The following is a 56,194-nucleotide window of genomic DNA, read 5'->3' as shown; positions in this document are numbered from 1 at the left end:
CCTCGTCCTCGTCCTCGTCGTCTTCGTCGTCCTCGTGTGGGGCGCGCCGGGCCCCGGGGGCGTCGGGGCCGTCCTCGAAGGCGTGGAGGGAGTGGAAGTGGAGGAGGGGCCGCCCGGCGTCGAGGTCGTCGGCCGCGTACACCCACGTCCTGCCGTCGTCGTGGCCCTCGCGGACCAACACCCGCAGGACGGGCAGCGGGCCGCGGTGCAACTGCCGGGACCGGGTCCGCCCGTCGACCGCGTTGGCGAGGAACGCCAGCCCACCGACGAGCCCGGCGAGGACGAGCAGCTCCCAGCCGAAGACGTCGTACGGCTCCGCCGCCAGCCGGGCCCAGTCGCCGTCCACGAACAGGTCGACCCGGCTGTCGACGGGGTGGTCCTCGGAGTGGGCGGTCTCCACCCGGTGGACCCGGCCGCCGACGGCGACCCCGATCAGCGTCCCGTCCGGGTCGGACGCGGTGACCGTGCCGGTCACGGGCGTCAGCCCGACGACCCGCCGCTCGTACGCGTCGACGACCTGCTGCGCCCGCCAGTACCCGAACACGGCGACGGCCAGCAGCAGCGACGCCAGCGCGAAGGAGAGCCGTCCGCGCCGGAACGCGAGGGCCGCCGCCGGTACGGGGTGGACGGCCGGGCCCGCCGCCTCGCGCGCCAGCGCCCGCTGCCGGGCGGCGGCGGCGAGGCGGTGGAGGAGTCCGGCCGCGGCGAACCCGATCGCCGCGGCGAAGGCGAGCCACGACGGCTCCCCCAGCGCGGCGGCGACCCCGCCGTCCGCCAGGTGCCCGAGGAGGACCACCGCGAGGCCGGGCAGGGCGAGCCGGGGCTGCCGCACCACCCAGTACAGGGTGAGCAGCAGCACCGCGGCGAACCCGAGGCCCGGCCAGTCCGTCCCGCACGGCTCGGCCGGGGTGCACGGGTCGGCGGGGGCCGCCGCCACCCGCCACCCCGCCGCGAGGGCCAGGCCCAGTACGGCCCACAGCGGGTGCGCCCACGCGGCGGGCACGGCGGCCAGCCACCGCCGGGCGTCGGAGGACCGCCAGGCGGCGGTTCCGGGCGGTATGTGCCCGGCGGGAAGGGGGACGGGCGAGGCGGTGTTCACCCGCGTATTATCGCGGCGTCCGGGACGGTTTCTGAGGGGTTGTCAGAGGGTGTCGCCCCAGCCGCCCTGGATCATCGTCTGGAACGCCCAGGCGCCGTCCCGCTTGACCAGGACGTCGGCGTACCGCAGCCGCCGCGTCTCGCCGTCGGCGGTCATGGTCGAGTCGGTGAAGACGACCGCCAGGGCGGGGGAGAGGAAGACGGGCGTCCGCGTCGACTCGAAGGCGATGTCCCCGGCGCCGTCGCCCATCACCCCGGTCATGGTGGCGACGAACCGCTCCCGGTCCCACTGCGCGGTCCGCCCCTCGCCCGCCGAGTCGTCGCTGACGAGGCTCAGCGGGAAGACGGCCATGTCGGCCATCCCCGCGACGTCGCGCCGCGCGCTGCGGGCGTCGTACTCCGCGAACCACGCGTCCAGCCCGGCGCGGTCCTCGGCGGTGGGGACGTATCCGGTCTCGGGAAGGAAGGTCACTCGGGCTCCTCATGGACGAGGTGGTCAACTTTGACTACGCGAGAAAGGTATCCCCGACGCCTCTAGTAATCAAACTTGACTAGAAGTGACGTAGGTCACCCTTCGTGTGACACTTCCGCCGGGGCGCACGCAGGCTGTGGTGTGGGGGGAGACGACAGGGAGCTGGCCGCGGCCGTCCTGCTGGCGCGGGGCGGCGACGAGCGGGCCTTCGCGTACGTGTACCGGGCGGTGCACCCCGGGCTCCTGGGGCACCTGCGGGGACTCGTCGGCGACGACGCCGAGGACGTGGCCGCCGAGGCGTGGCTGGAGATCGCGAGGGACCTCGGCCGGTTCCGGGGCGACGGCGGCGGGTTCCGTGGCTGGGCGGCGACCATCGCGCGGCACCGGGCGCTGGACCACCTGCGCAGGCAGCGCCGCCGGCCCCGCGCCGCGCCGCTCGAACAGGACGCGCTGGACCTCCCCGACCGGCACGACACGGCGTCCGCCGCGCTGGAGTCCCTGGCGACGGAGGAGGTGCTCGCCCTGGTCCGGTCGCTCCCGCGCGACCAGGCGGAAGCGGTCCTGCTGCGCGTGGTGGTCGGCCTGGCCGGCCCGGCGGCGGCGCGGCTCCTGGGCAAGCGGCCGGGAGCGGTGCGCACGGCCGCGCACCGGGGACTGAGGCGACTGGCCGGGGACCTGGAGCGACCCGAGGGCCTGGAGCGACCCGAGGACTTGGAGCGACCCGGGGGAATGGAGGGGGCCGGGGACTGGAGCGATCCGAGGGCCCGGAGCGCCCCGGGGGACTGGAGCGGCCCCGGCGGGGAGGCGGTGCGCGGCGGTTGACGCGCCCGGCACTCCGAAAAGACGACCGGGACCACCGCCCCCGGCCTCCTGCCCCCCTGGAGGGCCCGCGGGCCGTCGTGCCGTTCGGGCAGGGGTTCCCGTCCGCCACCCGGAACGGCCCCCGAGGGCCGCCGCGCCAGAAGTCGCCGTGACGCCGATGGACGACCTTCGACTCCGAGGTCCTCGGGCCGCACTTCGAGGACCCGGCCCGCGACTCCACCCGTCGTCACGCCCACCCCTCGTCGGCCTGCGGGCCGCCCGGTGAGGTGCGGGCCCCCAGGGGAAGCGGCAGCTCGTTCAGCCACCGCCCAGGGGGCGGCGTCACGCGCGTCCGCCGTACGCGCCGCCGAACCCCCGGGACCGGGTCCAAGGCCCTCCGCCGCAACGGCTCTTGACCTGGAGCGCGCTCCAGATACGAGCATGGGCGGCATGAACACCACCGACCCCCAGATCGTCCTCGGGACCATGGACTTCGGCACCCGCGTCAACCCCGACCGGGCTTTCGCGATCCTCGATTCCTTCGTCGCCGCCGGCGGCGTCTGGCTCGACACCGCGAACTGCTACTCCTTCTGGGCCGACCCCAGCGGCGTCGGCGGCGCCAGCGAACGCGTCATCGGCGCGTGGCTCCGGGCCCGTCCGGGCGCGCGCGACGCGGTGCGGATCGCGACGAAGGTCCGGCAGAACCCGCTCGTTCCGCACTCCTGGCCGGAAAGCGCCGAAGGGCTCTCCGCGCGCGCCGTCCACGCCGGCGTGGAGGAGAGCCTGGAACGCCTGGGGGTCGATCACGTCGACCTGCTCTGGGCCCACGCCGAGGACCGCACCGTGCCGCTGGAGGAGACGGTCGGCGCCTTCGGCGAGCTGGTCGCGAAGGGAGTGGCCCTGCGGGTCGGGGCGGCGAACCACGCCGCCTGGCGCGTCGAGCGCGCCCGGGCACTCGCGCGGGAGCGGCGCGTGGAACCGTGGACGGCCCTGCAACTGCGCCACTCCCTCCTCCAGCCGCGCCCGCTCGCCCCCGTCGCGGAGGCCGGCCACCGCATGCTCACCGCCGAGGACCTGGACCTCGCGCGGTCGGAGGGACTCGCGGTGTGGTCGTACACCTCGCTGATGTGGGGTTCCTACGAGCGCGCGGACAAGCCGCTTCCGCACACCTACGACCACCCTGGAACGACCCGGGTGCTCGCGGTCCTGGACGACGTCGCCGGCGAGCTCGCGGCCACGAGGAACCAGGTCGTCCTCGCATGGCTGATGAAGCAGGGCATCGATCCCATCGTCGGCGCGAGCCGGGTGGAGCAGATCGAACAGGCGCTCGCCGCACGCCGCGTGCGGCTCGATGACGAGCACCTGACGCGCTTCGCCGAAGCGCGGTGACGGCCGTGACCGAAGGAGCCCCATGACCACCCTGGCCCCGGCGGCGGCCGCCGACCGCGCCGGCGTCTCCATCGACACACTGCGCTACTACGAGCGCGAAGGGCTCATCGGCCCGATCCGGCGCTCCGCCGGCGGGCGTAGGGAGTACACCGAGGACGACCTCTTCTGGATCGGCCTGATCACGTGTTTCCGCGAGGCCGGCCTCGGCATCGCGGACCTGCGTGGGTTCGTCGCCATCCTGCGCGCCGAGCACCCTCCGCAGGAGCGGGTCGCCTTCCTCCGCGAGCGCCGTGCCGCCCTGGAGCAGCGGGTGGCGGCGCTGTGCCGGGCCATGGAGGTCCTCGACGAGAAGATCGCCTACTACGGCTGAGCGCCGGGAGTCCCGTACTCGGCCCGCGCCCCACCCTTCGCGTGCCGCCACCCGTGGATCCCGCCCCCATGGCCGGGGCCGCACGAACGACGCGGACGCGGGGAGGGAGCCCCGTGGAGACCTCGGCGAACGCGGGCCGCGCGGGGCGCTCGGCGCGTTGGGCACGCGGTTGGTCACGGTGACAGGTCACGTGCCGCATCACCGCAGGTCAGGGCCGCGGAGATCGGAGCGACGACCGGGGCCGCCACCCCCCACAGGAGAGGCCCCGGCCGTCGTCCGCGGGTCCGCAGGACGGCCCCGTACTCCTAACAGCGCCACGGGTGCGTTTTCTGTCACACCACCCCGAGACCCAGTCGGTTGCATGTTGTACAAACATGGACGAGATGCGGCAGCAGCACGTAGCGTGCTGCTGCGCGCTGGGCGGACCGGCCTGATGTGCCTGTCGCGATGACGAACGGGTTGTGGGAGTGCTGGGGGACGACGCGGAGCTGACCGCCGCAGTGCTCGCGGCACAGGACGGGAACGAAGACGCCTTCCGTACTGTGTACCGCGCCGTGCACCCGCGGCTGCTCGGATACCTACGGACGCTGGTGGGCGACGCGGACGCCGAGGACGTGGCGTCCGAGGCGTGGTTGCAGATCGCCCGGGACCTCGACCGGTTCAGCGGGGACGCCGACCGCTTCCGCGGCTGGGCGGCCCGCATCGCCCGCAACCGCGCCCTGGACCACCTGCGCATGCGTGGCCGCCGTCCCGCCCAGGGCGGCGACGAGACCGAGCTGACCGACAAGCCGGCCGACTGCGACACCGCCGGCGAGGCCATGGAGGCCCTCGCCACCGGCCGCACCATGAACCTGATCGCCCAACTCCCGCAGGACCAGGCCGAGGCGGTGATCCTCCGGGTCGTCGTCGGCCTCGACGCCAAGAGCGCCGCCGAGGCGCTCGGCAAGCGGCCCGGCGCCGTCCGCACCGCCGCCCACCGCGGCCTGAAGCGGCTCGCGGAACTGCTCGGCGCGGGCGACCCGAACGACACCGCGCTGAGCGCCGTACCCCCGCAGCCGGGGCCCCCCACGGAGTCCGGCGCACGCACCCCGGCCGCGCGCCGTGCTGTGACGCATTCGCGCCCGCGGACGCAGAAGGACATGTGATGGCCGACGAGCGGTATGAGTGGCTCGACCACGAAGCGGCGGAGCGACTGCTGCGTGGCGAGCCGGTCGACGCCGACGACGATTACGCACAGTGGCAGGTCGAACGCCTTTCGGAGGTGCTCGACAGCGCCCGCGGTGGCGTCGGCCCCCTCGCGCCGGGCCCCTCGGGCGAGCTGCCCGGCGAGGAGGCGGCGCTCGTGGCGTTCCGCGCCGCCCGGTCCGCACACGTGACGAAGTCGCAGGTGGCGACCGGTTCCGATCTCGGATCCGTACGGATGGGGACAGCTCTGCGCCCGCTGCGCCCGGCCCGCCCGCGCGGCTGGACGCGCCCGGCCCGCTGGGGTCTGGCCGCCTCGGTCGCCGGGCTCGCGGTGGGCGGCGTCGCCGTCGCCGCCAGTACGGGCGTCCTGCCCACGTTCGGCGGCCACAAGACGCCCCTGCCCGCCGCGTCGGCCTCCGCGCCCACCACCCCGGTGGGCCCGGCGGTCGTCCCGCCCGGCTCCACCGGCCCCCGGGCGTCCACCGGTCCGGGCGGCCCGACGTCGTCGACGTCGCCCGCCCCGTCGACCGGCGCGAACGGCGCCGCCACGGTCGGGGGCGGTTCCGCGGGCGGCGACGACGGCACCTCCGGCGGCCGTACCGACCCCGGTGATTGGGGCCGTACGGTCACCAGGGCACCCGACGGCACCTGGCCCGCCCGGGCCACGCAGGCGTGCCGCGACTTCCGCGACGGCCGCCTCGACACCGCGCGCCGGCGGCAGTTGGAGCTCGCGGCGAACGCCGACAGCGGCAGCGTCCGGCGCTTCTGCGACCAGGTCCTGGCCGGCGGCGGCCGCCAGTCCGGCAACACGTCCGCCGGCACGGGCGCGGTCGGCGGAACCGGCACGTCCGCCGGTACCGGCGCGGTCGGCGGCCTCCCCGGCGCGGGCACGGGAACCGGCACGGGCGTGGGCAAGGGCGGGAGCGGGAGCGGCGGCACCGGAGGCGACTCCGACAACGGCGACCCCGACACCGCCCGAGGCGGCCAGGGCACGACCGGCAAGAACGGCGGAGGCGGGAGCGGGGGCGCCACCGGCAAGGGGGCCTCCTCCTCCGGCACCTCCGGGCAGAAGCCCTCCGGCAAGGGCTCCGACGGCAAGCGGTCCTGACCCGCTGACGGACCCGCCCGGGGACGGACCCGCCCGGGCCCCGCACAGACCCGCCGGGCCCCGCGGCTCGCCCCTCCGCCGCGTTCCCGCACCGGTTCCGGCGGCTCGCCCCGCCCGCGCGTGCCCGCACCGGGCCCCGCCACCGTCCCGCCCGCGCGTCCCGGCAGCGGGTCCTGCCGCCCGGCTTCGCCCGCGCGTGCCCCGCCGCCGTCCCGCCCGCGTGCTTCCGTACGGGGACCCCGCCCGCTCCGTCCGCATGCTGTTGCGCCGGGCCCCGCTGCCCCGCTTCGCCCGCGTGTCCCCGTACCGGGCCCCCTGGCTCGCCCCGCTCGCGTGTTCCCGTACCGGGCTCCCTGGCTCGCCCCGCCCGAGTGTCCCCGTACCGGGTCTCGGCCGCCTCGCCCCGCCCGCGCGCCCCGGCGGCGGGACCGCCGCCCGGCTCGCCCGCGCGTCCCCGCGCCGGGTCGCGCCGCCCGCGCGCCCGCGCGCTCGTGCGGCTTCCGCTTCGCCCGTGACACGCCTCTGACCTGCGGCTCCTTCGGGTCGCGTGGCAGGTGTGACATTTTTCGAGTCGGTGACGCAGTAATGAGTGAGCCGACTGGTCATCGGCGGCGCAAGGAGCCGGGGTTCCCCCCGTACCTACGGCTCGGCGCACACGGCGCGGGCGGGGCACGTTCCCCCGGTCCCGCCCGCGCCCCTCTCCCGGCCCCGGAGTCCGGGACCCCGGATCGCCCCGGAGCCCCGGATCACCAGTGGACGACCACCTTGTCGCCCACCCGCACCTGCTCGAAGACCTGCGCCAGCCGCGCCTTGTCCCGGACGTTCACACAGCCGTGCGAGCCGCCGTTGTAGCCGCGCGCCGCGAAGTCCGCGGAGTAGTGCACCGCCTGGCCGCGGCTGAAGAACATCGAGTAGGGCATCTCGGAGTGGTACAGCGTCGACGTCCACGTCCGTTCCTTGCGGTCCACCTTGAAGGTGCCCTCGCGGGTCGGCGTGTTGACGGAGCCGAAGCGCACGTCCATCGCCGAGACGACCTTCCCGTCGATCATCCAGGCCAGCGTCCGGCTCTCCTTGCTGATGCACAGCACCCGGCCCGTCATGCAGCGCGGGTCCGGGGCGTCCAGCTCGTTGGTGGTCTGCGGACGCAGCTCGTCCGGCGTGGGCCTCCGCGTCACCGCGGTGAGCCTCTCCCAGGTCGTCCCGTCGACGGCGCCCGTGGCCGGCAGCCCCCGCTCCTCCTGGAACCCCGACACCGCCTCGGCGGTGAGGGCGCCGTAGAAGGCGGTGGGGCTGCGGTGGAAGTGCCCGAGCTGGCGCAGCCGCGCCTGGAGCTCGCGCACCCGCTCGCTCTCGGTGCCCTTCGCCATCAGCACCTTCACCACCGGGGACGCCGAGGCGGTCGGCTTGCCGTCGCCGCCCTCCACCGGGGACGCGGAGGCGGGCAGGACCGGGGACGGGGACGCGGAGGCCGAAGGGGCAGGAGAGGAAGAAGGGGAAGACGAGGAAGGGGAGGGCGAGGGGGCCGCCGGCGACGGGGACGCCGAGGCGGGCGTCGGTGAGACGGCCGCGGCCGGTTCCCGCGCGGCCGGCGACGCGGCGGGCCCGGCCGTCCCGACGACCTGGGCGGCGCAGCCGGTGGCCAGGGCGAGCGCCGCGGCGGCGAGCAGCCCCCCGCGTATGGCGGACGGACGACGGTGCATGGAAGCCCCCAGGGATCGGAACCTACGTAGACAGGGATACTTCCCCGTCCTCCCCGGTTGCCCGACACCGGGGTGGTGTGACGATGCTGTGACCGAAATGGCCCCGGGAGGCCGACCGGGGGCTGTGAGGAAGGTCCCAGCGTGCGGCCCTCCACCCGCCGCACGCCCGCCGCTACAGTCCGTCGCGAGGGTCGGTACCTGCGAGTAGGTCTATCGGAAGGCACAGCACATGGCGCGCGAGTCGGAGTCGGGACTGCCCATCGAACCGGTGTACGGGCCGGACGCCCTGTCCGGCTGGGACGCGGCGGAGAAGCTGGGCGAGCCGGGCTCGTACCCCTTCACCCGGGGCGTCTACCCGACGATGTACACGGGCCGCCCCTGGACCATGCGGCAGTACGCCGGTTTCGGTACGGCCGTCGAGTCCAACGCCCGCTACAAGCAGCTGATCGCGAACGGCACGATGGGCCTGTCCGTCGCCTTCGACCTGCCCACGCAGATGGGCCACGACTCGGACGCCCCGATCGCGCACGGCGAGGTCGGCAAGGTCGGCGTGGCGATCGACTCGATCGACGACATGCGCGTCCTGTTCGACGGCATCCCGCTGGACAAGGTCTCCACGTCGATGACGATCAACGCCCCGGCCGCCCTCCTGCTCCTGCTCTACCAACTGGTCGCCGAGGAGCAGGGCGTGCCCGCCGACCAGCTCACCGGCACGATCCAGAACGACGTGCTGAAGGAGTACATCGCCCGCGGCACGTACATCTTCCCGCCGAAGCCGTCCCTCCGGCTGATCGCCGACATCTTCCAGTACTGCAAGGCCGAGATCCCGAAGTGGAACACCATCTCGATCTCCGGCTACCACATGGCGGAGGCCGGCGCGTCGCCCGCGCAGGAGATCGCGTTCACCCTCGCGGACGGCATCGAGTACGTCCGCACGGCCGTCGCCGCGGGCATGGACGTCGACGACTTCGCGCCCCGCCTGTCGTTCTTCTTCGTCGCCCGGACCACGATCCTGGAAGAGGTCGCCAAGTTCCGCGCGGCCCGCCGGATCTGGGCGCGGGTGATGCGCGAGGAGTTCGGCGCGAAGAACCCCAAGTCGTGGATGCTGCGCTTCCACACCCAGACCGCGGGCGTCCAGCTCACCGCCCAGCAGCCCGAGGTCAACCTGGTCCGCGTCGCCGTCCAGGGCCTCGCCGCCGTGCTCGGCGGCACGCAGTCGCTGCACACCAACTCGTTCGACGAGGCCATCGCGCTGCCCACCGACAAGAGCGCCCGCCTCGCCCTGCGCACGCAGCAGGTCCTCGCGTACGAGACGGACGTGACCGCCACGGTCGACCCGTTCGCCGGCTCGTACGTCATCGAGAAGATGACCGACGACGTGGAGGCCCTGACCCTCGAACTGATGGCGAAGGTCGAGGAGCTGGGCGGCGCCGTCAGCGCCATCGAACGCGGCTTCCAGAAGAGCGAGATCGAGCGGTCCGCGTACCGCATCGCCCAGGAGACCGACAGCGGCGAGCGGGTCGTCGTCGGCGTCAACCGCTTCACGCTCGACGAGGAGGAGCCCTACGAGCCGCTCCGCGTCGACCCGGCCATCGAGGCCCAGCAGGCCGAGCGCCTCGCCGAGCTCCGCGCCGCGCGCGACCGGGCGGCGGTCGACACGGCCCTCGCCGCGCTGAAGAAGGCGGCGGAAGGCACGGACAACGTCCTCTACCCGATGAAGGAGGCCCTCAAGGCCCGCGCCACGGTCGGCGAGGTCTGCGGCGCGCTGCGCGAGGTGTGGGGCACGTACGTCCCGACGGACGCCTTCTGACCCCCGCTGACCCCCGCTGACCTGCGCCGTTCCACGGCGCGGAACTCGGAGGCGGAGTGGCGCGCCGCTGTGCGACACTCCGCCCCATGCTGGGTGTCACCGATCTGCCGACCTATCTCGCCGGCCTCCTCGTCATCGTCCTCCTGCCGGGACCGAACTCGCTGTACGTGCTCTCCGTCGCCGCCCGGAGCGGCATACGGAAGGGGTACGTCGCCGCGTCCGGCGTCTGGTGCGGCGACACGGTCCTCATGACCCTGTCCGCCGCCGGCGTCGCCTCGCTGCTCCAGGCGAACGCCGTGCTGTTCGGGATCGTCAAGTACGCCGGCGCCGGCTACCTGACGTGGCTCGCCGCCGGGATGCTGCGCGCCGCGTGGGCGATGTGGCGCGGTCGCGCCGAGCGGTCCGAGCCGGAGCCGGCCGCCGCCGGGCCGGTGCCCGAGGGGGAGCGGCCGTTCCGGCGGGCGTTCGTGATCAGCCTGCTCAACCCGAAGGCGATCCTGTTCTTCGTCGCGTTCTTCGTCCAGTTCGTCGACCCGGCGTACCCGTACCCGGCGTTGTCCTTCGTCGTCCTCGGCACCCTCGCGCAGGTGGCGAGCGTCCTCTACCTGTCCCTGCTGATCTTCGCCGGTACGCACCTCGCCGCCGCGTTCCGCCGCCGCAGGCGGCTGTCGGCGACGGCGACCTCGGCGGCGGGCGCGCTGTTCCTGGGCTTCGCCGCGAAGCTGTCCCTGGGCGGTGCCTGACCGACCGGCGGCGGCACCGGGCCCGGCGCTTGACCCTGACACCGTGTGAGGCCGTGTCGTAGGAGGCGTCATGTTCACCATAGGAGACTTCGCCCGGCACGGCCGCGTGTCCGTCCGCATGCTGCGCCACTACGACGCCATCGGACTGCTGCGGCCCGCCCACGTCGACCCGCACAGCGGCTACCGGTTCTACGAGGCCGGCCAACTGGCCCGGCTCAACCGGGTCATCGCGCTGAAGGACCTCGGCTTCACGCTCGACCAGGTGCGGTCGATCGTGGACGACGAGGTCGGCGCGGACGAGCTGCGCGGGATGCTGCGGCTGCGGCGGGCCGAGCTGGAGGCGGCGGTGGCCGAGGCCACCGCCCGGCTCGGGCAGGTCGCGGCGAGGCTCCGGGTCATCGAGAGCGAGGGACGCATGTCCACGCAGGACGTCGTCGTCAAGAGCCTTCCCGCCGTGCGGCTGGCCGAACTGAGTGGGGTCGCCGCGAGCTTCGCGCCCGCCGACATCGGCCCCGTCGTCTCCTCCCTGTACGAGGAGTTGTGCGCCCGTCTGATCGCCGCGGGGGTTACCGGCTTCGGTCCGGGCCTGGCGTACTACGAGGACGCCCCGGCGGGCGACGGCGCGATCCTCGCCCACGCCGGGATGATCGTCCCGCCCGGCACGACCGCGCCGGACGTCGACTTCGTCGAGCTGCCGCCCGTCGCCCGCGCGGCCACCGTCATTCACCGCGGGCCGATGGACGGGGTCCTCACCACGGTCCAGACGCTCGCCGCCTGGACCGCCGCCCACGGCCACCGCTCGGCGGGTTACACCCGCGAGCTGTACCTGGAGCACCCGGACGACACGAGCAAGTGGGTGACGGAACTCCAGGAACCCCTGGCCGACTAGCGCTATGACCGAAAATGATTACCGGGGTGGGATGGTCGGGCCGGGTGGCTGACGGGCAGGATCGTCGGATGTCGTATCTCGGACTGGTAACCGTCGTCGTACGCGACTACGACGAAGCCATCGCCTTCTACGTGGATGTCCTGGGGTTCGAACTGCGGGAGGACACCCGTCTCGATGACGGGAAACGCTGGGTCGTCGTCGCTCCGCCCGGGGCGAGGGAGACGGCAGTGCTCCTGGCCCGGGCCGTATCCGATGGGCAGGAGGCCCGGATCGGTGACCAGACCGGCGGTCGGGTCGGCTGGTTCCTCAACACCGAGGCGTTCGAGCGCGACTACGCGCGCCTGCAGGCAGCCGGGGTCGTCTTCGAGGAGACACCGCGGTATGAGCCTTATGGCACGGTCGCGGTCTTCCAGGATCTGTACGGGAACCGCTGGGATTTGATCCAGCCGGTCTGCGATCGCGCTTCCGGTCAGACCGGTGGCACCACGGGGTGAGGGCGGCGTCCGCGTCGATCACGCTGCTAGCCGGGGGCGCCCGCCCAAGCGGATGCCTTTCTCGCTGCGGACGCGGGCGCGCTCACGGCGCTGGGCGGCCAGGACGTCGGGGTGCCGGGCGTTCTGGTTACGTCAGCGCGGATAGGCGTGCAGGGCGCGGGTCTGGACGGAGTGGTTGGGGTGGTGGGAGTTGGCGAGGGTGAACTGCCGCGGCGGCCCGAAGTGCGCCTCGATGGGGTTCGCCCAGGACGCGTTGGTCGGGGTGGAACACAGCTCGATCTTGTTCCTCGCGGCCCGGTGCCGGATGCGCCGGTTCTTGTGGGCGGAGAGGTTGACCAGGATCACGTAGACCGGGGCGCCGTCCGGGCGGGCCGCGCGGATCGACCTGAGGGCGGCCCAGGTGGGGGCGATGCCCTTGCCGCGCCGGACCACGCCCCACAGGGTGTCGTCGCCGACCGAGTAGCAGCCGTGGAAGCAGCGGGTGGCGTGGGTACGGTGGTAGGTCGCTGTCAGCCGGTCAGGTCCCCCTCGTTTCGCCCAGCACACCCCGGCGGTCGGGCGGATGCCCAGCGGTCCGAGCTCGTCGAAGGCGAAGGTCCTCTCGGGCCGCTGGGTGAGCGCGTACTCGATGCGGTCCAGCTTGGCGTCGAAGTCCGGGTCGGTGGACTCCTCCCACGTCTTGGTGCGCTGGAACGTGACTCCGCGGCGGGCCAACGACATTCGCAGAGCCTCGCGGCCGACCCCTACCGGACGGGCGACGTTGCGGCGCAGGTGGTCGGCGAGCTTCCGGAACGACCAGCGGGTGAACGGCTTGCCGGGCTCGGTGAGGCGGATGGTGGTCGCCCGGGTGACGAAGTCCTCGTCATCAGGTGTCAGCAAGCGGGACGGCCTCCCGCCCACCGAGGGCCCGGCAGGTCAACCCGACCTCGTCGAAGCGGTGGATGACGTCGCGGACAGTGTCCTCGTCAGCCTGGACGAGCCGGGCGATGACAGGGACGCTGTTCCCGCCCGCCGAGGCAAGCAGCATCATCGCCCTGCGGAACCGCACCGCGCTGGTGCTGCCCCGGCGCACGATCCGCTGCAGCTTCCGCCCCTCCCGCTCGGTCAGTCTGCGCACGCGGGCAGGATCAGCCACCACACCTCCAACAGCCGGACGGACGTCACCGCACACCCCACCGTCGCGACCGCCAACCCGGCGAACCTACGCGGACACGGCACTAGTTCGGCGGAGCCCGGTCATGGGGGATACCTCGATGCGCGGGTAGGACTACGACCGTGGCTCGGGGCCGTTCTCAGGAGGGCAGGACCGCGTCCAGGTACTCCTGCACCGGCTCGAAGAGGCCGTACGGCACGTACTGCGGGATCTCGCCATGGGCGACCCAAGCCAGTTCGGCCAGCTCCTCGGTGTCCGCGACATGGGCCGTACCGTTCAACACCTCGCACGCGGTGTACGACATCAGCCGGCCGGTCTTCGGGTGGACGCGCTCGCCGAGCAACTTCACGGCCGCCACGGTCAGTCCGGTCTCCTCCTGGGTCTCGCGCACGGCGGCGTCCTCGCGGGCCTCGCCGGGCTCGACCTCACCGGCCGGGAACTGCCAGGAGAGCTGTCCCTCGCTGACCCGGCGGCGCACCATCAGCACGCGTCCCTCGTTCACGACGATGGCGGCGGCGATGCCCGGGCGCTCGTCCGTGTTCTGGTTCGTCACGTCTGCTCCTCCAGGACGGCCAGGATGGGCGGGAAGATCGTATCGACGGGGATGAAGCGGGGCACGGCGTTTCTGGGGACCCACATGACGTCGATGTTCTCGGCCGCGTCGCTGTTGGTGGCCTCGCCCGCCAGGTACTCGCAGAGAAAGTACTCGCAGAGCACACCGGTCACGGGGTGGAGCCGGTTCCCGAGGTGCTGCCGAACCGCGCAGTGGACACCGGTCTCGTCCAAGGTCTCCCGCACGGTGGTGGTCTCCGCCTTGCCGCCCGGCTTGATGACACCGGCCGGGAACTGCCACGTGATCCCAGCAGTGTCGTCGTCCCGCCGGCACACCAGGAGGACATCGCTGTCGCGGACGACCACCGCGATGGCCACCCGCAGCGCCTGCGCGCCGGGCGGCGTCGAGTCCACCGGGGCCCGTTCCTTCGCCAGCAGGAGTGCGAAGCGCTGCCGCGCAGCCGCCGGGGCCCGCTCGTAGGCCGTGTCGAGGAGTTGCTGCATTTCCCTGCGAGGGACGACGGACGCATCGGAGTGCCAGGCCGCCACCGTCCTCACTGAGATGCCCAGCTGAGCGGCGAACTGTTCGTTGCCGAGCCGTAGGGCGGATTGCAGCAGGCAGGCGTACCGGCCGCTCCAGCGCTCGATCACGTCCACAAGACTGCCCCCTCGTCGCCGCCCCGGTGCAGGAATCCGCGCGCCGAAAGTGCACTCCCACTGCACTGGCACTTCATGGTCACGCGAGAAGAGCTCCGGAAGAATCGGAGTCACCAGGGGCCAAGGATTCACCGCCGGAGGCTCAGTCCCTGGTAGGCATATGAGAGGCGCGAAAGCGCCAGACGACCACAGGGAGATTCTAGGTGCGTACCCCCAGCGGATAGCGGAGACGGAAAAGTTGGCCGAATCGGGCCTCTCGGTCGGCTGATCACCCACACCTTGGCGGGCATTCGCCCGTTCGGGGCATTGCCCACATGCCCGAACCGCCCTGCCGACGCCGGTAACCTCAGCAGACGACGGCTGATCGTCCGTCATCTTCGGTTGCCGGCAAGGCGAAAGGGAATCAATGGCCGAGGTTCAGGCACACACTGTCGAGCGCACGCTCGTCCTGCTCAAGCCCGATGCGCTGGCGCGTGGCCTGGCAGGAAGGATCATCACTCGATTCGAAGACGCCGCACTGAAGATCGTCGGCACGAAGATGAAGTGGATGGACGAGGAGTTCACCCGCAAGCACTATTTCGACCTGGAAGAGCGGCTGGGTTCGGAGGTCTACAACCTCACGGCGACGTTCATGCAGCAAGGGCCGGTCATCGCCCTGGTGCTGGAGGGCTTCGACGCCATTGCCACCGTCCGCAAGATCGTCGGCAGCACGTACCCGAACCAGGCCCCGGCCGGCACGGTGCGGGGCGACTTCTCGCACTACAGCGCTGCGGCCAGCATTGCCTCCGGCAAGGCGGTCGCCAACCTCGTGCACGCCTCCGGCAACGCGGAGGAGGCCAAGCAGGAGGTGGAGCTGTGGTTCGACAAGGACGAACTGCAGGACTACAAGACGCTGGCCGAGATCTACACGTACTAGCGGTGGGTCACGGTGTCACCGCGGGGGTGCTGGAGCGTTGATCACTACCGGGGCACGACCGTTTGAACCGAGAGGGCGCCATGACCAACCAGACCCGCCTGGCCTCCACCGACGAGCTGGAGGCGATCTTCCAGCGTGAGCTGGCGACCGACCGGTGGGCCGCCACCGAGACCGCGTACGCCCTGGCCGTACGCCACCGTGACCTGGGCGACTGGCCCGCGTCGCGCGAATGGGTGCAGCAGTGCCTGCGTCTGCTGGAGGGCTTCCCCAGTGAGACGGAGGAGCAGGTCGCCACCGGCCGTTCGTCGGTGGGAGGCGTTCAGCTGCCGACCTACCTGCACTCGGGAGTCGTCGAGGAGCGCTTCGGCGCCCTCGGCTGACACCCGCCGATCCACCGGGGTGATGCGGCCGGCCCCCGCAGCGGCCGCATCACCCCGCGCTCGACCACCCACCCCATAGCGATCGCCCGACCGGACAGCCCCCGCGCGGCAGGGTCCGGCTGGCTTCGCCATGCCTGGAACGAGGAGGCAACAGCCCCGTGGCCGTCGAGATCGAGATGCGCGCCCGCTTCACCAAGGAGGTCCACGACCAGTTCGTCACCCGCCTGAAGGCGGACGGGGAGGACCTGGGCCCCGACGACAAGCACATCTACTTCTACGTGCTGCCCGACCAGCTCCTGAAGGTCACCGGCAACACCGCTGCCGGCACCGCCAAGATCACTCTCAAGGGGAGCAGGATCGGGCAGGGTGCGGCCTTCGCGGAGACCGAGTTCGCCATCGCCCCCTCCGACGTTCCCGCCGCGGTGAAGGTGTTCAACGCCCTCGGGTTCGAGACGGCGATGCACGAGGCGTTCAACTTCCGTCACAACTTCCGCCTCGACGGCGTCGAGATCGCGGTCAAGTGGAGCGAGGCATGGGGTTACCACGCCGAGTTCGAGGTCCTGCTGGAGGACGGCGCCTCGGACGCCGCCCGCGCCGAGGCCGAGGCCAAGATCACGGACGTCGCCACGGCGCTCGGCGTGACCCTGATGACGGAGCAGGAGCTGGCCGACTTCACCGCCACCTTCGAGGCGGCCGAGAAGGAGCGCAAGGAACGCGAGCAGCAGGCCGCGCCGATCCGGTAGGGAACATCACTGCGGAGACCACCAAGGGGGTGGGCACGAGTGAGCACGACCCCGTTGACCGCAAGACTGATCGATCTGGCTGCCCGAGGGCAGCTCCCGCTCCACCAGCACATGGACCACCCCACCATCGCGTGGATCAGCGACCACAGGCCCGACCTCCCGCCGGCACCACAGCAGACCTTGCGCCCGCAGTCGAAGGAACTGCTCGCGCACGGCGAACTGCCCACCCGGTGGTGGGCCGACCCCCGCCTGTACACGTCGCTCCACGGCGTCCGGCACGCCATGAGGACGGCGGCGCTCGCCGCCGTCCTCGCCGAGGCGAATGGTCTCGACGACGTCGACACCGCCACGGCCGTCCTCGCCGCCGCCGTACACGACTGCCAGCGGCACAACGACAAGGGCGACCGCGGACACGGCGCCCGCGCGGCCATCTGGCTCGCCGCGAACGCCGACACCGTCTGGGACCACTTCGGCCTCACCGCAAGTCCACGGCGGATCATTCAAGCGGCTACCGCCGTCCGACTGCACGATGTCCCGTACGAGGCGTTCACCGCCGATGACAGGTCCGACCACGCCCGGGCCGAGCGCATCACCGACGTGGTGAAGGCCGCCGATGCCCTGGACCGCTACCGCCTGCCGAAGCTGAAGTGGTGGCCGGACGCCCGGTACGTCCGCGAGCCCGCCTTCGACCGGCTGCGCGGCCTCGCCTTCGACCTGGTCCTGGTCTCGGAGCGCGCCTACCTCGCCGGGGCCAGCGGCACCGCTGCCGTCCGCTACGCGCTCGCCGAGAAGGGCCTGGTCTGACCATGGACTTTCTCGACGCCTACCACTTGTGGGCCGACGCCCACGCCTTCTACGACTCCACCCTCATCCCCAGCTCCTCCGGCCACACCGACCCTCTCGCCGCCCAGACCGCGGGCTGGGACCGACGTCTCGCCGAGGACACCCCGAACGGCCACCTGCTGCGGCAGAACGCCCTCTTCGAGGCCCTGAACGGAAACGGCAAGCTGCACCTGCTGCACGTCACCCACGCCCTGGAGGAGATCAGTCGGCAGGGCGTGCTCTACCCGTCGGGCGGCTGCCTCGTCGGAAGCATCTACTGCGCGCCGCTCACCGCGACCGACCAGGGCTTCCACATGCACAACCTCGGCGCCTACGTCCTGACCAAGGAAGCACCGACCTTCCTGGCCAAGCTCGGCGTCACCGATCGCGTCCCCACCCCGCTGATCTTCGAGATCGACACCCCGCCGCAGGCATATCGCGGTCTCGCCGGCGTGGACTACCTGCGCCTCGGCCTCATCCACCTGCAGATCTACAGCCACCTCGAATACCTGCTGAGCAAGAACGAACGGCACCAGCTACGCGAGACCGTCGTCAGCCGGGTCAAGAACTCGGCCGCTTTCCTCGCCACCGCTGCCGCCGTCGCCTACCAGGGCACCCAGGTCGACGCCGAGCCGTTCCTCAAGCTGCTCGACGAGACGATCCCCCGCCTGCCGATCCTCGGCTACCTGTACTTCGAAGCGGTCGCCGAGTACCTGATGCTCCACTCGACCTCGCACCACACCCGGCGCCTGGTCGAGCTCGGCGAGCTGAACAACTGGCTGTACAAGGAGATGCTGTTCGCCTCCTTCCCCGCGATGGCCGGCAAGTTCGACCTGGCGAGGTTCCGCCCCCGACCGAAGCAGCTGGCCGCGCTCCTCCATCGGGTCGATCCGACCATCGACACCACCCACGCGAGCGCCTACCTGGTCGAGCGGATCAGCTACCTCGTCGCCGCCCGCCTCTTCGCGCCCGGCGACGCCCCCGAAGCCTGGCACCACACGCGCTGGGAGTTCGACTCCCTGGCCACCCAGCTCGGACCGCTCCTCGGCCACCTCATCCACCGGGAACTGCGCACCTTCGGCCGCTACCCCGACTTCTACTTCTACTTCGACCAGCACAAGGCGCTGCAAGCCTGGAACTACTGGAACCACATGGACATCATCGCCCCGTTCAACGGCACGATGCCCAAGGGTGAGATCGGCATCAACCCGGCCTACCCCAACCTCGACTACCGCGTCTGGCGCGCCGAGCAGGACGACACCGGCCACCTCCACCCGGCCGAAGAGCTCGCGCTGACCATCACCCCGCGGCTGGTGGACATCAAGTACACCCTCATGCGCAACAACCAGTGGACCGCCCCTGCGCCCAGCGCCGCCTGACCACCGCCGCCATCTGCGGCACACCCCACCCCGAGCAACCTCACACGCAGGAGATCCGTGATGAGTACCTCCGGCATGCCCTCCGTCGACCTCCTCGGCGAGCAGATCGCCTCGGTCCTCGCCGACCCCGCCACCACCCGCGGTCTCGCCCGCACTCTCCGGGCCGCCGCCAGGGAGATCGAACTCCACCGTTACCACCATGCCAGCCGCTGCGCCTGGCCCAACGGTCGCATCGACGACAAGCCCGCCAAGGTCCAGGTCGGCGGCGGGGCCCACCGCATCGACGGCTTCTTCAACATCGACCTCGTCCCGCCGGCCGACCTGCTCTGGGACATTCGCGAGGGCATCCCCCTCCAGGGCGACAGCACCGAGGAGATCTTCTCCGAGCACTTCCTGGAGCACATCGACTACCCGCGCTCGGCCAAGCACTACGTCCGCGAGGCCCACCGCGTCCTCGTGCCGGGCGGCCGGATCATCACCGGCGTTCCCGACGCCGCCTTCACCCTGAACCAGTACCCCGGCCCGCTGGACACCTCTGACGAGATGATCGAGCGCTGGTACGCCAAGCGCGACTGCCGCGGTGACATCAACACGCGTCTCGACCTCGTGAACCTCGTCTTCCGCGACCAGGACGACGACCCCACGTACACCCCGCACCTGTGGGCCTACGACCACGAGAAGCTCGTCCAGCTCTTCACCGAGGCCGGCTTCACCACCGTCGAGCCCTGGACCTTCGACCCCGCCACGGCCCACCCGAAGCGCCGCTGGGGCAGCGTCTACGTCGTCGCCACGAAGTAGCCCCTCAAAGCAGCCCGCGAGGCCGGGACGCCCCGTCCATGCTGGCCACCAACGCCATCCAGCACGCCCACCCAGCGGTTCCGTGATCCCGGCCTGGGTGAAGAACGCCTGGGCGCGGGTCCAGGAGTCGGTGGCGGACTTCTTCTCATCGCCGGGGATCTCGCTGTAAGCCAGGCGGGAGTAGTTGTCGACGGCGGTGTGCAGGTAGCTGTAACCGGCGTTCGAGCGATTCTTGCGGCCCGCTTGTCGGCCAAGGGCCTTGCGGCTGCCGCAGTCGGGGATGTTGCCGGGTTTCTTGATGTCGACGTGCACCAGCTCGCCGGGTTCGGCGCGTTCGTAGCGGCGGATGACCCGGCCGGTGGCCCGGTCCAGATGGGACAGGCGGGCCGGGCCCCAGCGGCGCAGGAGACGGACCTTGATGCTCCGACGTCCGGTCTCGGTCAGGGGTGCGTTGCGGTGGGGCCCGAGGGCCTTTCGTCGTTCGGCGCAGATGTCGCAATCCACACCGAACCCGGAAGGCCCTCACTCGTTCAAGATCACTCCCCAGTGACCGCTGTCACCAACCTCCGTGGACGGAACAGCTAGGACGCCAACAGGCGGTGGAGGCGGCGCAGGCCGCGCAGGCGGCGGGTGCGGCGGAGGACCCGGCCGGCCAGGCGGCGGGCCGTGCGGTTGCCGGACGCCGGCAGGCCGCCCGGGAGGCCCAGGGCGGTGAGACGGCGGCGGCGGAAGTACCGGTCCACCTGGGCCGGGTCGGCGCCCGACAGGTGCCGCTCGGCCACCGGGCGCAGGTCGGGGCGTACCCGGGGCTGCATCGCGTACCCCACCGCCTCCACCAGCGCGGTCACCTCCGCGTCCACCGCCCGGGGCGCGCCCGCGCCGCCCGCGTCCAGGTCCGGCAGGAGCACGTCGGCGAGGGTCACCGGCACCCGGTTGCTGTTCTCGTACGGGGCGAGCCGCTCCAGCAGCGTCCCGGTGCCGGTCCGCGCCACCGGGAGGCCGTGGAACCGGGCCGCCGTGAACAGCGCCGTCGAGAAGCAGCCCGCCACCAGGTCGGGCCGCATCCGGCGGAACACCACCTCCGCCAGCACCGGCCGTTCGAGGACCGTCAGCTCCGCGCCCAGCGCCCGGGCCTCCCGCTCCAGCGTCCGCGACCAGGACGGCGGGGCCACCGGGTGCGGCTTGAACACCAGCCGCCGGTGCCCGAGCGCGACCGCGCCCCGCACCATCCGCACGTGCAGCGCCTCCTCCTCGGCGGGGGAGAGGATGCCCAGCGCGGCCAGGTACTGCCCCAGCAGCAGCGCACCGCCCCGGGCCGGCACCTCCGGCAGCTCCTCCGGTCCGGCCAGCTCGTCCAGCACCTTCGTGAACGCGTCCTCCGGCACCACCACCGGCTCCGCCCCGAACTCGGCCAGCAGCAGTGGCCGCAGCCCCGGCACCAGCTCCGGGTGCAGCACCCGCCGCACCCGCTCCCCGACCAGCGGGTCGAGCCGGACCCGGGTCGGGCCGTAGCTCATCAGCCCGTCCGCGTACACGTCGAGCGGCGCGTCCGGGAACAGCCGTGCCAGCGCCAGCGCGGGTGCCACCTGGAGCGACTCCACCACCAGCTCCACCCGCTCGCCGCCCAGCCCCCACAGCGACCGCAGGTACCGCTCCCACAGCGGCACGTCGTCGGGGCGGGGCGTCCAGCCGGCCGGGTGCAGCGGCGCGACCGCCTCGTTCCAGGACAGCACGGCGTCGAAGCGGCCGCGCAGCCGCTCGAACCCCGGCATCCGGTCGAGCGGCGTCGTCGTCTCGGGCACCGCCGCGTTGTTCGCGACCAGCAGCACCCGCCGCCCGGCCGGCGGGAGGAGCCCGGCGTCCAGGGCGGCGGCGAGCGTCGCCGCGCCGTACAGGCTGGACGCGTACAGCAGTCGGACCGTCACGCCGGCACCCCCGCGCCCACCAGGGCGGGCCGCCGCCGCAGCCGGCGCAGCACCGCCGCCCGCCGCGCGTCCATCCCGTCCAGGGCGTCCGCCAGCACGTCCTGCGGCAGCCGGCGCAGCGCCGCCGCGCTCCACGTCCGCAATTTCCGGGCGACGACCGGTTCGAACCGTTCCGCGGAACCCACGTGGTGGGCGATGATCGCGCAGTACGTGCGCACCGCTTTCGGCATCAGTCGGTCCGCTTCCGGATCTTTCGCGGTTTCTTCGATTACCTGGTCGAAAGCCCTGATGAAATCCAGTTGGCGCATGTCGCCGATGTGGGTGAGGGAGGAGGCGACCCCGCGCCGGTAGAAGATTCCCGGTGTCCCCCCCACCACCGCGAAGGAATCCGCCTCGCGGTGCAGCCGCCAGATCCACGGGCGGTCCTCCGCGGTGCGCAACCCGTCCGTGAAGCGCAGCAGCCCGCGCTCCGCGAGCCGCCGGTGGTACATCCCCGCCCAGGCGTACGGGTAGTCGACCGACGTGGACCGGTCGGCCGGCAGGATCGCGTCGCGCGGTCGCAGCACCTCGCCGCGCCGGCCCACCGGGACCCGCTGGACCGACCGCTCCGAACCGGTGCAGCGGATGTGGTCGGTGCGCACGAAGTCGCACCCCAACTCCTCGATAACCGACAGTACTTGGGCGAAGTGCCCGGGCGCGAGCCAGTCGTCGCCGTCCAGGAACGCGACGTACTCGCCGCGCGCCGCGTCCAGCCCCGTGTTCCGGGCCGTCGCCAGTCCGCTGTTGCGTTCGTGCCGCAGCAGCACCGCGCCCGGGACCTCCCGGACGGCACGTCGGAGGATCTCCGGCGTGCCGTCCGTGGAGCAGTCGTCGACCAGCAGGAACTCGAAATCGTCGCGGGCGTTCGCGCGCAGGCTTCGGAGGGCGTCGGGCGCGTATCTCTGCACATTGAAGAACGGCACGACGACGGAGAGCTTGACCACCCCCCGGAGATTAGGGGGCGGGCCCCGCATTCTTCCCGACAGGGGAAGGGATGCGCGGTGAACAGTGGGCGGCGCACCGTTGAACCGGACGGCCGCCGGACGCTGTTCACCGTTTGTTGCGATCGAGTTGGGCCGCGCACCGAAAGGGATTCCTAACGTCCTCGGCGTGCCTTCGCCCACACCTCGGATCGCCGTTCTCGCGGATTCCGACACCCGCTGGAAATGGGGCGCGCTCACCGCGCGCCGGATCGCCCCACCGCCCCCGCCCGGCGCCACCGACCCGGACGTCACCGGGTACGCGCTGCGGGGCCGCGCCACCCCGACCGCCCGGCAGCTCGCCGAGGCGGGCCTGGGCACGCCCCGCGAGGTGACGGGCGCGGAGTTCCTGCGGGCCGTACGGGACGAGGCGTACGACGTGGTCGTCCTCGCCCTCGTCGGCGGCACCGTGCAGGCGCTCCTCCACGGGCTGGCCCGGGCGACCCCCCGCCGCCGCCCCGTCGTCGTCACCGGCTACGTCGGCGTCGTCTACGAGAAGCTCACCGACGGACTGCTGCTGCGGCACGGCGCCGACGTCGTCCTGGCCAACTCCCCGTACGACGCGCGCCGGTTCCGCGCCGTGTACGAGGGGGTCGGCGCCGACGCGTCGGCGGTCGTGGAGGCCGCGCTGCCGTTCCTCGGCGGGGCGCCCCACCGGCCCGTGCCGGGGCGGCACACCGTCGTGTTCGCCGCGCAGCCGTCCGTACCGGCGTCCCGCGCCGACCGCCTGTACCTGCTGCGCCGGCTGGCCGGCCACGCCCGGCTGCACCCGGGCCGCGAGGTGCTGCTGAAGCTCCGCTCCAAGCCGGGCGAGCACACCACGCACATCGAGGAACTGCCGTACCAGAAGCTCGCCCGGACCCTGCCGCTCCCGCCCAACCTGCGCCTCGTGTACGGGAACATGGGCGAGATCCTGGACCGTACGGACCTGCTGGTCACCGTCTCCTCGACGGCCGCCCTGGAGGCCCTGCACCGGGGCGTGCCGACCGCCGTCCTCACCGACCTGGGCGTGCGCGAGGCGCTCGGCAACCACCACTTCGTCGGCTCCGGGCTGCTCACCTCCTGGGACCGCATCGACGCCGGTCACCGCCCGGTGCCGGACCCGGCGTGGCTCACCGACCAGGGCGTGGCTCCCACCGGCCCGGCGCGCGACGGCGGCGCGGTACCGCCCGGGGAGGCCGTACGGGACCCCGACGCGGCCTTCGCGGCGGCCCGCCGGCGCGTGGCCGACCTGCTGGCGCGGGACGTCCTGCCGCCGATCGCCCCGTACTACACGGCCACCACCGCCCCCGGCTACCTCCCCGGCGTCCTCGCCCGCCACCGCCTGGACACCGACACGCCGGCGCCCGGGGCGCCCGTGGCGCGCGGCGCGCGCCGCCTCCTGCGCGACGCGGCGCGCGGGGCCGCGCGGGGCGCGTACCGGCACGGCGTCCAGCACGTGGCGCCCCTCATCCGCCGGCTGGGGGAGCTGTGAGCGCCCCGCGCACCGTCCTGGCGGTGATCCCGGCCCGCGGCGGCTCCAAGGGCGTGCCCGGCAAGAACCTCGCCCCGGTCGGCGGGGTCCCCCTGGTCGCCCGCGCCGTCCGCGCCTGCCTGGCCGCCCGCCGCGTCACCCACGTGGCGGTCTCGACGGACGACCCGGACATCGCGGCGGTCGCGGCGGGCGCCGGCGCCGAGGTGGTCCACCGCCCGGCCGGCCTCGCCGGCGACACGGCCACCAGCGAGGCGGCCGTCCTGCACGCCCTGGACGCCCACGCTTCCCGGCACGGCCGCCCCGCCGACGTGGTCCTCCTCGTCCAGTGCACCAGCCCGTTCCTCACCCCGGGGGACGTCGACGGCGTCGCCGCGGAGATCCTCGACCACGGCGCCGACACGGCCCTCACCGTCGCCCCCTCCCACGGCTTCCTCTGGCGGCACGAGCTCCCGGCGGACCCCGGCGCCACCGCCCCGGGCACCCCGGGCACCCCGCCCGTCCCGGACAGCCTGCCCACCCCGGGCATCTCGCCCGTAACGTCCGCCCTGGACACCCCGGGCCCCCCGCCCGCCCCGGGCCCCCCGCCCGCCCCGGGCACCCCGTCCGCCCCGGACGCCCGGGGGGTCAACCACGACAAGGCGCACCGCCCCCGCCGCCAGGACCGGCACCCCGAGTACCTGGAGACGGGTGCCGCGTACGCCATGGACGCCGCCGGGTTCCGCACGCACGGGCACCGCTTCTTCGGCCGCACCGCCCTCGTCCCGACCGACCCCGCGCGCGTCCTGGAGGTCGACGACCCGCACGACCTCGCCCGCGCCCGCGCGCTGGCACCGCTCCTCGACCCGGCGGACCTCCCGACCCGCGCCGACGTGGACGCGGTGGTCCTCGACTTCGACGGCACCCAGACCGACGACCGGGTCCTCGTCGACTCCGACGGGCGCGAACTGGTCGCCGTCCACCGCGGCGACGGCCTCGGCATCGCCGCCCTCCGCCGCTCCGGGCTGCGCCTGCTGATCCTCTCCACCGAGAAGAACCCCGTCGTCGCCGCCCGCGCCCGCAAGCTCCAGGTCCCCGTCCTGCACGGCGTCGACCGCAAGGACGCCGCCCTCAAGCACTGGTGCGAGGAGCGCGGCGTCGACCCCCGGCACGTCCTCTACGCCGGCAACGACGTCAACGACCTGCCCTGCCTCGGCCTCGTCGGCTGGCCGGTCGCCGTCGCCGACGCCCACGCCGCCGTACGCGCCGCCGCCCGCGCCGTCACCACCGCGCGGGGCGGCGCGGGCGCCGTGCGGGAGATCGCCGCCTGGCTCCTCGGACCCGAACTGGACACCACCGCCCACGCCCCGTCCCGCTCCCCCCAAGGAAAGCGACCATGAACGACCAGCGCACACGCACCCTCGGCGGCCGCCCCGTCGGCCCCGGCCACCCCGTCTACGTCACCGGCGAGATCGGCATCAACCACAACGGCGACCTCGACACGGCCCTCGCCCTCGTCGACGCCGCCGCCGACGCGGGCTGCGACGCCGTGAAGTTCCAGAAGCGCACCCCCGAGATCTGCACCCCCCGCGACCAGTGGGACATCGAGCGCGACACCCCCTGGGGCCGGATGGCGTACATCGACTACCGGCACCGCGTCGAGTTCGGCGAGGCCGAGTACCGCGCCATCGACGAGCACTGCCGGTCCCGCGGCATCGCCTGGTTCGCCTCCCCGTGGGACACCGAGGCCGTCGCCTTCCTGGAGAAGTTCGACGTCCCCGCCCACAAGATCGCCTCGGCGTCCCTCACCGACGACGAGCTGCTGCGCGCCGTCCGCGCCACCGGCCGCACCGTCGTCCTCTCCACCGGCATGTCGACGCCGAAGCAGATCCGGCACGCCGTCGAGGTCCTGGGCTCCGACAACGTCCTGCTCTGCCACGCCACCTCCACCTACCCGGCGAAGGCCGAGGAGCTGAACCTCCGCGTCATCGAGTCGCTGCGCCGCGACTACCCCAACATCCCCATCGGCTACAGCGGCCACGAGACCGGCCTGCAGACCACCCTCGCCGCCGTCGCCCTCGGCGCGGTCTTCGTCGAGCGCCACATCACCCTCGACCGCGCGATGTGGGGCTCCGACCAGGCCGCCTCCGTCGAACCGCAGGGCCTCACCCGCCTCGTGCGCGACATCCGCACCATCGAGGCCGCCCTCGGCGACGGAGTGAAGCGGGTGTACGAGTCGGAGCTGGCGCCCATGAAGAAGCTCCGCAGGGTCCTGGCCCCGGCATGAACACCGCCCTCGCCGAGAGCCCCGTCCAGGTCCTGAACGTCCTGGAGTGGGTGCGCGCGCACCCCGACGGGCACGAGCCGCTCACCCTCGTCGTCCTCCCGCCGACCGACCCCATGTCCCGGGGCCAGCTGCGCCGCATGGCCCAGTTGGCCCGCGACGAGGGCGTCACCGTCCGCTGGCACGACGCCCGCGGCGGCGCGGGCCGGGGCGGCGGCCCCGCCCGTACGCTCCGGGACCTCGCGCCGCTGTTGCGCGGCGCCGACCGCGTCCTGGTCGGCGACCCCTTCTCGCGGTACGTGCAACTGCTGCTCGGCGCGTTCCCGCCGCGCCGCGTCACCGTCGTCGACGACGGCACCGCCACCATGGAGTACGCCGCCCAGCTGACCCGCGGCGAGCGCCTGGTGCGCTGGCACCGGCGCGGCAGCCGCAGCCCGCGCGAGCTGGCCCTCGCCCCGGTCACCGCCCTGGCCCGCCGCCGGCTGGCGCCCGGCCGGCGCCGTACGGTCGAGATCTTCACCGCCCTGCCGGTGGAGGCGCCGGAGGGTACGGTGGTGAGCAGGAACCGTTTCGACTGGACCCGTGCCCGGTTCGGGCCGCCCCGGCTGACCGCGGGCGCGGACCTGGTCGGCACCTCCCTGGTGGAGACCGGCGTGGTCGACCCCGACCGGTACGTGGAGGCCGTCGCCGCCCTCGCGGCGGCGCACGGGGTGACGCGGTACTTCGCGCACCGCCGCGAGAGCGTGACCAAGCTGCACCGCATCGCCACGACGACCGGACTGGAGATCGTCCGCCCCGAACTGCCCCTGGAGCTGATCGCGCGGCGCGGCCCCCTCGGCCGTACGGTGCTCAGCTTCCCGTCGACGGTCGTGCACACCCTCCCGGCAACCCTCGCCGGCACGGGTGTCGCGATCACCGTCTGCGACGTGGCCCCCGAGTGGCTGCGGGCGGGCGTCCCGCCCCGGGCGCGCGGCTTCCTCGCGGCAGTGGCCGAGACGGCACGGTCGGCGCACGGACTGTCGCTCATCGGAGCGTGAACGGCCGCCGGATCCCAGCTCGACCCGGGGATGGAGGAAGATCAACACAAGCCTCAAATCGCGTGACCTTACCCACTTCGGACCCCCCTCAAGCCCCGCCGGCCGGATTTCTTTCCCCTAACGGGCTGAAGTTTTGTGGATCACGCGTAAGTTGGAGGGCTAAGACGCCTACCCTGTGATGGGTGAACAAGTTGATGTCCCGCGAACCCGAAGCCGACGTTCCCGACGAAACGCCCCTCCTCGGTACGCTGCCGGAGTCACTCCGTACCGAGCTGATCGCCTTCCGCCGGGATCTGCACATGCACCCGGAGCTCGGCAACCAGGAGTTTCGCACCACCGCCGCCCTCAAGGCCCGGTTGGAGGCCGCCGGTCTCCGCCCCCGGGTCCTCCCCGGCGGCACGGGACTCGTCTGCGACGTCGGCACGTGGGACGGCCACCGCCCCATGCTCGCCCTGCGCGCGGACATCGACGCCCTCCCCATCCCGGACACCAAGGAGGAGTGCGCGTACCGCTCCACCGTCCCGGACCGCGCACACGCCTGCGGCCACGACGTCCACACGACCACGGTCCTCGGCGCCGGGCTCGTCCTCGCGGACCTGCACCGCCAGGGTCTCCTGCCGCGTCCCGTGCGCCTCCTCTTCCAGCCCGCCGAGGAGGTCCTCCCCGGCGGCGCCGTCGACGCGGTCGAGGCCGGTGTCCTGGACGGCGTCGGCCGGATCATCGCCGTCCACTGCGACCCGCGCGTCGACGCCGGCAAGATCGGCCTGCGCGTCGGCCCCATCACGTCCGCGTGCGACCGCCTGGAGGTCACCCTCGACGGCCCCGGCGGCCACACGGCCCGCCCGCACCTGACCACCGACCTGGTCACCGCCGTCGCACGGGTCGCCACGGACGTCCCGGCCCTCCTCGCCCGCCGCATCGACGCCCGCTCCGGCATGGTCCTCACCTGGGGCCGCATCGAGGCCGGCCACGCCCCGAACGTCATCCCCCAACACGCCGAGCTGGGCGGCACGGTCCGCTGCCTCGACCTGGAGGCGTGGCGGGGCGCGCCGGACCAGGTGTACGCGGCGATCGACGAGGTCGCGACGCTGCACGGCGCGAAGACCCAGATCAACTACGTCCGGGGCGTCCCGCCGGTCGTCAACGACCCGGTCGTCACGGAGCTCCTGCGCGAGTCCATGGAGCGCCGCCGCGGCCCCTACTCGGTGGAGAGCACCGAGCAGTCCCTGGGCGGCGAGGACTTCTCCTGGTACCTGGAGCACGTCCCCGGCGCCATGGCCCGCCTGGGCGTCCGCCGCCCGGGCGACCCGACCCACCTCGACCTCCACCGGGGCAACTTCGACGTGGACGAGGCCGCGATCAAGGTGGGCGTGGAACTCTTCACGGCCGCGGCCCTGATCGACGCCGGCGCCTGACCCCCGGACGGCCCCGGCACGCACGCCGGGGCCTCGATCCCCTGCGTCCCCGGGGCCTCGATCTCCCGCGTCCTGTCCCCGCCGCGCGTGCCCGGGTCCGCCCCGCCCGCGTCCGCCGGTACGCGCGCCGGACCCCCTTCGGGCCCGCCCGCCGGTTCCGAGACTCGTGCTCTGTGTCCTGTCTCCACCGGGGCGTATCCCGGTCCGCCCCGCCCGCGTCCACCGGTACGTGCGCCGGACCCCCTCCGGGCCCGCCCCGCCGGCCTCGGGACCGTCCCGCCGGCTCCGGGCCCAGCTCCCGCGGGTCTCGTTTCCCGCGAGGGCGGTCCCGGCCAGTACGGGGCGCGTACGCGGTGGCCTCCGGCGTGCCAGCCGGGCGCCCGCGCCGTCCGAGCCGCCCGCGCCGTCCGAGCCGCCCGAGCCGTACGAGTCGCCTTGACGAGGACGCCGGCCCGGCGGCCTCACAGGTCCGCGAGGGCGCCGGTGCGGTGGGCGAAGGCCCGTACGCCGGGCAGGGCCCGATCGTGCCGTACGAGTCCGGCGGTCACGGTCCGGACCGAGTCCCGGCGGACCTCCTGCGGCGCGGCCCGTTCGGCGGCCAGGAGCGCCCGGTAGCAGCGGTCGGGCTTGCCCCACCGGTCGAAGGCGCGGGCGACGTCGATCCAGTACCGGGCCTGCCGTTCGGCGGTGGGTAGGGCGGTGACGTCGACGCGGCGGGCGTGCTCGACGGCTTGACCCGCGTCGCCGAGGAGGTGGCTGACGGAGATCTGGTGGAGGAGGACCTGGCTGGGGCCGAAGACGTTGCCGCGGAGCAGCGCGTCGTGGCCGAGCCGCCCGGCGGTGGCCCCGGCCTCGGCGATGAGGGCGCGTGCGGTGTGCCGGTCGCCCTGCTTGGCGGCGGTGTAGGCGGCGGTGGCGTACAGGTTCCCCTGTACGGAGAGCCGTCCGGTCAGGTCGGCGGTGCGGTCGTCGGCCAACTGCTGCGCGGCGGCCACGGCGACTTCCGTAGCACGGGCGTGGTGCCCCTGGCGGCGCCACACGGACGAGACCATGCGGTGGGCCTCGGCGACCGTGAGGGCGTCCGCGCCGTTGACGGCGGCGGTGAGGGCGCGGTCGGCGGTGGCGGCGGCGAGGCCGTCCTCGCCGAGCTTGATGCACAGCCGGGTCGCGGTCGTGTACAGCTCGGCGACCGCGGTCGCCGCCCGCTCCGGGTGACCGCCCTCGCCGAGGGCCCGGGCGAGCGCGATCCGGGCCGGGAGGGCACGGGCGAGAGCGTCGTAGCGGCAGGCGCCGAAGTCCCGCCGGGAGGCGTCCACCGCCGCGGCGACGGACGACGGGGTGGGATCCACGGCGAGAACCCGGCCGTACTGCCGGTGCAGTAGGAGGTCTTCCAGCCCGGACAGGCTCGGCTTCGCCGGGGCGTGAGCGGCGGCGGAAGGTCCCAGAACCGCGCTGGTGGTGGCTCCGGCCACAGCGGCCAGGAGTCGGCGGCGTCGCACCGGATCGTCCCCCTCTTCACCGAACAGGGTCTGTGAGCCCACCCTAGTGGCCTCGGACCGGTCCGGCGCCATTGGCTGGTGTCGCGGCGCGAGTCCGAGTAGATGCGGCGGGATGTCCAGACAATTGGCGAGCTGCCGAAGCAGCAAGACGTCTCGCATCGGTTGCTTGCCGCGCTCCATCCGGGACAGGGAGGCGGCGGTATACCCGACCTGTCTGCCGAGCTCGGCGAGTGTGATGTCAGCCGCGCGGCGGGCCAACCGAACGATCGCACCGGCGTCGCGGCGGGCGAGGGCGTCACGCATGGCTACTGACTGCCAGATCGGATGAGTGCTGTCCACGGCTCACCTCCTGCTGAGCGCATTGTCCCGTCAAGGCACCTCTGTTTACGAGAAGTTGCAAGCCGTTTACGCCACGTGCAAACGGTGTGCGCGCCATTCAGCTGTACCTGTCTTCGGCAGGCGGACTGCGGTGCCCTCGTAAGCACGGGCGGCACGCACCGGAGCGGGTCGCAGGCAATCCCCCGAGAGGTGAGGGACATGAAGGAGACCGCGGTGGCCCGGGTCACATGGGCATCGGTCACCTGCGCGACACCGCTGAAACGCGACGCGATGTACGACCACCGTGCCCAGCAGGCCGCCCTGGGCATCGAGGTTCACCACACCGACGGCCGGACCACCGAGTCGGTGCTGGTCCTGACCCCGGACCAGGTGGAGCTGTACGCGATCCAGTTCCAGCAGATCATCGCCAAGCGCGAGCAGGCCCACCGGGCCGGACGGTGACACCGCACACCTCATCACGACATGGAGGCGCTGTGTACGACACCCACATGAAGGAACTCGTCGGCAGGACCGTGCTGGTCACAGGTGGAGCCGGGTTGATCGGCAGCCGGATCGTCGGCTACTTGCGCCAGGCCGGGGCCCGGCCAATCTCCCTGTGCACGCTGGATGCGTACCCCCGTCACACCTACCGCGACCTGTTCGGTGTCGACCCCACCGACCCGGACGTCATCGTCGGCAACATCCAGAACCCGGGTCTGCTCAGGAAGGTGCTGGCCGAGTGTGACTACGTGATCCACGCCGCTGCTCTCGCGGACGTCGCCGCGTGCACCCGCACACCCCTCGCCGCGATCCACACCAACGTCATCGGCACTCAGGTACTGCTCGACGCGGTGGCCGCCTGCGAGCGGATCCGCCGGTTGGTCTTCGTCTCCTCGGCCAGCGTCTACGGCAACGGAACCCCAGAGGATCGGGCACGTCCGTGCGAGGAGTACCGAACGGTGCGGAAGCTGCTGGAAACGGTGTATGGCCGGGTGCCGCCGCAGTTCCACGAGCACACGGCTCTGCGGCCGATGTCCGTCTACGCCAACACCAAGGCGTGGGGCGAGACGCAGACCGCACTCACTCTGGGTGCTCCGGGCTCTTCATACACGATCGTGCGGTACTTCTCCGTCTACGGTGAGCCGCAGGTAGTCAAGGAGAACAGCCATTCGTGGGTGGTGGCCTGGTTCGCCACTCGCGCCGCTTTGGGACTGCCGTTGCTTCTCAACGGTGGTGGTCACCAGGTCCGGGACTTGATCCACGTCGACGACGTCGCCGCCGCCACCGTACGAGCCCTGGTCGCCCCGCGAGCCCACAACGAAACGATCAACATTGGTACCGGCAGCCCCACAACCATCCGAACCGTGGCTGAACTGGTTGCCGAGCGGTATCCGAAAACCCGATTCGTAGAGACGCCGATGCCACCTGGTGACCCGCTCGGTGGTTACGCGACCACCCACCGCATGGAAGCGGTGCTCGGCTGGCGACCAACGATCACCCTCAAAGAGGGGGTGACCCGTTACACCAACTGGCTGGACAAGACGCCCGGGGCGATCCCCAAGTGGCTACGGGCCGAGTCTGAAGCCTCGACCGCCTGATCAGATGACAGGCGGTCGCCCCAGGCGGGTCATGCGCCAGACCGTGGACCACCGCATCGGCCTACGGGGCGGGCACGCGGTGCGCATGCCCTCGGCGAAACCACCGAACCAGGCCCGCAGATCCGCCGCAGAACGAGTGCGGGCGATCGTGAGCCCGGTCCAGACGCCCAGGTAGAGGGGGACAAGGGGGGCTGGAAGATGTCTCTTGGCGAGCCAGACCCGGTTGCGGGCGACCATGCGGTGGAAGACCGTGTGCCGGCTTGGCGACGTCCACGGATGTCGGAGCACCAGGTGGGGCTCGTAGAGCACCTTCCAGCCCGCGTCCAGTGCCCGCCAGGAGAGGTCGGTCTCCTCGTGCGCGTAGAAGAACGGCCCGGGCCAGTCACCGACCTCCTGGAGCATCTGCATGGAAAGCCCGTGCCCGCCGCCGAGGAACGTGGTGACCGGCCCGCCCCGCATCGGATCCGCCGCACGCAGGCGCGGAACGTGCCGGCGCTGGGTGCGACCCCGCTCATCGGCGATACGGAAACCGACGATTCCCAGACGCTGGTCCGCTGCGAACAGGCGGGTAAGCCGAGTGAAGACATCCGGGCTGATCAGGAGACCGTCATCGTCCAAGTTCACCACCACATCGACATCACCGAACTCCCTCAGCCGGGTCAGGGCGACGTTGCGGCCGCCGGAAACCCCTAGGTTCTCCGGCAGCTCGATACCCGTCACCCCGTCCGGCAGGGACGGCAGCGGCGAGCCGTTGCCGACAACCACCACCCGTGTGGCAGGGGTGTTCTGCCCGGCGACCGACTCAAGGAGGTCGGCCAGTTCGGCAGGTCGTGTGCCCATGGTCAAAATGGCGACGCCTACGCGCGGATGCCTCACAGACGAACTCTCCGTTCCTCGGCTTCGGTGCCGGTGATGCTAGCCATCCCGGGGCTGAGCCGTTCACCGCTTCCCGAAAGGCCACCGATGCCGAACATCCACCTCGGCGACTACCTCACCGTTCCCACCAGCGGAATGCTGGCCGGCACCCCGTACGAGCAGATGGAGAAGACGGAGCTGGCCGACTTCCTCATGCTCTGGGAGGACTGGCACCGCCAAGCCCTGACCCGCCTCCCGTACCGCGTCCACCCCACCGCACAGATTCACCCAACTGCGCTCATCGGCGATGACGTGATCATCGGCCCCCGTGTGCGGGTGTGGGAGTTCTCCACCGTCCGTGACGGCTCCGTGCTCTGCTCCGACGTCTCGGTCGGCTTCAACTGCGAAGTCACCCGCTCGTTCCTCGGTGAACGGACGATCCTCGGCCACCGCATCGGCATCAACCGCACCCTCGTCGGCGCCGACGCTCATCTGTCCGCCAACCTGACGGTCGCGGCCATCAGCATGTGGAGCACCCACATGCGTAACCCCGAACGGGAGATCGTCCTGCGTACTCCTGATGGTCTCTACCGATGCGGCACGCCGCGCTTCGGCGCATTGATCGGTGACCGGGTCCAGACAGGCAACAGCATCAGTCTCGGCCCCGGCCTCGCGTTCGGCCGTGACTGCCGAATCGCCAGCGGCGTCACCCTCGCCGCACGAACCGTCCCCGACCACAGCGTCGTCACCGCACCCCACACCTCCGAAACTCATGTCCGTCGGCGGCCCGCACGCCACGGGAGGAACTTTGCGGCCGGTTCGCAGGAAACGTAGCGGACTCGGACTCCCGCGTTCGTCCGGGGCCGAGAACTGCGTCCGGGGGTGCTGTGAGAGCTGATCGGGTGTGGGTGACGCGAGTAGATTTCCACCTGCGAAACGCGTACACCCCGGCCGAAGCGCCGACCGGCGCCCCCGCCCGCCCGGGCAGGGCGCACGCACCACCCGCGCGAGGGGCGCCGCCCGTACGCGGTCGTCGTTTCGGCGGGGGAGCGGGCCCGGGGCGGGGCCCGGCCCCGGGCGCCCGGTCCCCGTGCGGCCGGGCACCGCCCCGCGCCCGGCCCCGGGCCCCGGCACGCCCGGCCGGAATCCGCTGTTGCTCCGGTCGGGGGAGCCTTCGCCCGCCCGCCGGGCGCCGCGTGGACAACCCGTGGTCGGCGGGACACGCTGGGACACCCCGTACCCGGTGCACCCTGCCGGAAGGCGGCTGGTGGGCGGCCTGTTCGCGACGAATCGATAACGGCTTCCGTACAGGGCTTTATCTGACATCTACGCGCGTTACGATCGCCCGCGAAACCAGCGCCGGAAGAGGCGCTTCGGTCAGGTCGAAGGAGCCCCCCTTGCGCCGGATCACCAGGATCGCCACCGCGGGTATCGCGTCCGCGGCGCTCGCGCTCAGCGTGACCGCCTGTGGCAGTGAGAAGAAGTCGGACACCGCCGGCGACGCGAAGAACGGCAAGGCCGCCATCGCGTACGACATCGGCGGCCGCGGCGACCAGTCGTTCAACGACGCGGCGTTCGCCGGTCTGGAGAAGGCCGAGAAGGAGTTCGGCATCTCCGGCACGGAGGCCGAGCCCGGCGAGGGCGAGGGCGACCCGGACAAGGTCCAGCGCCTCACCTCCCTCGCCCGCTCCGGCAACAACCCGGTCATCGGTGTCGGCTTCGCGTACGCCCCGGCCATCGCCGAGGTCGCGCCGAAGTTCCCGGACACGACGTTCGGTCTGATCGACGACACGTCGAAGACCGGCAAGAACATCGCCAACCTGGTCTTCAACGAGGAGCAGGGCTCCTACCTGGCCGGCGTCGCCGCCGCCAAGGTGACCAAGTCGAACACCGTCGGCTTCATCGGCGGCGTCGAGACCCCGCTGATCAAGAAGTTCGAGGCGGGCTTCGTCCAGGGCGTCAAGGACACCAACAAGAACGTCAACGTCAAGGTCCAGTACCTGACGCAGCCGCCGGACTTCGGTGGCTTCTCCAAGCCCGACCTGGGCAAGGCCGCCGCGCAGGGCCAGATCGACGCGGGCGCCGACGTGATCTACGCGGCTGCCGGCCTCGCCGGCTCCGGCTCCATCGAGGCCGCCGCCAAGGCCGGGAAGTGGGTCATCGGCGTCGACTCGGACCAGTACAAGCAGTCCGGCCTCGCCGCGTACAAGGAGCACATCCTCACCTCGGTGACCAAGGACGTCTCCGGCTCCGTCTACAACCTGATCAAGTCGGTCAAGGAGGGCAAGCCGCAGACCGGCGAGATCCGCTACGGGCTCGACGCGAACGGCGTGGGCCTGTCCACCTCGAACCCGGCCTTCACCAAGATGACCGAGGTCGTCGCCGCGGTCGACAAGGCCAAGGCGGACATCGCGGCCGGCAAGATCAAGGTCAAGACCGCCCCGTAACCCAGTCCCGTACCCCAGTCACGGGGCCGGGACCCCGACCCAGGGGTCCGGACGGACGGTGTCCCCACCGCCTTCCGGACCCCGGGTCACGCCCTGGCCATGGGTTTTTGGCATTAGGGATCGCTACGCGCGTAGAACCCTCTCCGGCGCGATAACTTCGGCCACACCGAGCCCCACCGTGCCCGCCCGTCCTCCCCCTGCTTCTCCGCTCCTTTCCCGCCAAGGAGAGTGCGTCATCAACGCGTCCAGCCCCCCCGCCGTGGAACTGCGCGGCATCACCAAGCGCTTCCCCGGCGTCGTCGCCAACCACGACATCGACATCACCATCCGCAAGGGCACCGTCCACGCCCTGGTCGGTGAGAACGGTGCCGGCAAGTCGACCCTGATGAAGATCCTCTACGGCATGCAGAAGCCGGACGAGGGCACCATCACGATCGACGGCAACCAGGTCTCCTTCTCCAGCCCGGCCGACGCCATCGCGACCGGCATCGGCATGGTCCACCAGCACTTCATGCTGGCCGACAACCTCACGGTGCTGGAGAACGTCGTCCTCGGCGGCGAGAAGCTGCACGGCATCGGCTCCCGCGCCCGCGACAGGATCAAGGAGATCTCCGACGCGTACGGGCTGAACATCCGCCCCGACGTGCTCGTCGAGCACCTCGGCGTCGCCGACCGCCAGCGCGTGGAGATCCTCAAGGTCCTCTACCGCGGCGCCCGCACGCTCATCCTCGACGAGCCGACCGCGGTGCTGGTCCCGCAGGAGGTCGACGCGCTCTTCGACAACCTGCGCGAGCTGAAGGCCGAGGGCCTCACCGTCATCTTCATCTCCCACAAGCTGGGCGAGGTGCTGTCCGTCGCCGACGACATCACCGTCATCCGGCGCGGCACGACGGTGGGCACGGCCGACCCGAGGACCACCACGACCAAGCAGCTCGCCGAGCTGATGGTCGGCAGCGAGCTGCCCTCGCCCGAGACCCGCGAGTCGACGGTCACGGACGTGCCGATGCTCCGGGTCGACGGCCTGCGCCTCGCGCAGACCGACCCCGACGGCATCGTCCGCGAGGTCCTCGGCGGGATCACGTTCACCATCCACAAGGGCGAGGTCCTGGGCATCGCCGGGGTGGAGGGCAACGGCCAGACCGAGCTGATCGAGGCCCTGATCGGCATGCGGGTCCCCGACGGCGGCGTCATCACCCTCGACGGCGAGGACATCTCCCACGCCCCCACGCGCAAGCGCCGCGAGGGCGGCATCGGCTACATCCCCGAGGACCGCCACCGCCACGGTCTGCTGCTGGAGTCCCCGCTGTGGGAGAACCGCATCCTCGGCCACGTCACCGAGTCGCCCAACAGCAGGCGCGGCGTCCTCGACCCGAAGGCGGCCCGCCGGGACACGGAGCGGATCGTGCGCGAGTACGACGTCCGCACCCCCGGCATCGAGGTCACCGCGGCGTCCCTCTCCGGCGGCAACCAGCAGAAGCTGATCGTCGGCCGCGAGATGAGCCACCACCCGAAGTTCCTGATCGCCGCCCACCCCACCCGCGGCGTGGACGTCGGCGCGCAGGCCCAGATCTGGGACCAGATCCGGGAGGCCCGCCGCGAGGGCCTCGCGGTGCTGCTGATCTCCGCCGACCTGGACGAGCTGATCGGGCTCTCCGACACCCTGCGGGTGATGTACCGCGGCCGCCTGGTCGCGGACGCGGACCCCGCCACGATCACCCCCGAGGAGCTGGGCTCGGCCATGACGGGCGCCGCCACCGGCCACCTTGAGCACAACCACGACGCGGACGGTGAGGGCCGATGAAGAAGTTCGACAGGGACAAGGTGCTGCTGGGCATCGCCGGCCCGGCGCTCGCCCTGGCCGTGGCCTTCGTCCTCACCACGCTGGTGCTGCTCGCCTCGGGCCTCGACCCGTTCGGGCTGTACGACCTGATGATCCAGGAGGCGGAGTACCCGGACATCCAGGTCCTCATCCTCAACCAGACGGGCACGTACTACCTGGCGGCCCTGGCCGTCGCCGTCGGCTTCCGGATGAACCTGTTCAACATCGGCGTCGACGGCCAGTACCGCCTCGCGGCGATGCTCGCCGCCGTGGTCGGCGCGGCCGTCAACCTGCCGGGCCCCCTCCAGATCCTGCTGGTCGTGTTCGTCGCCGTCCTCGTCGGTGCCTTCTGGGCCGGCATCGCCGGCTTCCTGAAGACCACCCGCGGCGTCAGCGAGGTCGTCTCGACGATCATGCTGAACGCCATCGCGACCAGCCTGATCGCCTGGCTGATCCTGCCCGCCAACCTCGGTGAGCAGCTGGAGGGCTCCAACGACCTCACCACCGGTGTGATGGCCGAGTCCGGCTGGATGACCGGCCTGGCGGTCGAGGGCGGCAACATCTACGGCTTCACCTTCGTCGCCTTCGCGCTCGGCGTCGTCTACTGGTTCGTCCTCAACCGCACCCGCTTCGGCTTCGACCTGCGCGCCACCGGCGCCAGCGAGACCGCCGCCCAGGCGAGCGGCGTCGACGCCAAGAAGATGGTGCTGACCGCCATGCTGATCTCCGGCGGCGTCGCGGGCCTCACCGGCCTGCCGCTGCTGCTGGGCCAGACCCACACGTACAGCTTCGCCTTCCCGGCCGGTGTCGGCTTCACGGGCATCACCATCGCCCTGCTCGGCCGGAACAACCCCCTCGGCCTCTTCTTCGCCGCGCTGCTCATCTCCTTCCTGGAGAAGGCGTCCGCCTCGCTGGACCAGTACGGCTACCCGAAGGAGATCACCACGATCATGAAGGGTCTCATCGTGATCGCGGTGGTCGTGTCGTACGAACTCGTCCGGCAGTACGGGCTCCGCCGGCAGCAGCAGAAGGTGGGCGAGGAGCTCGCCGCCCAGGCCCGCAAGAACAAGGAGGACGTGGCGGCATGAGCGAGTCCACGAGCACTGTTACCCCCGCGGCGACCGCGCCGCGGAAGGGCGGCGGGCGCCGCAGGCTGTCCCCGCCCGTCATCCTGCTGATCGTCGCGGCCGGACTCGCGCTGTTCTCGCTGGTCCGCGTCGTCAGCGGCGCCGACGACCTGACCTCGGTCGGCCAGGTGTCCGGCGCCCTCCAGCTGGCCGTGCCGATCGGCCTGGCCGGCCTCGGCGGCCTGTGGGCCGAACGGGCCGGCGTGGTCAACATCGGCCTCGAGGGCATGATGGTCCTCGGCACCTGGTTCGGCGCCTGGGCCGGCTACCAGTGGGGCCCCTGGACCGGTGTCCTCCTCGGCCTCGTCGGCGGCGCGCTCGGCGGCCTGCTGCACGCGGTCATGACGGTCACCTTCAACGTCAACCACATCGTCTCCGGCGTGGCGATCAACATCCTCGCCCTCGGCGCCACCCAGTACCTGTCGAACTTCACGTTCGCCGAGGCCCCCGGCGGCTCCTCCAAGCAGTCCCCGCGCATCGAGGCGATCGACCGCATCACCGTCCCCGGGCTGTCGGACTGGCTCGGCGACCTCCAGGGCAGGCACTGGTTCTTCGTCTCCGACCTGGCCGGCGTGGTCGGCGGCGTCCTCACCAACCTGTCGCTGCTGACCGTGGTCGCGCTGCTGCTGATCCCCGCCACCTGGTGGATCCTGTGGCGCACCGGCTTCGGCCTGCGGCTGCGCTCCTGCGGCGAGAACCCGGTCGCCGCCGAGTCCCTGGGCGTCAACGTCTACAAGTACAAGTACATCGCCGTCCTCGTCTCCGGCGCCCTCGCCGGCCTCGGCGGCGCGTTCCTGGCGATCGTGTCGACCGGCATCTACCAGGAGGGCCAGACCGGCGGGCGCGGCTTCATCGGCCTCGCCGCGATGATCTTCGGCAACTGGATGCCGGGCGGCCTCGCCCTCGGCGCCGGCCTCTTCGGCTTCACCGACAGCCTCAAGCTGCGCGGCGGCGCCGAGAACGTCCACGCCATGCTGCTCCTCCTGGCGATCCTGCTGGTCGTCGCGCTGGTGTGGACGCTGTACAAGAAGAAGTACGTGGCCGCCGCCGTCTCCGCCGTCTGTGCCGCCGTCCTCTTCGCCTGGTACGCGATGACGGAGACGCTGCCCAGCCAGTTCGTCGACGCCGCGCCGTACGTCACGACGCTGCTCGTGCTGGCCCTGTCCGCGCAGCGGCTGAGGATGCCCAAGGCCGACGGCCTGCCGTACAAGAAGGGCCAGGGCAAGTGACCACCGCCCCGGAGCCGCCCTTCGACTGGGACGCCCTGTACGCCGCGGCGCGGGAGGCCATGTCCCACGCGTACGCACCGTACTCCGGCTACCCGGTCGGGGCGGCGGCGGCCGTCGACGACGGCCGCACGGTCACCGGCTGCAACGTGGAGAACGCCTCGTACGGGATCGGCCTGTGCGCCGAGTGCGGACTCGTCTCCCAGCTCCAGGCCACGGGCGGCGGCCGGCTCACGCACTTCGTGTGCGTGGACGGCCGCGGCGAGACGCTCGTGCCCTGCGGGCGCTGCCGGCAGTTGCTGTTCGAGTTCGGCGGCGGCGAGCTGCTGCTGGACACCCCCGCCGGTGTGCGGACGCTGGCCGAGATGCTGCCGCAGGCGTTCGGCCCCGGGCACCTCACGTAGCCACCGAGCCCGGCGCGGCCCTCCCCTCCCACCGGGCGGGAGGGCCGCGCCGCTCATTTCCTCTACGCGCGGAGAAACTTCGGCGTAGCCCGCTGGAAGGAACACTGAGCCCATGGACGCGATTTCCGTCATCCGCACGAAGCGGGACCGGGGCGAGCTGACCCCGGAACAGATCGACTGGGTCATCGACGCCTACACGCGCGGTGAGGTCGCCGACGAGCAGATGTCGGCCCTCGCGATGGCGATCCTGCTCAACGGCATGAACCGGGCGGAGATCGCCCGCTGGACCGCCGCCATGATCGCCTCGGGCGAGCGGATGGACTTCTCCTCGCTCTCCCACCCCACCGCCGACAAGCACTCCACCGGCGGCGTCGGCGACAAGATCACGCTGCCGCTCGCCCCGCTCGTCGCCGCGTGCGGCGCCGCCGTGCCGCAGCTCAGCGGCCGGGGCCTCGGCCACACCGGCGGCACGCTCGACAAGCTGGAGTCCATCCCCGGCTGGCGCGCCCTGCTCTCCAACGAGGAGATGCTGCACGTCCTCGACACGACCGGCGCCGTGATCTGCGCGGCGGGCGACGGCCTCGCCCCCGCCGACAAGAAGCTGTACGCGCTGCGCGACGTGACCGGCACGGTCGAGGCGATCCCGCTGATCGCCTCCTCGATCATGTCGAAGAAGATCGCCGAGGGGACGGGCTCGCTCGTCCTGGACGTGAAGGTCGGTTCCGGCGCCTTCATGAAGAACATCGACGACGCCCGCGAGCTGGCCTCCACCATGGTCGGCCTGGGCACCGACCACGGCGTGCGCACGGTCGCCCTGCTCACCGACATGTCGACACCGCTCGGCCTGACGGCGGGCAACGCCCTGGAGGTCCGCGAGTCCGTCGAGGTCCTCGCCGGCGGTGGCCCCGCCGACGTCGTCGAGCTGACCGTCGCGCTCGCCCGCGAGATGCTCGACGCGGCCGGCCTGCGGGACGCCGACCCGGCGAAGGCCCTCGCGGACGGCTCCGCGATGGACGTGTGGCGCCGCATGATCGCCGCGCAGGGCGGCGACCCGGACGCCGAGCTGCCGGTCGCCCGGGAGCGGCACGTGGTGACCGCCCCCTCCTCCGGCGTCCTGACCCGCCTCGACGCGTACGGCGTCGGTGTCGCCGCCTGGCGCCTCGGCGCGGGCCGCGCCCGCAAGGAGGACCCGGTGCAGGCGGGCGCCGGTGTGGAGCTGCACGCCAAGCCGGGTGACACGGTCACCGCCGGCCGGCCGCTGATGACGCTGCACACGGACACGCCGGAGAAGTTCGACTACGCCCTGAAGGCCCTGGAGGGCGCCTGGGACATCGCTCCGGCGGGCACCGCCTTCACGCCGGGGCCGATCGTCCTCGACCGCATCTCCTGACCCCACCCCGGACGCCCCCGGACGGCCGCCCCCGGATCCCGCTCTCGGACGGCCGTCTCCGGACCCCGTCCTCGGACGGCTGCCCCCGGACCCGTCCTCGGACGGTCGTCCCCGGACCCCGCCTTCGCGCCCCCGCCCCCGGCCCCCGCCCGGACGGGTCGTCCGGGCGGGCCGCCCCGGCGCACGCCGGACCGGGTCCCCGTCTGCCCGATGAGTTCCGGGCGCGGCGGGGGTCTGGTCTGGTGTGGATGACACGGATCCGATCGTTCTGCGGGTCGGCGGGCTGATCGAGCCCGCCGACGCGCCACGCCTGTGCGGCGAGCTGACCGCGCTCCTCGACGGCGCCGCCCCGGGCGCGGCGGCCGTCGTCGACGCGGCCGCGCTCGTACGCCCCGACCTGGCCGCCGTCGACGCGCTCGCCCGGCTGCACCTGACCGCCCGCCGGCTGGGCCACCCGCTCGCCGTACGGAACGCGCGGTCCGACCTACGGGCCCTGCTGACGCTCGTAGGGCTCGCGGACCGACTGCTCACGCCTCCAGGCGGTCCGGCAGGTCGAACAGCGGGAACCACCGCTTCACGTCCAGGAACGACGTGATCCCCGAGACCTTCCCGCCGGCGGTCTCGACGACCATGAGCGCCCACGGGCTGAACCCGCCCTCCGGGTCCGGGTGGTAGTGCGCGAACGCCGGCGTACCGTTCGCCACCGTCGGCACCAGGCGCGAGCCCCGGCAGACCTCGCCGACGCCCAGCATCCAGCCCACGATGTCGTCGTGGCCGCGCAGCCAGAGGTCGTAGGGCGGCATGGACAGCGTCGCGTCCTCGTGGAGCAGTGCCGTCAGCGCCGCCATGTCGTACGCCTCGAACGCCGCCACGTACCGGTTCAGGAGGTCCCGCTGCCCCGCGTCCAGCGGGTCCGCCGTGTCCGTCCGCGCCGGGTCCGAGGCGGCGAGCGTCGCGCGGGCCCGCTGGAGCGCGCTGTTCACCGACGCGACCGACGTCTCCAGCAGCTCCGCCACCTCACTGGCCTTCCAGGCCAGCACCTCCCGCAGGATCAGCACCGCCCGCTGCTTGGCCGGCAGGTGCTGGAGCGCCGCGACGAACGCCAGGCGCACCGACTCGCGGGCCAGGGCCGTCTCCGCCGGGTCGGCGGTCTGCGGCAGCACCCGCCCGTCGGGCACCGGCTCCAACCAGGTCACCTCGGGGCGGGCGGTGAGCTGTGCCTGCGCGACGGGCGTCGGCGCCGTCAGGTCCATCGGGCGGGCCCGGCGGTTGCCGGCGTTGAGCGCGTCCATGCAGACGTTCGTCGCGATCCGGTACAGCCAGGAGCGCAGCGACGAGCGGCCTTCGAACCGGTCGAGGGCGCGCCAGGCGCGCACCATCGTGTCCTGTACGGCGTCCTCCGCCTCGAAGGCCGAGCCGAGCATCCGGTAGCAGTACCCGGTCAGCTCCGTCCGGTACTCCTCCAGCCGGGCCTCCAGGCCCTCGGGAGCCACCACATCCGCCATCGCGTCCACCCCTGTCGCGCTGTGCCGTCCATCTGTCTGGAAGCTACCGGAGGGCACTGACAACGCGGGCGGGGCGGCGCGTCACGTGCCGGGCTTGCGCCCGTACACGAACACGTCGTCGCCGTTCCGCAGCAGGTTCCAGTACGCCTTCGCGTCGGCGGGCCGCATGTTGACGCAGCCCCCGGAACCCGGCGGGTTGTACATGGACTTGGTGGTCGAGTGGAACGCCTGCCCGCCGTCGAAGAACTGCGAGTGCGGCATCCACACCTTGTAGATCGTCGACCAGTGCTTCAGGCTCCGGTGGTAGATCTTCTTCGCGCCGGTGCGGGTCTCCGCGCCGTCCCGGCCCGTGCGGACCGGCACCGGCCCGTACACCAGCTTCGACCCGTCCTGGACCCAGCTGAGCTGCCGGGTCAGGTCGACGCAGGCGATCCGCCCCTTGTTGACCGGGCAGGCGCCGGCCTTGTTGGGCGTCTTCCCGGCGGCCCGCTGCTTCAGGATCGTGTCCATCGTGCGCCAGGTGAGCGGCCCGGCGTAGCCGGCGGTCGGCGTGATGCCGTGCGCCTGCTGGAACGACCGGATCGCCCGGCAGTCGGCCGTCGACTGCCGCCCGTCCACCGGCCTGCCCAGGAACTTCTCGACCTGCTTCTGGTAAGGCCCGGTCTGCGCCGTGCACGCGGTCGCCGCCTGCGCGGAGCCCGCGCCCACGGCCAGCGTCAGCGGCACGACCATCCCCGCCACGCCCAGTGCGACGCCGGTGCGCCGCCGCCACGTCCCGTCCTTGACCCCCATGTGCCTCTCCCCCTCGCGTCCGGTGGGATTTCCGTACCCGTAGGACGCGCGGGGGAGTCCGATGGTTACGTCGATTTCCGGCGCCTTCGCGGCGCGGCCCCGGTGCGGGGCGGGCACGGGGGTCACCGCGGTCCGCCGGCCGCCACGACCGGCGACCGCCGCTCCACCCGTACGTCCCGTTCCCGCACCCGCCGCTCCGCCACGCGCGCGCTGTGCGTGCCGTACAGGGTGACGGAGGCGACGCCGACGACGGCGACCAGGCCCAGCAGGACCGTGCCCGACCAGCCGCCCGCGTGGTAGGCGACGGCGCCGAGCGCGCCGCCCGCGCTGCTGCCGAGGTAGTACGCCGACTGGTACAGCGCCGACGCCTGCGCCCGGCCGGTGGTCGCCGTCCGGCTCACCGACGACGAGGCGACGGCGTGGCCGGCGAAGAACCCCGCCGTGATGAGGACCAGCCCCGCCAGTACGGCGGCCAGCGCCCCGGAGAGCGACAGCAGCAGACCGGCCGCCGTCGTGGCCGCCGCCAGGTACAGCGCCCCGCGCCGCCCCATGCGCCCGACCAGCGCCCCGGCCGCGGCCGACGACGCGGTGCCGACCAGGTACACGAGGAACACCGATCCGACGACGCCCTGCGGCAGCGAGAACGGCGCCTCCACCAGCCGGTAGCCGATCACCGTGTACACGGCGCCGAACACCGTCATGAACAGCGCGCCGATCGCGTACAGCCGCAGCATCAGCGGGTCCGACAGGTGCCCGCGCACCGTCCGCGCCATCGTGCGCGGGTCCAGCGGCGACGGCGCGAAGTGCCGCGCGGCGGGCAGCAGCAGCCGGTACGCCACCGCGCACGCCACCGCCATCAGCCCCACGGCGGCGAGTCCCGCCCGCCAGCCCCACAGCTGCGCCACCCAGCCGGTCACGATGCGGCCGCTCATCCCGCCGACGCTGTTGCCCGCGACGAACAGCCCGATCGCGGCGACCAGCGCCTTCGGCCGGACCTCCTCCGCCAGGTACGCCATCGCCGACGCCGGCACCCCGGCCAGCGCCGCGCCCTGCACGGCGCGCAGCACGACCAGCCACTCCAGGTTCGGCGCGAACGGCACCAGCAGTCCCACGGCGACGGCCGTCGCCAGCGATCCGGTCATCACGGCCCGCCGCCCGAACCGCTCCGACAGGGCGCTCATCGGCAGCACGCACAGCGCGAGCGCGCCGGTCGCGGCGGAGACGGTCCAGCTCGCGGCCGACGCGGTGACCGCGAAGTCGGCGGAGACGGCCGGGAGCAGGGCCTGGGTCGAGTAGAGGAGGGCGAACGTCGCGACGCCGGCGGCGAAGAGGGCGAAGCTCATGCGGCGGTGGCCGGGACGTCCGGGGGCGAGGCGCGTGTCGGCGTCCACGGCTGTCGTGGACGCCTTGGTACTGGCGGGAGACATGTGACGACCGTACGGAGCGCCCGGATCATGCGTCCAATGCATGGAACGGCTTTAATCGTTCCCATGGAGCATGAGTACAGGTCACAGCCTCGCCTGTCACTGAACAGTAACGAAGAAGAAATCGGCCTGCTGCTTGCGCCCCGCCTGGCGTACTTCGCGGCCGTCGCCCGCCACGAGCACGTGACCAGGGCCGCGCGGGAGACGGGCGTCCCGCAGTCGACGCTGTCGCGGGCCGTGGCGCGCCTGGAGGAGGACCTGGGCGTCACGCTGTTCGCGCGGAAGGGCCGCGCCCTGTCGCTGACCCCGGCGGGCCGGACGTTCCTGCTGTCCGTGGAGCGGGCCCTCGGCGAGGTGGAGCGGGCCGCCGAGGCCGTGCGCGCCGACGTCGACCCGTCGGCGGGGCGCGTCGCGTTCGGCTTCCTGCACACGATGGGCTCGGAGACCGTACCGGGCCTGCTGCGGGCGTTCCGCGTCGACCACCCGAAGGTCCGCTTCACGCTCGTCCAGAACTACGGCGAGGCGATGATCGAGCGGCTCAGGGCGGGGGAGCTGGACCTGTGCCTGACCTCCCCGGTGCCCGACGCCCCCGACCTGGTCGCCCGCCGCCTCGACGAGCAGCGGCTGCGGCTGGTCGTGCCGGACGACCACCGGCTGGCCGGCCGCAAGCGCATCCGGCTCGCGGAGGCGGCCGACGAGGCGTTCGTCACCCTGGAGCCGGGGTACGGGCTGCGCCGCATCACCGACGACCTGTGCGCCGAGGCGGGGTTCCGGCCGCGCGTCGCGTTCGAGGGCGAGGAGGCCGAGACGCTGCGCGGGCTGGTCGCCGCGGGTCTGGGCGTCGCCCTGCTGCCGCCGCCCGCGGTGCCCCGCCCGGGCGTGGTCGAACTGACGGTGACGGCGCCGCGCGCGGTCCGCGAGATCGGCGTCGCCTGGCAGGCGGGCCGCCCGGACACCCCTCCGGTGGCGGCGTTCAAGAAGTTCCTGCTGTCCCGCCGCGGCAGGCTCCTGGGCGTCTCCGAGCAGTAGCCGGGCGCCGCACGGCATCGGGCGGCGCGCACCGGGTACCCGACGGCCATGACCAGGAACGACGACCAGCATCCCGTACAGCGGCACGACGCGGACCGGCACGACGCGGACCGGCGGCGCGAGGTGGACCAGCGGAGCGGCCACGAGGCGGAGGCCGCCGCGTCCGCCCACCGGGCGGAGGAGGAGCGGGCGGAGTCGCGGCCGTTCAGCTACCCGTACCCCGAGCGCCGCGCCGGCGTCCGCGCCACCCGCCACATCTCGCGCGAGGAGGCCGACGCGGACAGCGTCCCCGGCGTCCCGGGCGGTTACGGCACGACCGGCGGCGGCCAGCCCGGCGGCAGCCCCGGCATCAACCCGGACCGCAGGGGCACCCTCGACCCGTCCGAGTACGCCGACACGATCGCCGGAGGCGAACCCGACCCGCGCCGCAACCCGAAGGACGACTGACTCAGGGCCGCAGCGAACGCCCGAACCCGGCTGCCAGCGGCATGCGCAGCCCCAGCGGCGGCGGCGCGGCGAACGCGTCGGTGACCGGGCGGGTGTACGGGCGGTCGAAGAGGGAGCCCAGCACGAAGTCCGCCGCCAGCGCCAGGACTTCGTCGTGGTGCTGGCGCAGCGCGTGCCCGTCCGAGTGGACCTCGAAGCGGCACGTCGACCGGTTCGCCTTCTTCGCCCGCACCGCCAGCCGGTACGACAGGTCGGGGTGGGCGGCGGCGTCCGTCGTGCCGTGCACGATCATCACCTGGCGGCCGACGAGGTGCCGGACCGGCTCCGGCTCGGCGGCCACGTCGTCCTCCGGCAGCCACGGCGCGAGCGCCAGCACGGACGCGACGGCCGCGTGCCCGGCCGCCCGCAGCGCCGCCCGCCCGCCCATGCCGTGCCCGACGAGGCAGACCGGTACGTCGCCGTGGCGCCGCACCACCTCGGCGACGGCCCACCGCGCGTCCACCGCGAGTCGCGCGTCGGCGCCGTTCCAGCCGCGCCCCCCGTACCGGACCACGTGCGCGACCAGCCCTTCGTCGCGGCCCGCCCGTGCGAGTCGACGCGCCAGGGGCAGCAGCGCGGCGCGGTGCAACGGCGAGGCGCGGCGCGTCGACTCGGGCGCGCCGTCCGGGAGGAGGAGCACCACCCCGCCGACCGCCGCCGCCGAATCCGAACCCCCTACGGCCCTCCCCAGGCGCGGCTGCCGAGCGCGGCCCGGACCTACGAGTGCGTGGTGTGCCATGGCAGAACAGTCTCAGAAGACGAGGTGTACGCCACCCGTACACACGGTCACTGTTCCGTATCGGGTGAGGGGGCGCGGGCACGGGAGGACCGGTGCGCGGGTACGCGGGTGGGCGGGCGCCGGAGCGGGGAGGGGAAGTGCGTGGACCGTCCGCGGAGCCGGGGACCCGCGGGGCCGGAAGGGCGCGCGGGCGCGCGGCCGGCCTCCGACCCCCGCCGGGAGCGCCCCGGAGGCGGAACGACCCGGAAAAACAGGAACCAAAGGGAAGCTACAGTGCGAAAATGACGAGCCAGAACCTCACCCTCCCCACCGCGGACCAGATCCGCCGCGCCCCGAAGGTCCTGCTCCACGACCACCTCGACGGAGGGCTGCGCCCCGGCACGGTCGTCGACCTGGCCCGCGCGTGCGGGTACGACGCCCTGCCCGAGACCGAGCCGGACCGACTCGGCAGGTGGTTCCGCGAGGCCGCCGACTCCGGTTCCCTGGAGCGGTACCTGGAGACCTTCGCCCACACCTGCGCCGTCATGCAGACCCGCGAGGCCCTCTTCCGCGTCGCCGCCGAGTGCGCGCAGGACCTCGCCGAGGACGGCGTCGTGTACGCCGAGGTCCGCTACGCCCCCGAGCAGCACCTGGAGGGCGGTCTCACCCTCGACGAGGTCGTCGCCGCCGTCAACGACGGCTTCCGCGAGGGTGAGCGCCGCGCCCGCGAGGGCGGCCACCGCATCCGCGTCGGCGCCCTGCTCACCGCGATGCGGCACGCCGCCCGCGCCCTGGAGATCGCCGAACTCGCCAACGCCCACCGCGACGCGGGCGTCGTCGGCTTCGACATCGCGGGCGCCGAGGCCGGCTACCCGCCCACCCGGCACCTCGACGCCTTCGAGTACCTGAAGCGGGAGAACAACCACTTCACCATCCACGCCGGCGAGGCGTTCGGCCTGCCGTCGATCTGGCAGGCCATCCAGTGGTGCGGCGCCGACCGGCTCGGCCACGGCGTCCGCATCATCGACGACATCCAGGTGGCCGACGACGGCACCGTCACCCTGGGCCGCCTCGCCGCGTACGTACGCGACAAGCGCATCCCGTTGGAGATGTGCCCCACCTCCAACCTCCAGACCGGCGCCGCCACCTCCTACGCGGAGCACCCCATCGGCCTGCTCCGCCGCCTCCACTTCCGCACCACCGTCAACACTGACAACCGGCTGATGTCCGGCACCAGCATGAGCCGCGAATTCGAGCTGCTGACCGAGACATTCGGCTACACGCTCGACGACATGCAGTGGTTCACGGTCAATGCGATGAAATCAGCATTCATTCCTTTCGATGAACGGCTGGCGATGATCAACGATGTGATCAAGCCCGGATATGCCGAGCTGAAATCCGAATGGCTGTTCAGTCAGACCGCCGCCACCAGGGCGTCTTCCCCGGGAAAAGCCTGAAACGGCCTCACCGGCGGTGAGCGGAACGGCCGGAAGCTCCGTACTCCGGCCGTTCCCCCTGTTTGCGGGCCGCGCCGCACGGTGGCTAGGTTGCAGAGCCGCTCATCCCCGATTTCCCCAAGGAAGAATTTCGATGAAGCAGTCCGCTGCCAAGACCCTCGGTGTTGCCGCGCTCGGTGCCGCTTTCGCCGTCTCCGCCGCCGGCAGCGCCTCCGCGCTCACCACCGTCCCCACCGGCCCGGTCCTGAAGACCGCCGCCGAGGCGCTGCCCGTCGGACAGCTCACCTCCGCGCTGCCCGGCGGCGAGGACGAGACCGCGACCCTCGCGGAGGGCACCCTCCGCTCCGCCACCGAAGCGGCCCCCGCGGTCCCGGTCGACACCCCGCTCGACCCCGTCCTCAAGCTCCTCGGCGGCCTCCCCGTCGGCACCTCCCTCCCGGTCCCCGGCCTCGGCTGAACCGACCCCGTACGTACGACGGCGGTGGGCGCGCACCCGTAAGGGGCGCGCCCACCGCCGTACCGCCGTGTCGGGGACACCGGCGCGGGCGCGGGGACCGTGGGCGCGTGGGCGCTACCAGGCCGGGGTCGCGGACTTCTCCGTCGGCAGCAACATCCACAGCGCCAGGTACAGCAGGAACTGCGGGCCCGGCAGCAGACACGACGCCACGAAGATCACACGCATCGTGGTCGTCGAGGTGCCGAAGCGCCGTGCCAGCGCCGCGCACACTCCACCGATCACGCGTCCGTCACGGGGGCGGGCAAGTGCGGCCATGGTGGGCTCCTTCGTGAGGGGCTTCGCGGAAGCCGCCGTCGGGCTTCCGATGACTTCATCCTCACCCGCCTACCCCGGACAAAGCATCGGACTACGGGGCGATCCCGACCCTGGGAATCCTCGGGGTCGCCCCCTGGGGTCCCTCCTCCCGCCGAAGGGCCCCGCCCTCCCGCCGCTTCCTCCCCAGGACGGACCCCCGCCCCGCCCCGGCACGCGGACCACCCGTCCCGCCACCCGGCCCGGACATCCGGCGCCGCAGCCGCGCCCGGCACGCCGGTACGACGGCCAGGTGCGCCAGCGCCACCCCCGCCGTGTTCAACAGCACCGCGTCCACGTCCACGACCCGGCCGGGCACCGCCGTCTGCAACAACTCGATCCCCAGGGACACCAGCGCCCCCGCCGACACCGTCCGCACCAGCGACGCCCACGGCGCCACGTCGAGCCGCGCGTCCGCCAACGGCAGCAGCACACCCAGCGGCGCCAGCAACAGCAACGCCTCACCGATCCGCCGCACCGCCTCGGCCGGACCCAGCACCAGATCGGCCTTGATCCCGGCGAGCGGCTCCAGGTTCGCCGCCGTCACCCACGTCACGTCCAACGGCCGCAACGTCAGCCACCCCACGAGCACCAGATGGAGGAAGAGAAGGGTGAGCCCCGCCACGCGGTAGCGGATGGCGGCCATGCCGCCCGAACCTTGACGCTGCACGCCCCCCAAGACGCGGAGACCGGCAGGATCGGTTCCGCCCTTTTTGAGGCTCGTTCCGCCTCCGGGGCGCTGTGAGCGGGTGTCGAGGCGGCGAACGTGCTCAGCGCTCCGCGCCGCCCTTTTTTGGGCTCGTTCCGCCTCCGGGGCGCTGTGAGCGGGTGTCGAGGCGGCGAACGTGCTCAGCGCTCCGCGCCGCCCTTTTTGAGGCTCGTTCCGCCTCCGGGGCGCTGTGAGCGGGTGTCGAGGCGGCGAACGTGCTCAGCGCTCCGCGCCTCCGCGCGATCGCCCCCTCGACACCCGCGCGCCCCTTCGGCTTCACGAGCGGCCCATGGGGCCTCCTCCCCCTTCCAGCCCGCAAGAGGCCTCGGCCTCATCAGCCGTGCGCCGACCCCTCCCGTCACCCGCAACGCCCCTCCGAGCCCGTGAGCGGCCCAGGGGCGCACCGTCCCCCTCCCGGCTCGCAGGGGTCTGCGGTCCCACGGGGCGCGCGGTCATCCTTCCGGTATCCGCGCCTCCCTCCGGCCCCTAAGCGGTCCACGGGGACACCTCCCTCCCGGTCCGCGCGGTCCTCCGGTTTCACGAGCCTGCGCGCGATCACCGTCCCTGGCACCCGCGCGCCTCCGACTCTCCGAGCGGCCCACGGGGGACACCCTCCCCTCCCCGGGCCCGCGCGGGCCCGGGGCGCCCTTCCGGGTCGTCAGGGGGCCTGGGTCGGTACCGGGGACTCCGGGCGGTCCTTCACCTTCTCGTCGCACACGTAGCGCCGCACCGGGTACTTCCCCGGCCCGCCCAGCACCACGGCGCCGCGCACCGAGGTCGCCTCCGCCTCCCCGTACGTGCACACGATCTGCGACAGCGCCACCGGCGGCAGGTCCTCCGGCTGCCGGCTCAGCCGCAGCGCGCCCTCCGGATCGCCCGCGCGGCCCGCCGTCACCGTCAGCGGGCCCTCCAGGTACGTGGTGAAGCCCGCCTGCCGCTCGCTCTGCGACGGCCGCTCCCGCATCGCGTCGAGCAGCGCCTGCGCGACGGCGACCCGCCCCGCCTCCTCCGACGCGCCGTCCTCCGGCCGTACGGTGCGGTCCACCGCCTCCAGGCCCGACGCGCACACCAGGTACACCCGCGCCGGCACCCCCGCCCCGGGGGCCACCGTCAGCGAGGCCGCCTCCGACAGGCTGCACGGCACCCGCGACGGCGCCCCGCCCGCGTCGACCGGCACCGACGTCGTACGGATGCCGCACCCGGCGGTCACCACCGCCAGCACGGCCGCCCCGGCCAGCACCCGCCACCGGCGGGCGGCCGAACCTCCGGCGGCGCCCGGGGACGGATCCCGGCCCGCAGCCCGCCCGCCGCCGTCAGGCACGCGCATCCCGCTCGCCACTGTGCTGCCCCTCATCCCCTGGACCGTCGTTCCCACGGCCGTCACGGCCGCCCCCGTCACCGCGCGCGGAGCCGCCCTCCCCGGCACCCCCGTCGCGGGCCGCGACCTCCGAACCGTCACGGGGCAGCCGCAGCGTGAACACCGCGCCGTCCCCGTCCGGAGAGTTGGCCGCGGTGATGTCACCGCCGTGGATCAGCGCGTTCTCCATGGCGATCGACAGCCCCAGCCCGCTGCCCTCCGACCGCGGCCGGGACGCGCTCGCCTTGTAGAACCGGTCGAAGACGTGCGGCAGCACGTCCTCCGGGATGCCCGGCCCGTGGTCCCGCACCCGCACGATCAGGTCGTCGCCCGCCGTCCGCACCGACACCCGCACCGGCGAACCGCCGTGCTTGAGCGCGTTGCCGATCAGGTTCGCGAGTATCACGTCCAGCCGGCGCGGATCCAGCCGCGCCACGATGCCCCGCTCGGCGTCCAGCTCCACCGCGTCCAGCCACGCCCGCGCGTCGATGCACGCCGTCACCTGGTCGGCCACGTCCACGTCGTCCAGGACCAGCTTCGCCGTACCGGCGTCGAACCGCGTGACCTCCATCAGGTTCTCGACCAGCGTGTTCAGCCGCCGCGTCTCGCTGATCACCAGCGACACGGCCGGGGCGACCATCGGGTCGAGGCTGTCCTGCTCCTCCTCCAGGACCTCCGTCACCGCCGTCAGCGCCGTCATCGGCGTCCGCAGCTCGTGCGACATGTCCGCCACGAACCGGCGGCTGGACTCCTCCCGCGCGCTCATGTCCGCGACCTTCTTCTGCAGGCTCTCCGCCGCGCTGTTGAACGTCCGCGCCAGCTCCGCGAGCTCGTCCGTACCGGACACCCGCAGCCGCGTGTCGAGCTTGCCCTCACCGAGCCGCCGCGCCGCCTCGCCCAGCCGGTGCACCGGCTTCAACACCGTCGTCGCCGCGACCTGCGCCAGCAGCGCGGACCCGAGGAGCGCCAGCAGCGTCGCCACACCGAGCGACCAGCCCAGCGAGTTCAGGTCCTGCCGCTCCGGCTCCAGCGACTTCAGCATGTACCCGGTCGGCCCGCCGCCGATGATCCGCGTCCCGCCCACCAGGTACGGCGTGCCGCGCAGCGTCGTCCGCAGCCAGAACACGTGGTACGAGTGCTTGTTCCCGGCGGTGAGCTCCTGCTCCTCGTCCACCGCCGTCCGCAGCGACGCCGGTACGTCGCGCAGCGTGAACCGGTCCGGGTCCGACGTGCCGACGATCGGCTTGCCCGCGTCCCGCTCGCCCAGCAGCACCACGCTGTACCCGCCGCCGCCCCCGGCCATCAACTCGGCGGTCTGCCGCAGCTCCTCCTCCGTGGGCCGCAGCGGCAGCGCTGCCGCCCGGTTCTGCATCTCCTGCTTGAAGTCGCCGAGCGCCGCCTCCTGCGTACGCGTCAGCACCGCCTCGCGGTTCAGCCAGTACGCGATCCCCGACGCCGACACGGCCGCCGTCAGCGCGACCAGGCCGAACACGACGATCAACCGCACCCGCAGACTCGTCCACCGCTTCCCCGCGCTCAGCGCTCTCCGCCCGCCCTTCACCGCACCGCTCGACGTGCCGTCCCGTTCCTCCCGCATGCTCACGCGGGGGCGTCGAGCCGGTAACCGACACCGCGCACCGTACGGATCAGGGTCGGCGACGACGGAACGTCCTCCACCTTCGCCCGCAGCCGCTGCACGCACGCGTCCACCAGACGCGAGTCACCCAGGTAGTCGTGCTCCCACACCAGCCGCAGCAACTGCTGCCGCGACAGCGCCTGACCCGGCCGGCGGCTCAGCTCCAGCAGCAGCCGCAGCTCGGTCGGCGTCAGCTGGAGCTCCTCGCCGTTCTTCGTCACCGTCATCGCCGACCGGTCGATGACCAGCGCGCCGAAGGTCGCCGAGTCCGTCGTCTCCCGCTCCCCGCGCCGCAGCACGGCACGGATCCGGGCGTCCAGCACCCGCCCCTGCACCGGCTTCACGACGTAGTCGTCCGCGCCCGACTCCAGGCCGACCACCACGTCGATGTCGTCGCTGCGCGCGGTCAGCAGGATGATCGGAAGCTGGTCCGTGCGCCGGATGCGCCGGCACACCTCGAAACCGTCGATGCCGGGCAGCATCACGTCCAGGACGATCAGGTCCGGCCGCTGTTCCCGGAGCAGCTTCAGGCCGTCCTCACCCGTCGCCGCGGTGGCCACACGGTGGCCCTGGCGGGACAGCGAGAGTTCGAGGGCCGTGCGGATGGCGTCGTCGTCCTCGATCAGCAACAGGAAAGGCACGGCGTCATTCTGTCCCATGGGAGGAGACGAGATCGACCCGTGGAGCGCTCCCACGGCCCGTCCGGTACCGGACCGGTACGGCCGCGGGCCCCTGTGACACGCCTGTGACAGTCGGCGGACACCGTCATGAACTCCCCTCGGCAGTCTTCTTTCCACACGGATGAACCGACTCCACGACGGCAGGGGGGCGTGATGAACGCAGTGCAGCACAGCACCACCTCGAACGCAGTTGTCACGCCTCTCCACGACGTCGCGCGGAGCACCGGGAAGTCCGGTACGGACGGGAGCACCTCCCTGCTCGAACGGAGCCGGGAGCACGGGGGAGGGCGGGGGTGCGTCCGCGGCGCCGGACGCCCGCACAAGACGCCCTACATGGTGGCCCTGTCCGACGGGGGAAGGACGTACGGGGAGGTCATGGGGGAGCGGAAGGCCCCGGCGAGGAGGGGGAACGCGGAAGCCGCGTTCACCGCCTACGTCAAGGAGCGCCGCGCCTCCCTGTACGCCACCGCCTACCACCTGACCGGCGACCGGCACGAGGCCGAGGACCTGCTGCAGAGCGCGCTGTTCTCGACGTACCGCGCCTGGGACCGGATCAGCGACAAGGCGGCGGTCGGCGGCTACCTGCGCCGCACGATGACTAACCTGCACATCAGCGCCTGGCGGCGCCGCAAGCTCAACGAGTACCCGACGGAGGAACTGCCGGAGACGGCGGGCGAGTCCGACGCGATGCGCGGCACGGAGCTGCGCGCGGTGCTCTGGCAGGCGCTCGCCCGGCTGCCCGAACTGCAGCGCACCATGCTGGTCCTGCGCTACTACGAGGGCCGCACCGATCCGGAGATCGCGGAGATCCTGGACATCAGCGTGGGCACGGTGAAGTCGAGCATCTGGCGGTCGCTCCGCCGGCTGCGCGAGGACGAGGTCCTCAGCTTCGGCCGTGACCAGGAGGAGTCCTTCGGCCAGCTCGTGGCCTGAGGCACGGGGGAAAACGGGGGACCCGCGGGGGACGTGGGGGAACCCCACGGGGGATCACGGGGGACAGGGGGGAACCGGGGGAACACGAGGGGGGTGCCACGGGGGGAGAACCGGGGGAGACACCTGCGCCGGACAAGCTGGGGGGCTTGTCCGGCGCACGCCTCTTCCCGTCGCCTCCGCGGGCCCTCCCGTACGGCTCCGCCCGCCGTCCGCCGCGTCCCGCCCTACGCCGGCTCCGGCGCCCTCGGACTGCGGTGCCGCCCCGCCGCCGCGGCGGCCAGCCGGCCCAGTGCCTCGTCCTTCCCGCACGGGTGCGCGCCCAGCGCCGCCTGCCGGGCCACGATCGACCGCTCGGCGCGCATCAGCCGCCAGCCCCGGCGCAGCAGGAACGGCACCGACTTGCGGCCCTCGCGCAGGTCCCGCAGCAGCCGGCGCCGGAACGTCGTGGAGGGCCGGCCGCGCAGGCACAGCGCGTCCGCCAGTACGCCCAACTCCTCGCAGCGGCCCACGATGTCGGCGGCGAAGATGCCCTCCGCGACGAACAGCGGCGTGCGCGCGATGTCCAGGGTCTCGCGGTCGACGCGGGAACTGGTGGAGATGTCGTACACGGGGACCGTCGTACGGCCCGTGGCGCACAGCTCGACGATCGCGGCGACCGCCGCGTCCGCGTCCCACGATCCGGGGGAGTCCCAGTCGATGTCCGTGCTGCCCGGCACGAGCGGCAGGGTCGGGTCGTCGCCCTCCTTGTAGAAGTCGTCGAGCCGGAGCACGGGGAGTCCGGCGCGGGCGGCGAGGGACGACTTGCCGGAGCCGGAGGGGCCCGCGAGCAGCACGACGCGGGTCGGGATCGGTTGGGAACTCACGGGACACCAGTGTGAACCATTCACCCGGTAGGAGGGCCCTGCCGGGGACCCCTTGGTATCGAGCATCACACCTCCCTTACGGTGTGTGCCCGACCGAACACCCTCCAGGCGGGAAATCCCATGAACCCCTTGCTGAAGGCCGGACTGACCGTGTCGGCCCTGGGCGCCGCCCTCGGTGCCGCCGCAGGCCCCGCCCAGGCGGCCGACCTGCGGAAGGACGACCTGCAGGACGACTTCGCGACGGCCGCGCAGGTCGCGGCGCACGCGGCCGGGCACGCGACGGCCCCGGTGAAGCACCTGAAGGTCAACCCGCTGACCGGGACGGGCACGGACCCGCTGGACAACGGCGTCGGCGCGCAGGTGGCGGACTTCAAGCCCGTCGACACGACGTTCGTGACCGGTTCGCTCACCACCGTGCCCGACCTGCCCGCCGCCGGGCCGCTGCTGGGCGGGCTGCTCCCCGGCTGAGCCGCGCCCGGCCGGGTGCGCGCCGCGGGACCCGGCCGCACGACCCGCGCACGCGGC

At 72.8% G+C, this 56,194-nt stretch carries 55 protein-coding genes and 3 pseudogenes (1 of these 58 cut by a window edge); 36 read left to right on the top strand and 22 right to left on the bottom strand.

Features of this window, described 5'->3' with window-relative positions; genetic code table 11:
- Both RND61_RS14255 and RND61_RS14250 read right to left on the bottom strand, forming a co-directional pair.
- A protein-coding gene (locus RND61_RS14255; protein ID WP_315878297.1) for a hypothetical protein crosses the window boundary here: on the bottom strand, positions 1–1,099 show its 5' portion. Its footprint begins 851 nt before the window's first position; only the first 1,099 of its 1,950 coding nucleotides appear in the window; its start codon is at positions 1,097–1,099; its stop codon lies off the left edge, out of view.
- Between the two features lie 42 nt (positions 1,100–1,141).
- Positions 1,142–1,570 (bottom strand): nuclear transport factor 2 family protein, encoded by a 429-nt coding sequence (locus tag RND61_RS14250; protein ID WP_315878296.1) that lies wholly within the window; start codon positions 1,568–1,570, stop codon positions 1,142–1,144.
- A gap of 141 nt (positions 1,571–1,711) precedes the next feature.
- Here RND61_RS14250 and RND61_RS14245 point away from each other — a divergent pair, with 141 nt between their 5' ends.
- From RND61_RS14245 to RND61_RS14225, 5 genes are all read left to right on the top strand, one after another.
- On the top strand, positions 1,712–2,392 hold the full coding sequence (locus RND61_RS14245; protein ID WP_315878295.1) for an RNA polymerase sigma factor: 681 nt from the start codon (positions 1,712–1,714) through the stop codon (positions 2,390–2,392).
- A gap of 429 nt (positions 2,393–2,821) precedes the next feature.
- Positions 2,822–3,760 (top strand): aldo/keto reductase, encoded by a 939-nt coding sequence (locus RND61_RS14240; protein WP_315878294.1) that lies wholly within the window; start codon positions 2,822–2,824, stop codon positions 3,758–3,760.
- Between the two features lie 22 nt (positions 3,761–3,782).
- Positions 3,783–4,130, top strand: coding sequence for a MerR family transcriptional regulator (locus tag RND61_RS14235; protein ID WP_315878293.1), 348 nt, complete (start codon positions 3,783–3,785; stop codon positions 4,128–4,130).
- A gap of 467 nt (positions 4,131–4,597) precedes the next feature.
- On the top strand, positions 4,598–5,275 hold the full coding sequence (locus RND61_RS14230) for an RNA polymerase sigma factor (protein WP_315878368.1): 678 nt from the start codon (positions 4,598–4,600) through the stop codon (positions 5,273–5,275).
- Positions 5,275–6,423, top strand: coding sequence for a hypothetical protein (locus RND61_RS14225; protein ID WP_315878292.1), 1,149 nt, complete (start codon positions 5,275–5,277; stop codon positions 6,421–6,423). The genes RND61_RS14230 and RND61_RS14225 overlap by 1 nt, the downstream gene beginning before the upstream one ends.
- A 746-nt stretch (positions 6,424–7,169) precedes the next feature.
- On the opposite strand, the gene RND61_RS14220 is transcribed toward RND61_RS14225, so the two are convergent.
- Positions 7,170–8,123 (bottom strand): L,D-transpeptidase family protein, encoded by a 954-nt coding sequence (locus tag RND61_RS14220; RefSeq protein ID WP_315878291.1) that lies wholly within the window; start codon positions 8,121–8,123, stop codon positions 7,170–7,172.
- 229 nt (positions 8,124–8,352) lie between these two features.
- Between RND61_RS14220 and RND61_RS14215 the strand changes: the two genes are divergently transcribed.
- The 4 genes from RND61_RS14215 (at position 8,353) to RND61_RS14200 (ending at position 12,059) form a co-directional block, all read left to right on the top strand.
- Positions 8,353–9,933 (top strand): acyl-CoA mutase large subunit family protein, encoded by a 1,581-nt coding sequence (locus RND61_RS14215; RefSeq protein ID WP_315878290.1) that lies wholly within the window; start codon positions 8,353–8,355, stop codon positions 9,931–9,933.
- Positions 9,934–10,019: 86 nt separating this feature from the next.
- Positions 10,020–10,676, top strand: a complete 657-nt coding sequence (leuE, locus tag RND61_RS14210; protein WP_315878289.1) for a leucine efflux protein LeuE — start codon at positions 10,020–10,022, stop codon at positions 10,674–10,676.
- 70 nt (positions 10,677–10,746) lie between these two features.
- Entirely contained in the window at positions 10,747–11,565 is an 819-nt protein-coding gene (locus RND61_RS14205) for a MerR family transcriptional regulator (RefSeq protein WP_315878288.1), read from the top strand.
- Positions 11,566–11,633: 68 nt separating this feature from the next.
- On the top strand, positions 11,634–12,059 hold the full coding sequence (locus tag RND61_RS14200) for a VOC family protein (RefSeq protein WP_315878287.1): 426 nt from the start codon (positions 11,634–11,636) through the stop codon (positions 12,057–12,059).
- 18 nt (positions 12,060–12,077) lie between these two features.
- Here RND61_RS14200 and RND61_RS14195 read toward each other — a convergent pair.
- The 3 genes and pseudogenes from RND61_RS14195 to RND61_RS14185 form a co-directional block, all read right to left on the bottom strand.
- Positions 12,078–13,194 (bottom strand): annotated as a pseudogene (locus RND61_RS14195) (IS630 family transposase).
- Positions 13,195–13,351: 157 nt separating this feature from the next.
- Positions 13,352–13,765, bottom strand: a complete 414-nt coding sequence (locus tag RND61_RS14190; RefSeq protein ID WP_315878286.1) for an NUDIX hydrolase — start codon at positions 13,763–13,765, stop codon at positions 13,352–13,354.
- Positions 13,762–14,421, bottom strand: a complete 660-nt coding sequence (locus RND61_RS14185; protein WP_315878285.1) for an NUDIX hydrolase — start codon at positions 14,419–14,421, stop codon at positions 13,762–13,764. Before RND61_RS14185 ends, RND61_RS14190 begins: the two co-directional genes overlap by 4 nt.
- A gap of 406 nt (positions 14,422–14,827) precedes the next feature.
- On the opposite strand from RND61_RS14185, the gene RND61_RS14180 reads away from it, so the two are divergent.
- From RND61_RS14180 to RND61_RS14155, 6 genes are all read left to right on the top strand, one after another.
- Complete coding sequence (locus RND61_RS14180) at positions 14,828–15,337, top strand: nucleoside-diphosphate kinase (RefSeq protein ID WP_030344300.1); 510 nt, start codon at positions 14,828–14,830, stop codon at positions 15,335–15,337.
- Positions 15,338–15,417: 80 nt separating this feature from the next.
- A complete protein-coding gene (locus tag RND61_RS14175) occupies positions 15,418–15,717 on the top strand; it encodes a hypothetical protein (protein WP_315878284.1) in 300 nt (99 codons plus the stop codon).
- 158 nt (positions 15,718–15,875) lie between these two features.
- Positions 15,876–16,460, top strand: coding sequence for a hypothetical protein (locus RND61_RS14170; RefSeq protein ID WP_315878283.1), 585 nt, complete (start codon positions 15,876–15,878; stop codon positions 16,458–16,460).
- Positions 16,461–16,499: 39 nt separating this feature from the next.
- Positions 16,500–17,264 carry a hypothetical protein gene (locus tag RND61_RS14165; RefSeq protein ID WP_315878282.1) on the top strand — a complete coding sequence of 255 codons (765 nt, stop codon included), beginning with the start codon at positions 16,500–16,502 and terminating at the stop codon, positions 17,262–17,264.
- Between the two features lie 2 nt (positions 17,265–17,266).
- Positions 17,267–18,661: a hypothetical protein gene (locus RND61_RS14160; RefSeq protein WP_315878281.1), complete on the top strand. Its 1,395-nt coding sequence runs from the start codon at positions 17,267–17,269 to the stop codon at positions 18,659–18,661.
- A gap of 60 nt (positions 18,662–18,721) precedes the next feature.
- Positions 18,722–19,459: a class I SAM-dependent methyltransferase gene (locus RND61_RS14155; protein ID WP_315878280.1), complete on the top strand. Its 738-nt coding sequence runs from the start codon at positions 18,722–18,724 to the stop codon at positions 19,457–19,459.
- 81 nt (positions 19,460–19,540) lie between these two features.
- Here RND61_RS14155 and RND61_RS32830 read toward each other — a convergent pair.
- From RND61_RS32830 to RND61_RS14140, 3 genes and pseudogenes are all read right to left on the bottom strand, one after another.
- Positions 19,541–19,870, bottom strand: a pseudogene (locus tag RND61_RS32830) (IS481 family transposase); the annotation flags it as partial.
- Positions 19,871–20,040: 170 nt separating this feature from the next.
- Positions 20,041–21,384 (bottom strand): polysialyltransferase family glycosyltransferase, encoded by a 1,344-nt coding sequence (locus RND61_RS14145; protein ID WP_315878279.1) that lies wholly within the window; start codon positions 21,382–21,384, stop codon positions 20,041–20,043.
- Positions 21,381–22,367, bottom strand: coding sequence for a glycosyltransferase family 2 protein (locus tag RND61_RS14140; protein ID WP_315878278.1), 987 nt, complete (start codon positions 22,365–22,367; stop codon positions 21,381–21,383). Before RND61_RS14140 ends, RND61_RS14145 begins: the two co-directional genes overlap by 4 nt.
- 166 nt (positions 22,368–22,533) lie before the next feature.
- Here RND61_RS14140 and RND61_RS14135 point away from each other — a divergent pair, with 166 nt between their 5' ends.
- The 5 genes from RND61_RS14135 to RND61_RS14115 all read left to right on the top strand — a co-directional run bounded on the left by RND61_RS14135 (position 22,534) and on the right by RND61_RS14115 (position 28,589).
- Complete coding sequence (locus RND61_RS14135) at positions 22,534–23,877, top strand: DUF6716 putative glycosyltransferase (protein ID WP_315878277.1); 1,344 nt, start codon at positions 22,534–22,536, stop codon at positions 23,875–23,877.
- The gene (locus tag RND61_RS14130) at positions 23,874–25,253 is read left to right on the top strand and encodes an acylneuraminate cytidylyltransferase (protein ID WP_315878276.1); all 1,380 of its coding nucleotides are present in this window, start codon (positions 23,874–23,876) and stop codon (positions 25,251–25,253) included. The genes RND61_RS14135 and RND61_RS14130 overlap by 4 nt, the downstream gene beginning before the upstream one ends.
- Positions 25,250–26,140: an N-acetylneuraminate synthase family protein gene (locus RND61_RS14125; protein WP_315878275.1), complete on the top strand. Its 891-nt coding sequence runs from the start codon at positions 25,250–25,252 to the stop codon at positions 26,138–26,140. Before RND61_RS14130 ends, RND61_RS14125 begins: the two co-directional genes overlap by 4 nt.
- On the top strand, positions 26,137–27,174 hold the full coding sequence (locus RND61_RS14120) for a hypothetical protein (protein WP_315878274.1): 1,038 nt from the start codon (positions 26,137–26,139) through the stop codon (positions 27,172–27,174). Before RND61_RS14125 ends, RND61_RS14120 begins: the two co-directional genes overlap by 4 nt.
- 194 nt (positions 27,175–27,368) lie before the next feature.
- Positions 27,369–28,589: an amidohydrolase gene (locus RND61_RS14115; RefSeq protein ID WP_315878367.1), complete on the top strand. Its 1,221-nt coding sequence runs from the start codon at positions 27,369–27,371 to the stop codon at positions 28,587–28,589.
- A 461-nt stretch (positions 28,590–29,050) separates the two neighbouring features.
- Here RND61_RS14115 and RND61_RS14110 read toward each other — a convergent pair whose 3' ends face one another.
- Entirely contained in the window at positions 29,051–29,938 is an 888-nt protein-coding gene (locus tag RND61_RS14110; RefSeq protein ID WP_315878366.1) for an XRE family transcriptional regulator, read from the bottom strand.
- 261 nt (positions 29,939–30,199) lie between these two features.
- Positions 30,200–30,391: pseudogene (locus RND61_RS14105) on the bottom strand (helix-turn-helix domain-containing protein); the annotation flags it as partial.
- Between the two features lie 234 nt (positions 30,392–30,625).
- Between RND61_RS14105 and RND61_RS14100 the strand changes: the two are divergent.
- Together RND61_RS14100 and RND61_RS14095 are read left to right on the top strand one after the other, a co-directional pair.
- Entirely contained in the window at positions 30,626–30,868 is a 243-nt protein-coding gene (locus RND61_RS14100; protein WP_315878273.1) for a hypothetical protein, read from the top strand.
- A gap of 32 nt (positions 30,869–30,900) precedes the next feature.
- Positions 30,901–32,004 carry an NAD-dependent epimerase/dehydratase family protein gene (locus tag RND61_RS14095; protein ID WP_315878272.1) on the top strand — a complete coding sequence of 368 codons (1,104 nt, stop codon included), beginning with the start codon at positions 30,901–30,903 and terminating at the stop codon, positions 32,002–32,004.
- On the opposite strand, the gene RND61_RS14090 is transcribed toward RND61_RS14095, so the two are convergent.
- A complete protein-coding gene (locus tag RND61_RS14090; protein ID WP_315878271.1) occupies positions 32,005–32,880 on the bottom strand; it encodes a glycosyltransferase family 2 protein in 876 nt (291 codons plus the stop codon).
- Between the two features lie 87 nt (positions 32,881–32,967).
- Here RND61_RS14090 and RND61_RS14085 point away from each other — a divergent pair, with 87 nt between their 5' ends.
- The 8 genes from RND61_RS14085 to RND61_RS14050 all read left to right on the top strand — a co-directional run bounded on the left by RND61_RS14085 (position 32,968) and on the right by RND61_RS14050 (position 41,867).
- Positions 32,968–33,693, top strand: coding sequence for a transferase (locus tag RND61_RS14085; protein WP_315878270.1), 726 nt, complete (start codon positions 32,968–32,970; stop codon positions 33,691–33,693).
- Positions 33,694–34,256: 563 nt separating this feature from the next.
- Positions 34,257–35,306 (top strand): BMP family lipoprotein, encoded by a 1,050-nt coding sequence (locus tag RND61_RS14080; protein WP_315878269.1) that lies wholly within the window; start codon positions 34,257–34,259, stop codon positions 35,304–35,306.
- Between the two features lie 259 nt (positions 35,307–35,565).
- Positions 35,566–37,107 (top strand): ABC transporter ATP-binding protein, encoded by a 1,542-nt coding sequence (locus RND61_RS14075; protein WP_315878268.1) that lies wholly within the window; start codon positions 35,566–35,568, stop codon positions 37,105–37,107.
- On the top strand, positions 37,104–38,213 hold the full coding sequence (locus tag RND61_RS14070; protein WP_315878267.1) for an ABC transporter permease: 1,110 nt from the start codon (positions 37,104–37,106) through the stop codon (positions 38,211–38,213). The genes RND61_RS14075 and RND61_RS14070 overlap by 4 nt, the downstream gene beginning before the upstream one ends.
- The gene (locus tag RND61_RS14065) at positions 38,210–39,481 is read left to right on the top strand and encodes an ABC transporter permease (RefSeq protein ID WP_315878266.1); all 1,272 of its coding nucleotides are present in this window, start codon (positions 38,210–38,212) and stop codon (positions 39,479–39,481) included. The genes RND61_RS14070 and RND61_RS14065 overlap by 4 nt, the downstream gene beginning before the upstream one ends.
- Positions 39,478–39,882: a cytidine deaminase gene (locus RND61_RS14060; RefSeq protein WP_315878265.1), complete on the top strand. Its 405-nt coding sequence runs from the start codon at positions 39,478–39,480 to the stop codon at positions 39,880–39,882. Before RND61_RS14065 ends, RND61_RS14060 begins: the two co-directional genes overlap by 4 nt.
- Before the next feature lie 112 nt (positions 39,883–39,994).
- Positions 39,995–41,272 carry a thymidine phosphorylase gene (locus tag RND61_RS14055; RefSeq protein WP_315878264.1) on the top strand — a complete coding sequence of 426 codons (1,278 nt, stop codon included), beginning with the start codon at positions 39,995–39,997 and terminating at the stop codon, positions 41,270–41,272.
- A 244-nt stretch (positions 41,273–41,516) separates the two neighbouring features.
- Complete coding sequence (locus tag RND61_RS14050; RefSeq protein ID WP_315878263.1) at positions 41,517–41,867, top strand: STAS domain-containing protein; 351 nt, start codon at positions 41,517–41,519, stop codon at positions 41,865–41,867.
- Here the strand turns inward: RND61_RS14050 and RND61_RS14045 are convergent.
- The 3 genes from RND61_RS14045 to RND61_RS14035 all read right to left on the bottom strand — a co-directional run bounded on the left by RND61_RS14045 (position 41,800) and on the right by RND61_RS14035 (position 44,996).
- Positions 41,800–42,777, bottom strand: coding sequence for a sigma-70 family RNA polymerase sigma factor (locus tag RND61_RS14045; protein WP_315878262.1), 978 nt, complete (start codon positions 42,775–42,777; stop codon positions 41,800–41,802). The two genes, RND61_RS14050 and RND61_RS14045, sit on opposite strands and share 68 nt — an antisense overlap.
- A gap of 81 nt (positions 42,778–42,858) precedes the next feature.
- Positions 42,859–43,509 carry a L,D-transpeptidase family protein gene (locus tag RND61_RS14040; RefSeq protein WP_391653465.1) on the bottom strand — a complete coding sequence of 217 codons (651 nt, stop codon included), beginning with the start codon at positions 43,507–43,509 and terminating at the stop codon, positions 42,859–42,861.
- Positions 43,510–43,691: 182 nt separating this feature from the next.
- Positions 43,692–44,996, bottom strand: a complete 1,305-nt coding sequence (locus tag RND61_RS14035; RefSeq protein ID WP_315878260.1) for an MFS transporter — start codon at positions 44,994–44,996, stop codon at positions 43,692–43,694.
- A 63-nt stretch (positions 44,997–45,059) separates the two neighbouring features.
- Here RND61_RS14035 and RND61_RS14030 point away from each other — a divergent pair, with 63 nt between their 5' ends.
- Positions 45,060–46,022, top strand: a complete 963-nt coding sequence (locus RND61_RS14030; RefSeq protein WP_315878259.1) for a LysR family transcriptional regulator — start codon at positions 45,060–45,062, stop codon at positions 46,020–46,022.
- Positions 46,023–46,070: 48 nt separating this feature from the next.
- Entirely contained in the window at positions 46,071–46,469 is a 399-nt protein-coding gene (locus RND61_RS14025; protein WP_315878258.1) for a hypothetical protein, read from the top strand.
- A 1-nt stretch (position 46,470) separates the two neighbouring features.
- Here the strand turns inward: RND61_RS14025 and RND61_RS14020 are convergent, their stop codons facing one another.
- Positions 46,471–47,247 (bottom strand): alpha/beta hydrolase, encoded by a 777-nt coding sequence (locus RND61_RS14020; RefSeq protein WP_315878257.1) that lies wholly within the window; start codon positions 47,245–47,247, stop codon positions 46,471–46,473.
- Positions 47,248–47,528: 281 nt separating this feature from the next.
- Between RND61_RS14020 and RND61_RS14015 the strand changes: the two genes are divergently transcribed.
- Both RND61_RS14015 and RND61_RS14010 read left to right on the top strand, forming a co-directional pair.
- Complete coding sequence (locus RND61_RS14015) at positions 47,529–48,683, top strand: adenosine deaminase (protein WP_315878256.1); 1,155 nt, start codon at positions 47,529–47,531, stop codon at positions 48,681–48,683.
- 133 nt (positions 48,684–48,816) lie between these two features.
- A complete protein-coding gene (locus RND61_RS14010) occupies positions 48,817–49,140 on the top strand; it encodes an ATP-binding protein (protein ID WP_315878255.1) in 324 nt (107 codons plus the stop codon).
- Between the two features lie 114 nt (positions 49,141–49,254).
- Here RND61_RS14010 and RND61_RS14005 read toward each other — a convergent pair whose 3' ends face one another.
- From RND61_RS14005 to afsQ1, 5 genes are all read right to left on the bottom strand, one after another.
- Positions 49,255–49,455 (bottom strand): PspC domain-containing protein, encoded by a 201-nt coding sequence (locus RND61_RS14005; RefSeq protein WP_315878254.1) that lies wholly within the window; start codon positions 49,453–49,455, stop codon positions 49,255–49,257.
- A gap of 91 nt (positions 49,456–49,546) precedes the next feature.
- Positions 49,547–50,137 (bottom strand): VanZ family protein, encoded by a 591-nt coding sequence (locus RND61_RS14000; RefSeq protein ID WP_315878253.1) that lies wholly within the window; start codon positions 50,135–50,137, stop codon positions 49,547–49,549.
- 721 nt (positions 50,138–50,858) lie between these two features.
- Entirely contained in the window at positions 50,859–51,527 is a 669-nt protein-coding gene (locus tag RND61_RS13995) for a hypothetical protein (RefSeq protein ID WP_315878252.1), read from the bottom strand.
- Positions 51,514–53,259 carry an ATP-binding protein gene (locus RND61_RS13990; protein WP_391653432.1) on the bottom strand — a complete coding sequence of 582 codons (1,746 nt, stop codon included), beginning with the start codon at positions 53,257–53,259 and terminating at the stop codon, positions 51,514–51,516. Before RND61_RS13990 ends, RND61_RS13995 begins: the two co-directional genes overlap by 14 nt.
- Positions 53,157–53,834, bottom strand: a complete 678-nt coding sequence (afsQ1, locus tag RND61_RS13985) for a two-component system response regulator AfsQ1 (protein WP_174887765.1) — start codon at positions 53,832–53,834, stop codon at positions 53,157–53,159. The genes RND61_RS13990 and afsQ1 overlap by 103 nt, the downstream gene beginning before the upstream one ends.
- Before the next feature lie 192 nt (positions 53,835–54,026).
- Here afsQ1 and RND61_RS13980 point away from each other — a divergent pair, with 192 nt between their 5' ends.
- Positions 54,027–54,806: a SigE family RNA polymerase sigma factor gene (locus tag RND61_RS13980; RefSeq protein WP_315878251.1), complete on the top strand. Its 780-nt coding sequence runs from the start codon at positions 54,027–54,029 to the stop codon at positions 54,804–54,806.
- 224 nt (positions 54,807–55,030) lie between these two features.
- Here the strand turns inward: RND61_RS13980 and RND61_RS13975 are convergent, their stop codons facing one another.
- Positions 55,031–55,735 carry a uridine kinase gene (locus RND61_RS13975; RefSeq protein ID WP_391653430.1) on the bottom strand — a complete coding sequence of 235 codons (705 nt, stop codon included), beginning with the start codon at positions 55,733–55,735 and terminating at the stop codon, positions 55,031–55,033.
- Between the two features lie 54 nt (positions 55,736–55,789).
- Here RND61_RS13975 and RND61_RS13970 point away from each other — a divergent pair, with 54 nt between their 5' ends.
- Positions 55,790–56,137: a hypothetical protein gene (locus tag RND61_RS13970; RefSeq protein WP_315878249.1), complete on the top strand. Its 348-nt coding sequence runs from the start codon at positions 55,790–55,792 to the stop codon at positions 56,135–56,137.
- The last annotated feature ends 57 nt before the right edge of the window (positions 56,138–56,194 follow it).

The sequence above is a fragment of the Streptomyces tamarix genome (assembly GCF_032423885.1).
GTDB classification, from domain to species: domain Bacteria; phylum Actinomycetota; class Actinomycetes; order Streptomycetales; family Streptomycetaceae; genus Streptomyces; species Streptomyces tamarix.
The sequence above is the reverse complement of the archived record's forward strand: the minus strand, read 5'-3'. Positions and strand labels throughout refer to the sequence as shown.

What these genes read in the sequence shown, in the direction of transcription:
- RND61_RS14240 (WP_315878294.1), top strand. Translation starts at nt 2,822, where the DNA reads ATGAACACCACCGACCCCCAGATCGTCCTCGGGACCATGGACTTCGGC.
- RND61_RS14235 (WP_315878293.1), top strand. Translation starts at nt 3,783, where the DNA reads ATGACCACCCTGGCCCCGGCGGCGGCCGCCGACCGCGCCGGCGTCTCC.
- RND61_RS14225 (WP_315878292.1), top strand. Translation starts at nt 5,275, where the DNA reads ATGGCCGACGAGCGGTATGAGTGGCTCGACCACGAAGCGGCGGAGCGA.
- RND61_RS14220 (WP_315878291.1), bottom strand. Translation starts at nt 8,123, where the DNA reads ATGCACCGTCGTCCGTCCGCCATACGCGGGGGGCTGCTCGCCGCCGCG.
- RND61_RS14215 (WP_315878290.1), top strand. Translation starts at nt 8,353, where the DNA reads ATGGCGCGCGAGTCGGAGTCGGGACTGCCCATCGAACCGGTGTACGGG.
- leuE (WP_315878289.1), top strand. Translation starts at nt 10,020, where the DNA reads ATGCTGGGTGTCACCGATCTGCCGACCTATCTCGCCGGCCTCCTCGTC.
- RND61_RS14205 (WP_315878288.1), top strand. Translation starts at nt 10,747, where the DNA reads ATGTTCACCATAGGAGACTTCGCCCGGCACGGCCGCGTGTCCGTCCGC.
- RND61_RS14200 (WP_315878287.1), top strand. Translation starts at nt 11,634, where the DNA reads ATGTCGTATCTCGGACTGGTAACCGTCGTCGTACGCGACTACGACGAA.
- RND61_RS14180 (WP_030344300.1), top strand. Translation starts at nt 14,828, where the DNA reads ATGGCCGAGGTTCAGGCACACACTGTCGAGCGCACGCTCGTCCTGCTC.
- RND61_RS14175 (WP_315878284.1), top strand. Translation starts at nt 15,418, where the DNA reads ATGACCAACCAGACCCGCCTGGCCTCCACCGACGAGCTGGAGGCGATC.
- RND61_RS14160 (WP_315878281.1), top strand. Translation starts at nt 17,267, where the DNA reads ATGGACTTTCTCGACGCCTACCACTTGTGGGCCGACGCCCACGCCTTC.
- RND61_RS14155 (WP_315878280.1), top strand. Translation starts at nt 18,722, where the DNA reads ATGAGTACCTCCGGCATGCCCTCCGTCGACCTCCTCGGCGAGCAGATC.
- RND61_RS14125 (WP_315878275.1), top strand. Translation starts at nt 25,250, where the DNA reads ATGAACGACCAGCGCACACGCACCCTCGGCGGCCGCCCCGTCGGCCCC.
- RND61_RS14120 (WP_315878274.1), top strand. Translation starts at nt 26,137, where the DNA reads ATGAACACCGCCCTCGCCGAGAGCCCCGTCCAGGTCCTGAACGTCCTG.
- RND61_RS14115 (WP_315878367.1), top strand. Translation starts at nt 27,369, where the DNA reads ATGTCCCGCGAACCCGAAGCCGACGTTCCCGACGAAACGCCCCTCCTC.
- RND61_RS14100 (WP_315878273.1), top strand. Translation starts at nt 30,626, where the DNA reads ATGAAGGAGACCGCGGTGGCCCGGGTCACATGGGCATCGGTCACCTGC.
- RND61_RS14085 (WP_315878270.1), top strand. Translation starts at nt 32,968, where the DNA reads ATGCCGAACATCCACCTCGGCGACTACCTCACCGTTCCCACCAGCGGA.
- RND61_RS14070 (WP_315878267.1), top strand. Translation starts at nt 37,104, where the DNA reads ATGAAGAAGTTCGACAGGGACAAGGTGCTGCTGGGCATCGCCGGCCCG.
- RND61_RS14065 (WP_315878266.1), top strand. Translation starts at nt 38,210, where the DNA reads ATGAGCGAGTCCACGAGCACTGTTACCCCCGCGGCGACCGCGCCGCGG.
- RND61_RS14055 (WP_315878264.1), top strand. Translation starts at nt 39,995, where the DNA reads ATGGACGCGATTTCCGTCATCCGCACGAAGCGGGACCGGGGCGAGCTG.
- RND61_RS14045 (WP_315878262.1), bottom strand. Translation starts at nt 42,777, where the DNA reads ATGGCGGATGTGGTGGCTCCCGAGGGCCTGGAGGCCCGGCTGGAGGAG.
- RND61_RS14040 (WP_391653465.1), bottom strand. Translation starts at nt 43,509, where the DNA reads ATGGTCGTGCCGCTGACGCTGGCCGTGGGCGCGGGCTCCGCGCAGGCG.
- RND61_RS14035 (WP_315878260.1), bottom strand. Translation starts at nt 44,996, where the DNA reads ATGTCTCCCGCCAGTACCAAGGCGTCCACGACAGCCGTGGACGCCGAC.
- RND61_RS14030 (WP_315878259.1), top strand. Translation starts at nt 45,060, where the DNA reads ATGGAGCATGAGTACAGGTCACAGCCTCGCCTGTCACTGAACAGTAAC.
- RND61_RS14025 (WP_315878258.1), top strand. Translation starts at nt 46,071, where the DNA reads ATGACCAGGAACGACGACCAGCATCCCGTACAGCGGCACGACGCGGAC.
- RND61_RS14020 (WP_315878257.1), bottom strand. Translation starts at nt 47,247, where the DNA reads ATGGCACACCACGCACTCGTAGGTCCGGGCCGCGCTCGGCAGCCGCGC.
- RND61_RS14015 (WP_315878256.1), top strand. Translation starts at nt 47,529, where the DNA reads ATGACGAGCCAGAACCTCACCCTCCCCACCGCGGACCAGATCCGCCGC.
- RND61_RS14010 (WP_315878255.1), top strand. Translation starts at nt 48,817, where the DNA reads ATGAAGCAGTCCGCTGCCAAGACCCTCGGTGTTGCCGCGCTCGGTGCC.
- RND61_RS14005 (WP_315878254.1), bottom strand. Translation starts at nt 49,455, where the DNA reads ATGGCCGCACTTGCCCGCCCCCGTGACGGACGCGTGATCGGTGGAGTG.
- RND61_RS14000 (WP_315878253.1), bottom strand. Translation starts at nt 50,137, where the DNA reads ATGGCCGCCATCCGCTACCGCGTGGCGGGGCTCACCCTTCTCTTCCTC.
- RND61_RS13995 (WP_315878252.1), bottom strand. Translation starts at nt 51,527, where the DNA reads ATGCGCGTGCCTGACGGCGGCGGGCGGGCTGCGGGCCGGGATCCGTCC.
- RND61_RS13980 (WP_315878251.1), top strand. Translation starts at nt 54,027, where the DNA reads ATGAACGCAGTGCAGCACAGCACCACCTCGAACGCAGTTGTCACGCCT.
- RND61_RS13975 (WP_391653430.1), bottom strand. Translation starts at nt 55,735, where the DNA reads ATGCTCGATACCAAGGGGTCCCCGGCAGGGCCCTCCTACCGGGTGAAT.
- RND61_RS13970 (WP_315878249.1), top strand. Translation starts at nt 55,790, where the DNA reads ATGAACCCCTTGCTGAAGGCCGGACTGACCGTGTCGGCCCTGGGCGCC.